The organism is Mucilaginibacter jinjuensis (genome assembly GCF_028596025.1).
GTDB lineage: Bacteria > Bacteroidota > Bacteroidia > Sphingobacteriales > Sphingobacteriaceae > Mucilaginibacter > Mucilaginibacter jinjuensis.
In genome coordinates this window covers 3,687,464-3,745,134 of sequence record NZ_CP117167.1, presented here as the reverse complement: position 1 = coordinate 3,745,134, position 57,671 = coordinate 3,687,464, and the positions used below count along the sequence as shown (strand labels likewise).

Annotated in this window: 40 protein-coding genes (2 of these 40 running past the window's edge); 20 read left to right on the top strand and 20 right to left on the bottom strand. The window is 43.1% G+C overall.

The annotated features are described in order from the left end of the window. The 6 genes from PQO05_RS16685 to PQO05_RS16660 all read left to right on the top strand — a co-directional run. Nucleotides 1-2,471: the 3' portion of a hypothetical protein gene (locus PQO05_RS16685; RefSeq protein WP_273628553.1), read on the top strand. 1,606 nt of this gene lie to the left of the window's left edge; the window shows 2,471 of its 4,077 coding nt (coding positions 1,607-4,077); its start codon lies beyond the left edge, outside the window; the stop codon is at nucleotides 2,469-2,471. Beyond that, nucleotides 2,472-4,040 carry a contractile injection system tape measure protein gene (locus PQO05_RS16680; RefSeq protein WP_273628552.1) on the top strand — a complete coding sequence of 523 codons (1,569 nt, stop codon included), beginning with the start codon at nucleotides 2,472-2,474 and terminating at the stop codon, nucleotides 4,038-4,040. It begins immediately after the preceding gene. 17 nt (nucleotides 4,041-4,057) lie between these two features. Continuing rightward, a complete protein-coding gene (locus PQO05_RS16675; protein ID WP_273628551.1) occupies nucleotides 4,058-9,667 on the top strand; it encodes an eCIS core domain-containing protein in 5,610 nt (1,869 codons plus the stop codon). A 16-nt stretch (nucleotides 9,668-9,683) separates the two neighbouring features. Then, a complete protein-coding gene (locus PQO05_RS16670; protein WP_273628550.1) occupies nucleotides 9,684-10,658 on the top strand; it encodes an eCIS core domain-containing protein in 975 nt (324 codons plus the stop codon). Between the two features lie 83 nt (nucleotides 10,659-10,741). Next, nucleotides 10,742-12,094: an ATP-binding protein gene (locus tag PQO05_RS16665; RefSeq protein WP_273628549.1), complete on the top strand. Its 1,353-nt coding sequence runs from the start codon at nucleotides 10,742-10,744 to the stop codon at nucleotides 12,092-12,094. 42 nt (nucleotides 12,095-12,136) lie between these two features. Further along, nucleotides 12,137-13,828 (top strand): sodium:solute symporter family transporter, encoded by a 1,692-nt coding sequence (locus PQO05_RS16660; RefSeq protein WP_273628548.1) that lies wholly within the window; start codon nucleotides 12,137-12,139, stop codon nucleotides 13,826-13,828. Nucleotides 13,829-13,836: 8 nt separating this feature from the next. Here the strand turns inward: PQO05_RS16660 and PQO05_RS16655 are convergent, their stop codons facing one another. The 13 genes from PQO05_RS16655 to PQO05_RS16595 all read right to left on the bottom strand — a co-directional run bounded on the left by PQO05_RS16655 (nucleotide 13,837) and on the right by PQO05_RS16595 (nucleotide 28,424). Then, nucleotides 13,837-14,604 carry a (Fe-S)-binding protein gene (locus tag PQO05_RS16655; protein WP_273633534.1) on the bottom strand — a complete coding sequence of 256 codons (768 nt, stop codon included), beginning with the start codon at nucleotides 14,602-14,604 and terminating at the stop codon, nucleotides 13,837-13,839. A 247-nt stretch (nucleotides 14,605-14,851) separates the two neighbouring features. After that, entirely contained in the window at nucleotides 14,852-16,153 is a 1,302-nt protein-coding gene (locus PQO05_RS16650; protein WP_273628546.1) for a 4Fe-4S dicluster domain-containing protein, read from the bottom strand. A 31-nt stretch (nucleotides 16,154-16,184) separates the two neighbouring features. Next, on the bottom strand, nucleotides 16,185-17,096 hold the full coding sequence (locus PQO05_RS16645) for an SDR family oxidoreductase (protein WP_273628545.1): 912 nt from the start codon (nucleotides 17,094-17,096) through the stop codon (nucleotides 16,185-16,187). Between the two features lie 3 nt (nucleotides 17,097-17,099). Then, on the bottom strand, nucleotides 17,100-17,870 hold the full coding sequence (locus tag PQO05_RS16640; RefSeq protein ID WP_273628543.1) for an enoyl-CoA hydratase/isomerase family protein: 771 nt from the start codon (nucleotides 17,868-17,870) through the stop codon (nucleotides 17,100-17,102). Between the two features lie 23 nt (nucleotides 17,871-17,893). Further along, nucleotides 17,894-19,708, bottom strand: coding sequence for an AMP-dependent synthetase/ligase (locus tag PQO05_RS16635; RefSeq protein WP_273628541.1), 1,815 nt, complete (start codon nucleotides 19,706-19,708; stop codon nucleotides 17,894-17,896). Between the two features lie 37 nt (nucleotides 19,709-19,745). Next, entirely contained in the window at nucleotides 19,746-21,539 is a 1,794-nt protein-coding gene (locus PQO05_RS16630; protein ID WP_273628539.1) for an acyl-CoA dehydrogenase family protein, read from the bottom strand. 27 nt (nucleotides 21,540-21,566) lie between these two features. Continuing rightward, the gene (locus PQO05_RS16625; RefSeq protein ID WP_273628537.1) at nucleotides 21,567-22,745 is read right to left on the bottom strand and encodes an acetyl-CoA C-acyltransferase; all 1,179 of its coding nucleotides are present in this window, start codon (nucleotides 22,743-22,745) and stop codon (nucleotides 21,567-21,569) included. A gap of 17 nt (nucleotides 22,746-22,762) precedes the next feature. Further along, a complete protein-coding gene (locus PQO05_RS16620; protein ID WP_273628535.1) occupies nucleotides 22,763-25,135 on the bottom strand; it encodes a 3-hydroxyacyl-CoA dehydrogenase/enoyl-CoA hydratase family protein in 2,373 nt (790 codons plus the stop codon). A gap of 27 nt (nucleotides 25,136-25,162) precedes the next feature. Next, on the bottom strand, nucleotides 25,163-25,624 hold the full coding sequence (locus PQO05_RS16615; protein ID WP_273628532.1) for a DUF2147 domain-containing protein: 462 nt from the start codon (nucleotides 25,622-25,624) through the stop codon (nucleotides 25,163-25,165). A gap of 254 nt (nucleotides 25,625-25,878) precedes the next feature. After that, nucleotides 25,879-26,142 (bottom strand): acyl-CoA-binding protein, encoded by a 264-nt coding sequence (locus PQO05_RS16610; RefSeq protein WP_273628530.1) that lies wholly within the window; start codon nucleotides 26,140-26,142, stop codon nucleotides 25,879-25,881. Between the two features lie 82 nt (nucleotides 26,143-26,224). Beyond that, entirely contained in the window at nucleotides 26,225-26,674 is a 450-nt protein-coding gene (locus PQO05_RS16605) for an acyl-CoA thioesterase (protein ID WP_273628528.1), read from the bottom strand. A gap of 6 nt (nucleotides 26,675-26,680) precedes the next feature. Continuing rightward, nucleotides 26,681-27,658 carry an electron transfer flavoprotein subunit alpha/FixB family protein gene (locus PQO05_RS16600; RefSeq protein WP_273628526.1) on the bottom strand — a complete coding sequence of 326 codons (978 nt, stop codon included), beginning with the start codon at nucleotides 27,656-27,658 and terminating at the stop codon, nucleotides 26,681-26,683. A 22-nt stretch (nucleotides 27,659-27,680) separates the two neighbouring features. Continuing rightward, nucleotides 27,681-28,424: an electron transfer flavoprotein subunit beta/FixA family protein gene (locus PQO05_RS16595; RefSeq protein WP_273628524.1), complete on the bottom strand. Its 744-nt coding sequence runs from the start codon at nucleotides 28,422-28,424 to the stop codon at nucleotides 27,681-27,683. Nucleotides 28,425-28,645: 221 nt separating this feature from the next. Here PQO05_RS16595 and PQO05_RS16590 point away from each other — a divergent pair, with 221 nt between their 5' ends. Then, nucleotides 28,646-29,224, top strand: coding sequence for a hypothetical protein (locus PQO05_RS16590; protein ID WP_273628518.1), 579 nt, complete (start codon nucleotides 28,646-28,648; stop codon nucleotides 29,222-29,224). Nucleotides 29,225-29,261: 37 nt separating this feature from the next. Here the strand turns inward: PQO05_RS16590 and PQO05_RS16585 are convergent, their stop codons facing one another. Beyond that, nucleotides 29,262-30,149 carry a helix-turn-helix domain-containing protein gene (locus tag PQO05_RS16585; protein WP_273628517.1) on the bottom strand — a complete coding sequence of 296 codons (888 nt, stop codon included), beginning with the start codon at nucleotides 30,147-30,149 and terminating at the stop codon, nucleotides 29,262-29,264. Nucleotides 30,150-30,457: 308 nt separating this feature from the next. Between PQO05_RS16585 and PQO05_RS16580 the strand changes: the two genes are divergently transcribed. After that, nucleotides 30,458-31,681 carry an OmpP1/FadL family transporter gene (locus tag PQO05_RS16580; RefSeq protein WP_273628516.1) on the top strand — a complete coding sequence of 408 codons (1,224 nt, stop codon included), beginning with the start codon at nucleotides 30,458-30,460 and terminating at the stop codon, nucleotides 31,679-31,681. A 19-nt stretch (nucleotides 31,682-31,700) separates the two neighbouring features. Beyond that, nucleotides 31,701-33,038: an SGNH/GDSL hydrolase family protein gene (locus tag PQO05_RS16575; protein ID WP_273628515.1), complete on the top strand. Its 1,338-nt coding sequence runs from the start codon at nucleotides 31,701-31,703 to the stop codon at nucleotides 33,036-33,038. A gap of 139 nt (nucleotides 33,039-33,177) precedes the next feature. Here PQO05_RS16575 and PQO05_RS16570 read toward each other — a convergent pair whose 3' ends face one another. Beyond that, nucleotides 33,178-33,954: an HAD-IIA family hydrolase gene (locus PQO05_RS16570; protein ID WP_273628514.1), complete on the bottom strand. Its 777-nt coding sequence runs from the start codon at nucleotides 33,952-33,954 to the stop codon at nucleotides 33,178-33,180. 276 nt (nucleotides 33,955-34,230) lie between these two features. On the opposite strand from PQO05_RS16570, the gene PQO05_RS16565 reads away from it, so the two are divergent. The 3 genes from PQO05_RS16565 (at nucleotide 34,231) to PQO05_RS16555 (ending at nucleotide 39,721) form a co-directional block, all read left to right on the top strand. Continuing rightward, nucleotides 34,231-35,949, top strand: coding sequence for an alpha-keto acid decarboxylase family protein (locus PQO05_RS16565; RefSeq protein ID WP_273628512.1), 1,719 nt, complete (start codon nucleotides 34,231-34,233; stop codon nucleotides 35,947-35,949). Nucleotides 35,950-36,003: 54 nt separating this feature from the next. Next, nucleotides 36,004-37,980 (top strand): flavin monoamine oxidase family protein, encoded by a 1,977-nt coding sequence (locus tag PQO05_RS16560; RefSeq protein ID WP_273628510.1) that lies wholly within the window; start codon nucleotides 36,004-36,006, stop codon nucleotides 37,978-37,980. A 79-nt stretch (nucleotides 37,981-38,059) separates the two neighbouring features. Further along, the gene (locus tag PQO05_RS16555; RefSeq protein ID WP_273628507.1) at nucleotides 38,060-39,721 is read left to right on the top strand and encodes an aspartyl/asparaginyl beta-hydroxylase domain-containing protein; all 1,662 of its coding nucleotides are present in this window, start codon (nucleotides 38,060-38,062) and stop codon (nucleotides 39,719-39,721) included. A 214-nt stretch (nucleotides 39,722-39,935) separates the two neighbouring features. Here the strand turns inward: PQO05_RS16555 and PQO05_RS16550 are convergent, their stop codons facing one another. Together PQO05_RS16550 and PQO05_RS16545 are read right to left on the bottom strand one after the other, a co-directional pair. After that, nucleotides 39,936-40,529, bottom strand: a complete 594-nt coding sequence (locus PQO05_RS16550; RefSeq protein WP_273628505.1) for a dihydrofolate reductase family protein — start codon at nucleotides 40,527-40,529, stop codon at nucleotides 39,936-39,938. A 161-nt stretch (nucleotides 40,530-40,690) separates the two neighbouring features. After that, complete coding sequence (locus tag PQO05_RS16545) at nucleotides 40,691-41,281, bottom strand: HD domain-containing protein (protein WP_273628502.1); 591 nt, start codon at nucleotides 41,279-41,281, stop codon at nucleotides 40,691-40,693. A 250-nt stretch (nucleotides 41,282-41,531) separates the two neighbouring features. Here PQO05_RS16545 and PQO05_RS16540 point away from each other — a divergent pair, with 250 nt between their 5' ends. From PQO05_RS16540 to PQO05_RS16525, 4 genes are all read left to right on the top strand, one after another. Beyond that, a complete protein-coding gene (locus PQO05_RS16540) occupies nucleotides 41,532-42,743 on the top strand; it encodes a metallophosphoesterase family protein (RefSeq protein ID WP_273628500.1) in 1,212 nt (403 codons plus the stop codon). 271 nt (nucleotides 42,744-43,014) lie between these two features. Then, nucleotides 43,015-45,912: a TonB-dependent receptor gene (locus tag PQO05_RS16535; RefSeq protein ID WP_273628498.1), complete on the top strand. Its 2,898-nt coding sequence runs from the start codon at nucleotides 43,015-43,017 to the stop codon at nucleotides 45,910-45,912. A gap of 40 nt (nucleotides 45,913-45,952) precedes the next feature. After that, nucleotides 45,953-47,404, top strand: coding sequence for a hypothetical protein (locus PQO05_RS16530; protein WP_273628496.1), 1,452 nt, complete (start codon nucleotides 45,953-45,955; stop codon nucleotides 47,402-47,404). Nucleotides 47,405-47,506: 102 nt separating this feature from the next. Further along, a complete protein-coding gene (locus PQO05_RS16525) occupies nucleotides 47,507-48,460 on the top strand; it encodes a hypothetical protein (protein WP_273628494.1) in 954 nt (317 codons plus the stop codon). 19 nt (nucleotides 48,461-48,479) lie between these two features. Here PQO05_RS16525 and PQO05_RS16520 read toward each other — a convergent pair whose 3' ends face one another. Both PQO05_RS16520 and PQO05_RS16515 read right to left on the bottom strand, forming a co-directional pair. After that, complete coding sequence (locus tag PQO05_RS16520) at nucleotides 48,480-49,739, bottom strand: sensor histidine kinase (protein WP_273628492.1); 1,260 nt, start codon at nucleotides 49,737-49,739, stop codon at nucleotides 48,480-48,482. Continuing rightward, nucleotides 49,736-50,431 (bottom strand): response regulator transcription factor, encoded by a 696-nt coding sequence (locus tag PQO05_RS16515; RefSeq protein WP_273628487.1) that lies wholly within the window; start codon nucleotides 50,429-50,431, stop codon nucleotides 49,736-49,738. Before PQO05_RS16515 ends, PQO05_RS16520 begins: the two co-directional genes overlap by 4 nt. A gap of 599 nt (nucleotides 50,432-51,030) precedes the next feature. Between PQO05_RS16515 and PQO05_RS16510 the strand changes: the two genes are divergently transcribed. The 4 genes from PQO05_RS16510 to PQO05_RS16495 all read left to right on the top strand — a co-directional run bounded on the left by PQO05_RS16510 (nucleotide 51,031) and on the right by PQO05_RS16495 (nucleotide 57,266). After that, complete coding sequence (locus PQO05_RS16510; RefSeq protein ID WP_273628485.1) at nucleotides 51,031-53,280, top strand: tetratricopeptide repeat-containing sensor histidine kinase; 2,250 nt, start codon at nucleotides 51,031-51,033, stop codon at nucleotides 53,278-53,280. A 6-nt stretch (nucleotides 53,281-53,286) separates the two neighbouring features. Continuing rightward, nucleotides 53,287-55,236: a sigma 54-interacting response regulator gene (locus PQO05_RS16505; protein WP_273628483.1), complete on the top strand. Its 1,950-nt coding sequence runs from the start codon at nucleotides 53,287-53,289 to the stop codon at nucleotides 55,234-55,236. Between the two features lie 218 nt (nucleotides 55,237-55,454). After that, on the top strand, nucleotides 55,455-56,237 hold the full coding sequence (locus tag PQO05_RS16500) for an alpha/beta hydrolase (protein WP_273628482.1): 783 nt from the start codon (nucleotides 55,455-55,457) through the stop codon (nucleotides 56,235-56,237). Between the two features lie 99 nt (nucleotides 56,238-56,336). Then, nucleotides 56,337-57,266, top strand: a complete 930-nt coding sequence (locus PQO05_RS16495) for an alpha/beta fold hydrolase (RefSeq protein WP_273628481.1) — start codon at nucleotides 56,337-56,339, stop codon at nucleotides 57,264-57,266. 265 nt (nucleotides 57,267-57,531) lie between these two features. On the opposite strand, the gene PQO05_RS16490 is transcribed toward PQO05_RS16495, so the two are convergent. Further along, on the bottom strand, nucleotides 57,532-57,671 hold the final stretch of the coding sequence (locus PQO05_RS16490; RefSeq protein WP_273628480.1) for a SusD/RagB family nutrient-binding outer membrane lipoprotein. The gene runs 1,306 nt beyond the window's last position; 140 of the gene's 1,446 nt are visible here — the last part of the coding sequence; its start codon lies beyond the right edge, outside the window — the gene reads right to left on this strand; its stop codon occupies nucleotides 57,532-57,534.

Here is a 57,671-nt window from a genome sequence, read left to right as displayed (position 1 = left end):
CAAATTCGGCCGCTGGCTTGGCTGATAGTTTAAATATTGATCCTGACGATGTAACCTGCCAGTTTCAGGATATGGAGGCATTGTACGATGCCCTATCTGCCGAGTTGATTACCAAGCTTTGTATGGAAATGGAATATCTCTATAACCAGGATGGTAATTCTAAGCTTCCTGCACCGGCATCTACCGTACCGCAGGTGCCTTTACTTAAAGATAATGATGCGGCATTTCGTTTCGTGCCTGACTCATTCGGGCATTTGTTCGAGAATTATTATGCAACGATTAAGAACCAGGCCTACATCAGCGCCGACGTTTTCTTAGGGACCTTTAACTATTTCAACATAGCCGATATAGGAGATCAAAGGTTTGTACGCGCCCCGCAGAATAACAATACCACAGGTTTTGCCCTGCTATATCACATGGAGAAACTATATGAAGCACTGACGCCAGATTTAACCGACTTCGATATCAATGTTTTCGATACCCGCTATGATGATTTTATGAAAGTGGCCAACGAGGTGAAAAGTATTGTACAGGGCGATCTGGACAATACCATGGCTTCGACTACTAATGCAGCCGGGGTTGTTACGCCCGGCGCAGCCGATGCGGATACCATGCAACAGGAAGATCTGGTGGATCATATTGACGATTTGACGTACATGTGCAAAAAACCGCAGTTTGATGCCTTGTATAAAGATTATATATCCCGCTGGTTGAATGTGCTGATGCTGCAACGCTTCGGTTATTTTATAACCAAGCATCCCGGTATATCGCACAAAGCAGGGGTAACTGTGGGTGGTACTTTTATTATTGTTTACCACGAGCAGACTACTGCTGATACTACAGCGACTAACCCTACAACAGGTGCAACCTTAACAACAGGCTTTTCACTAAGCGATATAGATAAGCTAACACAAACTGGCAGGGTAGGCAGCGGTATTGTTGCCGGATTAAAAGACAAGGGTGGTATTGTGATGACTGATACCAACCTCAACCTGGGTGCGATTGCCACTAAGAAAGGTGCTGTGACAGCCAAAGAAGAAACACCAGCACCCAAGTTGACACCAAAAATGAAAATGCGTGCAGCAGATACTACTTCGGATATTGAAGGCACAGTGGAGGCCAGTGCGCCTGTAGCCACAGACCCTGCAAAATTGGGTATCCAGGAGGCTACAATAAATCTGCAACGCACTGGTTTAAGCAGCATTTTTACCGGCACATTTAAAAATACCATCGAAGGCCTGTTAACGCCAATTGTTTTACCTCCGATTGCTACCCAAAACCTCGATGATATAATTACCGATATTGCCGATGGTACCGTTATAGCCGATTTTTATTTGCCGTATCTCTGTTATTCAGATTGTCCACCTGTAAACTTTATTATCAATACGCCAGCGCCGCCACCGGTTGTGGTACCAGATCCAACTATTACCATCGAGCCTGTTGCTTACTGTATTAACGATACCACAGGCTACAAATTTACAGTTACACCAACAGGGGGGCAGGTTACAGGCGAGGGGGTAACCAATAATTTATTCATACCGTCAGCGGTGAAAATTGACGATGGGGCAGCTAAAAAAGATATCACTATCACTTACACTGCCAATAATAAAACAGCCACAACCGTGGTAACTATTTATGCTATGCCGATAGCATCTTTCACATTTACGCCTAACCCGTCAACTCCGCTGGTTATCCAGTTTAATAATACTTCGGCCTTTAGCGATGGCTTTAGCTGGAATATTAATGGAACAGCGTATCCGGATGAAAACCCTTCTGTCACCTTTAGCGGTGATGGTAATTATACAGCAACCCTTACGGTTACTAATGGGCCTTGTACATCGGCCCCGGTCAGCCAATCGGTAGTTATACAAACTACGCCACCGGTTGATCCAACAAAGATCAAATGTCTGTCCCTGGCAGACCTGGTTAAGACTTACCAAACCTTTGATGCCGATGAAAGAACCATACCGCTGAAGAACGCGAAAACTTATCCGTCTTATGCAGGCATCAGTGACCTTTTCGCGCAGATAGATAAGAATCAAATTGCGGGTAAATCGGCAAGCGTGCAGCAGAAATTTTTTACCGGTTTTACATTTAATAATCTGGGTTTGGCTGATCTGCTGCCCCAATGGATAAGGGCACTTGACGGATTGATACAGAGCAGCAATATAAGCGTGCAGGCTATCACATTATTTCGCTATCTAACAGATATTACACTGTATATAAGCTGCATACAGCCAGAAGATTTGGGCAAGGAAAAAATAGACATGCAGGCCGCGCTCGATACTATCGGCAGGCAGTTGTCCGCTTATGTGAAGATGTATGGAGGAAGTGATGACGACGATCATGCCAACGTGCTGAACAACGTGCAGGTTGATTTAAAGCAGGAGGTAGAAAGGATAAGTCAACCGGATACCCCTGTCTATTTTAACGCAATTAATAATCTGCTTGGCAGTTGGGGAGGAAAGTAATTGGCAATACAGGGTTCACATATCATCCAAAAACAAACGCTTGAATTAACTGTAAATGGGCAGGTTGATGGCCTTAATTTACAGCGCCAAACGGATGATTTGGTGAACAAACAGTTGATGCCCCAACTGGAGCAATTGATGGATAGATATGGCCTATATGAATGGATAAAAATTGATAAGCTGGAGGTTGAGATAGATAACCTGCAATGGGATGATTTCGACAGCAATTTCTCGGCAAGTATTCTCGCCCAGATTGAAAAAGAACTCAGTCGCATTGTATCGGCCAAACCTATCGCCCCTCCAGTTATCGATGATATTCGCGGGGATGGAACGGTAGAAAATCAAGAGCGTTTTATCGGTTTGTTCATGTTTGTATTACAGAATGGTTACTTGCCTTGGTGGAGCACTATAAAAACGGAAGCTGAATGGAAGGAGACCTTTCAGCAAAATCTCGATTCGGGATTGGTTTTAAGTCAGAATCAGACCAAATTACTTAAATCTATATTAAAGCAACAGTTTATTTTATATAGATTAAATAATTATATATCAGTTAATAATAAAATATATTGGCAACTTATCCAACTGATTACTAAAGACGATCCTTCGCTCATTGCTGATCTTCAATACTTTTTTGAAATTGCCGGTAAAGTATATCAACCGGGCATCATTACACCGGTGTTGAAACGTGTTTTGATGCAATCAATAGTAGCATTTGATAATTTATCAGATGCAATTAAATCGTTTTCGGCTTATCTAATCAGCGCAAAACACCTTTTCATTCCGGCTTTAATAGAAAGTAGGAGGTCTGTAGATGACATTAAAGCACCTGAGCACAAAAGCCTGCAAATTGCCTGGAAAGCGATTAGGGATTTATCGTTGCCTGATAATAAAAGGAAAGCCGTATCAGACAAGAAGCAGGTGCGTGTAGATCAACATAAAAAAGGCTATTTATCAGATCAAAATGTAATTCAAAACACAGATAATGAAGATATTTTATCTGAAATAATGGCTAAACTAAAGTTTAGTATTAAAAATGAAAATATTGATATTCAAAATAATATAGAGTTTGTCTCAGAAAATCATTTAATATACATCAACAATGCCGGCCTTGTTATACTCGCGCCATTCTTAAATACGTTTTTTAAGAAATTGGAACTGGTTGAGGAGGGAAAAATCACCAATCCGGCCAAAGCAATTACCCTTCTAAACTACCTCTCAACTGGAAGTTTAGCATTTGATGAATTTGATATTGTGTTGAACAAGGTGCTATGCGGCGAAGCTTTAGAAACCTTTTTTGAACCCGTAAAAATTACCGGTAAAGAAAAGCAGGAAGCTGACGATTTACTTGCTGCTGTGATAGAACATTGGTCGGTATTAAAGAATACTTCACCAGACGGTTTGCGTGGAAATTTCTTACAGCGCGAAGGCCGGTTGATGTTCGAAGATGATAAGTGGAACCTGAAGGTACAGGAGCAATCTTTCGATATGTTGCTGGCTCATTTGCCATGGGGAATTAGCGTGGTTAAGCTGCCCTGTATGCCACATATTTTACATGTAGAATGGATTTAGATTAAGCTAAACAAACGATGCATTCAACTGCCGAAAAAACGGTTAAGCCTACCCATGTTGCCCGCAAGCAAGATGGCCCGGGTACGTTTTTTCGTAAGGCTGGTGAGGATAGTTTTTTCGGTAATAGTAAAGAGCAGAAGCCATCCTTTTTCTCTCCATCTGTACAGGCTAAGTTAACGGTTAGTCAACCCGATGACCCGTATGAGAAAGAAGCCGACCATGTGGCCGAATCTGTAATGAGTATGCCCGAGCCGGTAGCTGCATCCACCCCAAAAGATGAGCCAGAGAAAGTTCAACTAAAAGAAGAAGAACAGCAGGAAGAGGTTGTGCAGCCTAAACTACAATCACCTCAAATTACAGCATTGCAGCGTAAAAAAGATGACGCTACAGTTCAACCCAAGCTATCAGCTATTATTCAGCGAAGCGAAGACTCAAATTACGAAACAGTAAGTGCAGGTGCCGGTTGCGATTCAACAGTGCAATGCAGAGCCAACAATATTAATATCCAGCGCAGCGGCCGCGCACCCCCGCAAAGCACCGGCAATTTCGAGAGTAGTTTAAGTAATTCCAATGGAAGTGGCAGCGCTTTGCCCGATTCGACCCGCTCGTTTATGGAAGGCCGCTTTAATGCCAACTTCGGCGATGTGCGTATCCACACCGGCAGCACAGCTGAGACGCTGAGCAGGGATATTAATGCCCAGGCTTTTACGCATGGCAACAACATTTATTTCAACAGCGGCAAGTATTCGCCGCATACCGTATCGGGCGGCCAATTACTGGCGCACGAGCTTACGCATACCATACAACAAGGTGCCGTTAAAACTAACAGCAACAGTACCATTGCGCGTAAACCCATGATCCAGCGTGCTGCCGATGGTGCAGCATCTATTCCACAACTTAACAACGCCATCGCTAAAGCCAAGGCCGAAGAAGGCAAGGTAAACGCCAACAAAGATGGCGACGATGGTTTCCGTGTGGGCTGGCAGCGCCTGCTCGAATTCTTTAAAACCACATTTGGCGCAGAACGGATTGTACTTGCCGGAGGTGCGGCCGCACCAGGTACCGTACCCGAAGAAAATATTAAAAAGCGCAACAAGGCAATGGGTATGAAACCCAACCAGGACAGGCCAAGTGCAGCCAATACCGAAATGCGCGATGCCATGCCGAGCTGGTGCGGCATCTTTGTTTTCTGGGCCCTGAATAAGGGCGGCGTACCGATGCCTAAGTGGCAACTGGGTGGCCAGAACATTAAACTGGACAGCGCCCGTCCGCCGGGCTCTGCACCGCAACCGGGTGATATTGCCTATCGCAATGCTTTCTCACATTTTGCATTGGTTGAAAAAGTTAGTGGCGGTACCGTTACCACAGTAAATGGCAATACATCGGGCGAAGATAACCTCGGGGCACAAATCCAAACCAAAGACCATCCGTTAAATAACTGGACGGCCTTCTTCGACCCAATTAGAAACAAAACCGGCGAATTGGGTAGCGGCGAAGCAGCAGGCGCGCCACCTCAGCCTAAAACTATGAAGGAACTGCGTAAACAACTCTTCAACGTAGACCGCAAGGCTGAATATGAAACCGAATCAGATCCAATACAGTCCGAAAATTTTGTACAAGCCAAATCAGAGCTAAGCAACTGGAGCATTGATGCATCTGCCAACCCAGTATATACACCGCCTGTGCAAACCAAAACAGGGGATGAAAAACTCCAGGCTAAAGAAGAAGAAAAGCAGGATGAAAAACATATTGGCAATACCACAGAGCATGCCTTGCAAAGAAAAGGAGGAGAGGGTTTCGAGCAAGCATCAGCGGTAAGTAATGATCCGGTTATTTTGGCAGAAAATGCGTCTTCAATAGAAAATAGCTCTGCTTTTGCGGTAGATAATACTAACCACACACCATCCATACAAAAACACGAAGAAGCTGCGGAAGATAGCCGTGGCCCGCCGGTAATACAGCAAAAGACTGAAACCAGTATACAACGCAATGTTATTGATGATGCACTGAACTTCATTGGTTCGGTTACAGATTGTATCACTATCGATCTGGATGAGGCCAAAAAATGCGCTTTGCAAAAAGCAAGGCAAGTGGCATCGCATATCCCGGGTTACCGGGCCTTAGGCGTCATCCTGGGTTCAGACCCTATCACAGGCGAACATATTGAGCAAAACGGTCGCAACTTTATCCAGGCTGCATTTGATGTAATGCCGGGGGGGGATCTACTGTATCGGAAACTGGATGAGATCCATCAACTCGATGCCGCTGCTGCCTGGATTGATACGCAGATTGCAACGGTTAGCGGTATAGTTGCCGATGTAAGCAACCAAATCGATGTGTTCTGGAACCACCTGGGTGCGTCAGATCTGTTGTCGCCATTGGATGTGCTGCGTCATGGTGCCAACATTGTGCTGGGCTTTATTGATAAGATTGTAACGTTTGCCATCAGCGCAGCTGCCGAGCTGCTCAAAATGGTGAAGGATTACCTGCTGACGAAGATCGTCGACTTCATCAAAACGCAAACCCCGGCTTACCCGCTGCTCACAGTTATCTTGGGTAAAGACCCGATTACCGAGCAAAAGGTTGAGCGTAACGGTACCAATATCCTCAACGCCTTGCTCGAGCTGGGTGGCGAAGAGGGCCGTGAACAGCGCAAGCAAATGCAGGACACCGGCTCCTTTAAAAAGGTGGCCGACTACATAGATCGCGGCATAGCCATATTTGGCGACGCTTACGACCAGATAGTACAGGGCTTCAAAAACATCTGGGATCATGTATCTATCAGCAGTCTGATGGATCCGGTTGGTACGTTCACCATGATCTACAATCAGTTTGCTGCCCCGGTAAGCAAGGTGCTGGCCTTTGTGCTGGAGGTTGGTGCAGCGATTCTGCGCTTTATTAAAGAAGTGCTGATGGTGCGGCTGGCCAACTGGGCTAAAACGGTCCGTGGCTATTCGCTGGTAACGGTAATTATCGGCAAAGATCCGTTTACCGGTCAGGATGTGCCGCGAACAACAGAGAACCTCATTAAAGGCTTTATGAGCCTGATGGATGGTGGCGAACAACAGTTTGAACAGCTGAAACAGAGTGGCGCTATTGATCGCACAGCCCAAAAGGTAACGGCTGCTGTTGCGCGGCTCAATATGACACCGCAGAGCATTATCCAGCTCTTTACCGATCTGTGGAATTCGTTCAGCCTCAATGATCTCGTGCATCCAATAGATGCCTTCCAGCGCATTCTGGCTAAGTTTGGTGAGCCGATTGGCAGGTTGATCGCCTTTGTGTTCGAGATCATCAAGATCGTGATTGAGACGATCCTGATCGTGATGAACTTTCCGTTCGATCTCATCAATAATATCATAGCCAAGGCCATGCAGGCTATTGAATTGATTAAGGCCGATCCCATAGGCTTCCTCAAAAACCTGTTACGGGCTATTAAGGAAGGCTTTATGCAGTTCTTTAATAACATCCTCACGCATTTGTGGAATGGCTTGAAAACGTGGTTCTTATCCGAAGTTGAGGCGGCGGGTATCCCGATACCTACGGATTTCTCCCTCATGGGCATTATCAAGTGGCTGTTAGTGGTGCTCGACATCACCATGGAGAAAATTTGGAAGAAACTGGAAGACCGGATTGGCAAAGAAAAGGTTGACCGGATAAAAGCCATGATAGCCAGGGCCGAACAGGTGGCAAGCGCCGTGGGCGAAGCATACGAGTTTATTAAAGACGTGCAGGAGCGCGGTTTTATGGCCGTAATAGCCGATAAGATCAAAGAAAAACTGAGTAATGTTTGGGAGATGGTGCTTGATGCCGTAAAGAGTTTTGTGATGGATCAGATCATCAACAAAGTGACGGCTAAGATACTGAGCATGCTTGATCCAACGGGGATTATGGCTGTAATTAATAGTGCCATTGCCATTTATAAGGCTATCCAATCGTTCATCAGGTACCTGCGCCAAATGCTGGAGATTGTGAACTCGTTTGTAGAAGGAACACTGGAGATAGCGCAAGGCAACACCAAAAAAGCAGCCGACTTTCTGGAACGCTCGCTGGCCAGAGGTGTGCCTATCGTAATCGGGTTCCTGGCTAATCAGGTCGGTTTAAACTTGAGCGAACGGCTTAAAGATGCCCTTGAAATAGTAAGGGCTAAGGTTGATGTTGGCTTAACCTGGGTGATTGACCGGGTGGTAACCATAGTTGAGCGCTTGGTGGATATGGGACGCAATGCGGTGAACAGTGTTTTAACATGGTTAGGCATACGCAAACAATTCAGGTTGCCGAACGGTGAAGATCATACCTTAAAATTCTCTGATGAATCGGCCAATAAACAGCTCATGATCGAGTCGACACCGGTTCCGTTAGAGCATTATATAGCCAACATGAAAGCCCGTTACACAACACCGGCCGCTATTACCCAGTTTGCCATTATTGATGCAAAAATTGCAGCCATTAATACAGAAAAGGCCGAAACCATGAATGCGGAACGCGGGCGGAAGATTCAGGGATTTTTAACGGAAATATCAACTGCAATGCAAGACCCCGCATTTGGGGGCAATGAAATTGTACCGCCAACCCATGTTGATTGGGCTCCGGCCACGGTATTAGGTGGCCCTGTAGGTCATGTAATGACAGCCCAGCCATTGAGTTTTAACCCTGGTCCGTATTCTGGTAGCGAACCTTCAAGTTCGGGTGCAACCGAATTATGGGAGAAAGTGAAAGTAAGGCAAGGTTCGTATGTACAAGGCCACTTGCTAAATCACCATGTACATGGCTCGGGTGGCTTAAAAGAGAACCTGGTGCCAATTAGGGGGCCATTTAATACCCAAATGGAAACCAATGTAGAAACTGTAGTTAAAAACAGGGTTATCGGTAATAAGGAAGTGCTTTACTACCGGGTAGAGGCTGTATTCGGCGGTCAGCCTAACCGGGTAAATGTTCCGGAAGAGGGGCTATTACCGACACAGCTTTTGTTTGATGTAAAAACAATGCGTAAAAAGGCAGGTGCAACCGGCGCTACAGGAACAGACTGGGAAATTGACCCTGCCAGTGCAAACCTTGCTGCAGGCTGGGCAACCCGAGATCACGTTTTAGATCCGGATTCGCCGCCTGCCGTTGCGGCCATGTTAGATGCTGCTACTTTACTTGCAAATGCTACGACAGAGCTGGGTACTACACCAAGTTTAACTTATAGCCAGTTTAAAAACAAAACCGTTATTAACCAAAGGAGCTTGGAAGTATTAGAAACTGCGGGCACTGCCGGGGCAATAACCACATTGTTTGCAACGCATCATCGCGAAGCGGATAAAAATGTCGAACTGGCTTTGGTTACCGCGTTACCAGCTGACCAGGTAACAACATGGACAGGCTTTAAGGCAAACAGGGTATTTTATGACATAGCAGACACGGCAAACACGGAGGTGCAAACTGCCTTTAACAACAAACAGAACACCAACAAAACCAATATTTTCAACAACGCCCAGGCCGCAATTACATCAGCACCTAAAACAATGCTTTGGAGAGATTTTAAAAGAGACCATAACATGAATTTTAATATGGAAGCAGCAAGCCCCGAACAGGCAAGGCTAACAGCTATACAGGATGCATTTGAAACACATATTAATAGTTAATTAAACACAGAAAAATATGAGAGCTTCACCAACCCGGATAATCCGTCGCCGCAAAAGCACAGCACGCGATGGTAGTTTTTTTAAGAAGGAGAATAATGCAGAGCAAACCTTCTTTGCAGATCATACACAAAATGCAAGCTTCTTTCAGCCATCGGCAACGATAAACCGTAAATGCGATGCTTGTGAGGAAGAGCATAATGAAGTACATCGCGCTACTGATAAGAAAGAGGACGAGAAGAAAATTCACAAGGCGGCCGATAAAAAGGAAGAGGAAAAGAAAATCCACAAAGCCGCTGATAAAAAAGATGAGGAGAAAAAAATCCATAAGATGGGTGACAAGAAAGATGATGAAAAAAAAGTTCACCGGTCAACTGCTAAGGAGGACGAGAACAAATACATGCATACCCAGGCCGAGCGCATTGCCGATGAAAAGAAACGGCATGCACACGAGGAAAAAAAGAAAAAACATGAGATAGAAAAAAATAATAAGGAAGAAGAGAAAAAGCTGCATCGTGCTACTGACAAAAAAGAAGACGACAAAAAAATAAAGCGTGCTATCGAGATTGAGGAAAACGAAGAAGAGCACAACCGAAATTTGCCGGTTAAACATGGCGAAGAAGATAGCGAGTTGCGCCTATCAGAAGCAGGTGGGACAGCCACAGGTACTTTAACTACATCAGCATATATCGGTACACTAAACTCGGGCGGCAACAAATTACCTGTAGAAACTACACAGTTTTTTTATGACCGAATGGGTTACAATTTCGATAGCGTAAACATCCATACCGGGGTCGATGCAGCCGAATCTACTAAAGAAGTTAATGCCAAAGCTTACGCGATAGATAACCATATTGTGTTTAATGAGGGCCAATATAATCCCGATAGCCTCGAAGGTAAAAAGCTGTTAGCGCATGAGCTTACGCACGTGGTACAGAATGGTGACAGCACAGAATTGCAGAAATCGCCGGATAATGAAAAGAAGAAAAAATAGTTAAAGATTAGCTTTTTGATTTGATAGTAAATGTGCTATTAATCAATAGGTTTTACTAAATTTATAAAAATCAACTATAAGTTGTGATCCGCTCAATTAAACAACATACCAGTTTAGCATTTCCCATGCAAGCCGCGCTTGATGGCCTGCGTTCGCTTGTTATTGCACGAATAGAAAGCCAGGGCAACGGCACTGCTTTTGATGTGAACGACTGGATTAAGGACGAGAATAACCGGCAGTTATTCGATTACAAAACGAAGCAAAACGTAATCGGACTAAGTGACGAAGACTGGCTGGTGGTATTGCTAACCATTGTGCCGCATCTGCAACCCAACTTCTTTGAATCTATTATCTACGAACACTTCCCCAACGGAGGGGAGCTGCCCGAGTTTGGCGGCACAAAAGGCACCAACCATCGCGGCATGCTGCCAACCGGCGAAACTATCCAGTTTATACTGGCGGGTAATGATCTGGAGAAGCGCTTGCATATCCAGGAGTTATTTTTGGAAGCGCATGTATTTTTTAAACAAGGTATCCTTTGGCTGGAACCAGTCAGAGAAGGAGAGCCACTGATGAGCGGACGGATTATCTTGTCGCAGGAATGGGTAGAGAAGCTGTTGTTCAACAAAGAATGGGTGCCGCGTTTTGGTTTGGATTTTCCGGCCAAAAATATTACCACGCACATGCTTTGGGACGATGTGGTATTGCACCCGCAAACCTTGCAGCAGGTAAATGATATTAGCAGCTGGCTTACACATCATGATAAATTAAATGAGGACGAAAACTTTAAACGCAAGATAAAACCGGGTTACCGGGTGCTGTTCTACGGCCCGTCAGGCACAGGTAAAACGCTTACGGCCGCTTTATTGGGCAGACAGTTTAATAAAGAGGTGTACCGGATTGACCTCTCACAAATTGTAAGCAAATTCATCGGCGAAACAGAAAAGAATCTCGAAAACGTTTTCAAGAAAGCCGAAACCAAAGACTGGATCTTGTTTTTTGATGAAGCGGATGCGCTTTTCGGTAAACGTACTAACGTACAAAGCGCGCACGATAAATATGCCAATCAGGAGGTAAGCTACTTATTACAAAGAGTTGAGGATTATAAGGGATTGCTCATTTTGGCTTCCAACTTTAAAAACAATTTGGATGATGCCTTTATCCGGCGTTTCCATGCGGTAATTCACTTCCCAATGCCTAATCAGAAGGAGCGTTATACGCTTTGGCAAAAATCGATGCCTAAGAGTTTGAAGGTAGACAGTTCTGTAAATCTCAATGAACTATCGGCAAAGTATGAGCTCTCTGGTGCTTCTATACTTAATGCGGTTTATTTTTCTGCCCTGCAGTGCTATTCCCGTAATTCGGACACATTAACTCAAACCGATCTCATTAACGGTATCCGCAAAGAGTTTTTGAAAGAAGAGAAATCGGTATAGCATGCAATTTATTTCTTACGTTTGAGAAAATAAACCCTGCGCATGCTGAATCACATCTCTACAGCGGATATTTTCGTTTTCTTTGGTTATTTTATCATAGTTTCTATATATGGCTACTTCATTTACAACCGTAAAAAGAAAGAAACCAATTCCAGTTCGCAAAGCTTCTTTTTGGCCGAAGGTTCGTTAACCTGGTGGGCTATTGGTGCATCAATCATTGCATCCAACATTTCGGCCGAGCAATTTATCGGTATGAGCGGCGACGGCTTTTTTGCCGGGATAGCAGTAGCCGTGTACGAATGGGTAGGGGCAGCCGCATTGATCATTGTGGCTGTGTTTTTTATGCCGGTGTATATCAAAAACAAGATTTTCACTATGCCGCAGTTTTTGCAGAACCGCTACAACGGTGGCGTGGCGCTGGTGATGTCCATATTCTGGCTGTTTCTTTACGTATTTATCAACCTTACGGCTATTTTATATCTCGGCGCACTGGCTATCAATGGCTTGCTGGGTGGCGGTTACTTTCACGAAGTTATGATAGCCCTGGCCATCTTCGGGGTAATTATAGCGTTGGGTGGCATGCAGGTTGTGGGTTATACCGATGTAATTCAGGTGGGCGTGTTGATTATCGGTGGATTGGCTATTACCTATCTTTCTTTAACCATTGTAAGCGACAAATTCGGTTTCGGGCAGAATGCTTTAACAGGATTTAAACTGCTGATGCAAGATTCGCCAGACCATTTTCATTTAATCTTCAAGAAGCCCGTATCAGGAGCTTCGGCTGCAACCATCAGCAAATATCTGATATTACCTGGCTTTGCTATGTATGTATCGGGCCAGTGGATTAGCAATCTAAATTATTGGGGCTGTAATCAATACATTACCCAGCGCGCTTTAGGTGCTAATATCAAAACAGCCCGTACAGGTATTTTATTCGCGAGTCTGTTAAAGATATTGATGCCCGTAATTGTAATGTTGCCAGGTATTGTTGCTTATGTTTTGTACAAGCATGGCAATTTGCCACAGTTAAGCGGCGGGAGTAAAGATGGTGCTTATTCGGCCATTTTATCGTTTTTGCCTTCGGGCTTAAAGGGTTTATCCTTAGCTGTTTTAACTGCTGCGATTGTAGCATCAGTTGCAGGTAAGGTTAATAGCATTGCTACCATATTTACGCTGGATGTCTACAAGAAATACCTGAAAACATCGGCCACAGAACGCCGCATGGTGTGGACTGGCCGCCTTACCATTATAGCCAGTTTGGTAATTGCTGTTGCCTTTACCTGGAACGATGTTTTAGGCATCGGTGGGGCAGGCGGGTATACATTTGTACAGAAATATTCGAGCTTTGTTAGTCCGGGCGTGATAGCTACATTTTTGCTGGGAATGTTCTGGAAACGTACCACTGCCGAAGCTGCTATAGTTGGTATACTAACCGGCTTTGCGGTATCGGTATTCTTTAATCAGTTTGCGGTGAGTGTGTTTGGTGCTAATACCTGGTTATATTCTGCATTTCCGAATGCTTCGGGTCAGTATGAAATACCTTTCTTTATCTCGCTGAGCTGGTCGTTCCTGATCACGTTTTTGGTGATGATCGGCATCAGTTTATTCGGACCGGAGATTAATGCGAAAGCCATCAGCATCAACAAATCGATGTTTAAGTTAAACACGTCATCTATTGTAATGATCGCAGTAATCTTGTTGATGCTCTCTGTTATTTATGTAAGATATTGGTAGGCGAATGGTTATAAACCATTCGCTCTAACGGTGATCTCGGCAATGTCGAGCACCTGAATATCATCTTCTTTTTCGTGATGTTTAACGCCATCTCGCAGCATCGTCATACAGAAAGGGCAGGCCGAAGCCACGATATTGGCTTGGATAGCAATCGCGTCATCAATCCGTTCATCGCTGATCTCCCTTTTACCTTTTTCGGGCTCTTTAAACATTTGCGCACCGCCAGCACCGCAGCACAAGCCGTTGCTTCTGCAGCGTTTCATTTCTACCAGTTCGGCATCTAAAACCTCCAGTGCAGCACGCGGAGCTTCATAAACGTTATTACCACGACCCAGATAGCAGGCATCGTGATAAGTAATCTTTTTACCCTTGAAACTTTCGCCATCCTGTGTTTTAAGCTTGCCCTCGTCGATTAATTGCTGAATGAGTTGTGTATGGTGGATCACATCATAATTGCCGCCCAACTGCGGATATTCGTTTTTAAGCGTATTAAAACAATGCGGGCAACCTGTTACAATTTTCTTTATTTCATAACCGTTCAACACATCGATGTTAACCATCGCCTGCATCTGGAACAGAAACTCATTTCCTGCGCGTTTGGCGGGGTCGCCAGTACAACTTTCTTCAGTACCTAAAACGGCATAGCTCATGCCTACGTGTTGTAATATCTTACAAATGCTGCGGGTTATTTTTTGTGCCCGCTCATCAAAACTTCCGGCGCAGCCAACCCAAAACAAAATCTCAGGTGTTTTGCCCTCGGCAGCCATCTGCGCCATAGTAGGAACAGTGAGGGTTTCGGATTTTTCAGTTTGTGTTTTTTCTTCAAGGCCTTCAATAGGGCTTTGCCGTTTCGGATGTTCGATTTCGGATTTAGTAGTTTCGGTAACGGGTATATCTTGGTTTAGTTCTTCCATGTTATTCTTCCTTTTTTGTCTTGAATCAGAATTTTAAGAATTCAAGAATTATTAGAATTTATTCGTGTTCGAAGTCATTGCCGAATCGACAAATTGTCTCATTAACAAATTACTCGTGATCTGCCCAATTAAATCGGTCTGCACTCGAGTATTTCCAGGGTGCGCCGTTGTTCTCAACGTTGCCGAACATATTGTTTAGGCTGGCCGGGGCTTGCGATTCTTCCATCACAATATAGCGGCGCATCTCCAGGATAATATTCAGCGGGTCGATGTTTACCGGGCAGGCATCTGTACAGGCATTACATGTAGTGCATGCCCAAAGTTCTTCACGGCTAATATAATTATCTAATAAAGTTTTATCGTCAGTGTAATCTTTGCCATGTTTATCGATGTTGTTGCCCACTTCGGTAATCCGGTCGCGGGTATCCATCATAATTTTGCGGGGCGATAGCAGTTTGCCAGTAATATTAGCCGGACAAACGCTGGTACATCTGCCGCATTCGGTGCAGGTGTACGAGTCCATCAGGTTTTTCCAGGTTAGGTCGGTTACATCTTTCGCGCCAAACCTTCCGGGTTCTGTAGCTTCCGGTGGTGTAAATGACGGATCGAGCATGGCCTTCACCTCATTAGTAACCGAAGGCATATTGGTAAACTGACCTTTAGGAGTCAACTTAGAATAATACACATTTGGGAACGCCATAATAATATGGAAATGCTTGGAGTAGGGCAGGTAGTTTAAGAAAGCCAGTATCCCCACAATGTGGAACCACCAGCAACTGCGCTCAATCATTTCCAGCGATTCGCCTGATGACGGGAGGATAGGTGCAATCAACGAACTTACCGGGAAACTGCCTGCTTTAATGTAGTGGCCGAAATGCATGGCTTGCAATTTAAAATCGCAGGCATTCATGGTTAAGAAGGCGGTCATTAAAAGGATCTCGATGCACAGAATATAGTTAGCGTCCGATTTGGGCCAGCTTTTCATTTCCACACCACTGAAGCGTTTCAGTTTGAGGATATTTCTACGGGCTAAAAACGTAATACAAGATACCAAAACCAGTAAAGCCAATACCTCGAAGCTGCCAATCAGCAAGCCATATAAACTGCCCAGAGGTTTAGAGAAGATACGATGCGAACCAAACAGGCCGTCGATCATAATTTCTAATACCTCGAGGTTGATAATCACAAAGCTCACGTAAATAAAAATGTGCATTATGGCAGCAACCGGGCGTTTTACCATTTTACTTTGACCGAGGGCAACTTTGGTCATTATCTTCCAGCGCTCAGCCGGGTTATCGCTGCGGTCGAGATCTTTACCCAGTAAAATATTACGACGAATTTTACCTGCATTTTTGCTGAACAAAAACACGGCAGCTGCCAGTATCAGGAGGAATATAATTTGTGCAATCATAGGTTTATTATATTATTCAAATTGCGGTTTATCAACTGCCTTTGGCCGATCTGGTCATTTGCTCAATGCCGTCCCACATTTCATCCGTCACCATTTCGAGGCCGTTAAACTGGCCTGCGCCTTGCAGCCACTCGCCGCCGTCAATAGTTATTACGTCGCCGTTAATATAGCCCGAATAATCGGAAATCAGGTAAGCAGCAAGGTTTGCAATTTCCTGGTGTTTGCCCACCCGTTTAAGCGGCACGCGATTTTTAAAATCGAACTTAGCGGCCATTTCTCCCGGTAATAAACGTTCCCAGGCACCTTTTGTTGGGAATGGACCGGGGGCTATAGCGTTGGTACGGATCTGATGCCGTCCCCATTCCGCAGCCAATGAACGCGTCATTGCCAATACACCACCCTTAGCGCACGCCGATGGCACTACATAACCAGAGCCTGTTGAGGCATACGTGGTAATGATATTGAGGATGTTACCTGGTGTTTTTTCTTTAATCCAGTGTTTACCCAGCGCGAGTGAACAGTTAACTGAGCCTTTCAGCACAATATCTATAATGGTAGAAAATGCGTTAGCAGATAAACGCTCTGTAGGCGAAATAAAGTTACCCGCAGCGTTGTTAACCAGAGCGTGTACCGGGCCGAAGGTGTCAAGTGCTTGCTGCAATACGTTTTCGACCTCGTTATAATTACGAACATCGCAGGCTACGGCCAGCACTTTACCGCCGGTTTCGGCTTCCATTTCGGATGCCGTTTTTTGCAGTACATCCAGTTTACGACTGGTGATAACCAAATTAGCACCAAGCTTTAGAAAGTAAGTGCCCATTGCTTTACCCAAACCTGTACCGCCACCGGTTACAATAATGGTTTTGCCTTTAAAAGCATTATCACGCAACATACCGTTATCGCCGCTATCCGGGCTTAAATCATTGATATTAGTTTGTTGCATGATTTAATTTTTAACCGGGTTAGTCAATTTGTCAATTACTTTTTGAAGAATAAACCGCGTCTCTTTCGACCACCATTGTTGCAGCATTTTGTCTAATAACGCGCTGATATCAGCCTGTACATGGCCTAGTAATTCTTTGCGAAGTTGTAATTTGCTCTGGCTCCAGGTGGCAGCGTTCATTTTCATATAAGCGCGAACTTTTTGCTCGGCAAGGGTTAGTACTTCGCTGGCATCTGCAACAACATCAACCAAACCATCAGTATGGGCTTCATTAACATTCAGTAATTTGCCTTCGAGTAAATATTGGTAAGCCTTGCGTTTACCTATCCAAAAAGAGTAGAGCTGGAACACAGAGTCGGGTACGATAATGCCAACCGGGATTTCATTTAAGCCGATGATAAACGGGCCATCTGCCATAATCCTATAATCAGCACCCATAGCAATAATACAACCACCGGCTGGGCTGTGGCCTGTAATGGCAGCAACATAAGGTTTTTTAAAGGCCACTAAGGTTGCCTGCATGAGCAGAAAATTAGTCCAGAAATCTTTGATTTGCTGTTCATCGTAATTGTAAACTTCCATCAGGTCGATACCTGCGGAGAAGAAGCCTTCCTTGCCGGTGATGATTAGTCCGCCAACTTCGTTATTGGCTTCGATATCTTTTACAGCGGCAATCAGCTCAACGAGCATCTCTAAATTAACCGGATTTGCCCGGCCGCGATCTAAAGTGATCACAGCCAGTTTATCCTGTATATTGATTTGAATTGTTTTCATGAAAAGTGGATATGAGGAAATGTTTAATGCGCCAGTGTTGTATTGACAACATCTGTATACATCTGCTCGATTTCGTTTTTGTACTTCTCTAAAATAATGCGGCGTTTCATTTTGCCGGTAGGGGTAAGTTCGCCACCATCTATGGTCCATTCCTCGGGCAATAACGTGAATTTCTTTACCTGCTCAACGTGGTTAAATTCTACATTAAAGGCATCAATAACCGCCTGAAACTGGGCAATAACTACCGGTTGCCTTACCACATCTTGGTGAGATATGAAATTGATCTTATTCTGCTCGCACCATAATTTAAGGTTAGGATAGGATGGAATAATCAGGGCAGATGTAAACTTGCGTTCGGCACCAATCACCATCATCTGCTCAATCAGCGGGCTTTCTTTCATGCGGTTCTCAATAGGCACTGGTGCTACGTATTTACCGCCTGATGTTTTGAAGATCTCTTTCTTACGATCGGTGATCCGCAGAAAACCTTCGTTATCAATCATGCCGATATCGCCTGTAGAAAACCAGCCGTCGTGCAATACTTCGGCAGTAAGTTCCGGGTTTTTGTAATAGCCGACCATGATGTTTGGGCCTTTGGTGAGGATCTCGCCATCTTCGGCAATTTTAACTTGTACATCAGCCAGTAAAGGACCAACTGAACCAAATTTGCGTTTGGTAGGCTCGTATTGGTTAACCGAAATAACAGGTGAAGTTTCGGTTAATCCATAACCTTCCAGAACCACCATTTTAGCGGCTGTAAAGATTCTTTCCAACCTAACCGGGCAGGCCGAACTACCTACTACAATCGCTTTTACATTGCCGCCAATAGCAGCGCGCCATTTGCTGTAAACCAGTTTATCGGCTATGGCCAGTTTTGCATTATACCAGGCACTGGTACCGGTATGTTCAAACTGTTCGGCAATTTTGATAGACCAGAGGAAGATGTTCTTTTTGATGCCGGTAAGCTTATTACCCTCAATCATAATCTTCTCAAACACTTTCTCCAATAAGCGCGGTACCGCGGTAAATATGTAAGGTTTAACCTCTTTCATATTCACGCCAATGGTATCCATGCTTTCGGCGTAATAGATCGAAAAGCCATTAAAGAGATAGATGTAAGTACACATCTTCTCGAAAATGTGGTTCAGCGGTAAAAAGCTCAAAGCCAGTTTTTTCTCAATAGGGATTTGGTTTAGTACCAGGCTCGAACTGTACACATTACTTACAATATTTTTATGCGTTAACATTACACCCTTAGGCCGGCCTGTCGTGCCGGAGGTAAAGATGATTGTAGTTACATCATCTTCCTTAATCTGGTCGCTGATTGATTTGATATTGGCTTTTTCGACTTCAGTTATAGGCTGAAGCAAGGTTTTCCATGAGGTGCAGCTATCCAATTGATCGAAGGAAAAAATGGACTGCAACGTAGGTACATGATCGCGCACGGCATTAATTTTACCGCACAAATCAGCATCACTAACAAACATGCACTTCACGTCTGCTTCTATCAGGATCTGTTCAATCTCTTTTAGGCTGGTGTTAGGGTAGAGGGGCACCAAAATTGCACCGGTTAACTGAACGGCAAGATCGACAATCATCCACTCGGGCCGACCATTGCTAATCAGTCCTACTTTATCGCGGCCTTCGGTTGTGCCGTCGCCGGCAGAGATACCCATAGCCAAAAGAGCAGCGGCCAACTGGTACACTTTCTCGTGCACTTCGGTGGTACTGTATAGTTTCCATTCGCCGTTCACTTTGCCGCTCAGCAAATCTGCCTGCGGGTTTTGGGCCTGGATGTCGATACAATCAAATAATCTGGCTGCGCTCTTCATCATCATAATTGGTTTATAAAAGGTTGGTAGAAGAATTGGTTGTTTAGAAGCAGTATTTATTTTGCTCTATCAGCCTGGCTGCAACTCTTCTCCTGGCCGCTGTGGTATTAATATCTTCTGTTTTTGTAAAGCGTTTAAGGCCAACCATAATCATCCTGCGCTCATCCCCATCAGAGAACGCATTCAGGGCTTCCTTACCTGCTTTAAAAATCTTATCACCAGCATCGCGAATATATACCTGCATCATGTCGATCTGATCCTGTACAGCGGCTTCTCCACGCTGACCGGCCAGTTTTTCGACACGTAACTGCAGTGATTCGCTTACATAAGTTTCAATCACCATATCGGCCAGGTACATTAATACTTCCTGTTCTTTGCCCAGGTTCATCATTAATTTTTGTACAGCTGCACCCGCTACTAAAAGAACTGCTTTCTTAAAGTTAGCAACATATTTCTTCTCTTTGGTGAAAAGATCTTCTTCCTCGGTATTAAAATCTGGAATAGCCATTAATTCTTTGGCAACTGCTTCGGCAGGGCCCATTAAATCCAGCTCGCCTTTCATGGCACGTTTCAGGATCATATCTACCGTCAGCATCCGGTTGATCTCGTTGGTGCCCTCGAAAATACGGTTGATACGGCTGTCGCGATACGCGCGGTCCATTGGTGCCTCGGCGCTGTAGCCCATACCACCGTAAATTTGCACACCTTCATCAACCACATAATCCAACGCTTCTGATGCGTGTACTTTAATGATGGCAGCTTCGATAGCAAATAACTCTGTACCTTTCAGTTTAGCTTTTGATGCTTCCATGCCATTTTCGATCATGTTATGGGTAGCATCTTCAATATTCTGGCTGGCGCGATACATGGCTGCCTCGGTAGCGTAGGTACGGATCACCTGCTCGCCCAGTTTATAACGGATAGCACCATATTTAGAGATAGGGCGACCGAATTGCTCGCGCTCATTAGCATAACGAACTGAGTTAGTAATTACCGATTTAGATGCACCCAAAGCAGCGCCACCCAGTTTAATACGGCCAAGGTTCAGAATGTTTACAGCGATTTTGAAACCGTTGCCTCTTTCTGATAGCAGGTTCTCTACCGGAACTTTACAATCGTTAAAGAACACCTGGCGGGTTGAGCTACCTTTGATGCCCATTTTATGTTCTTCGGGGTTTAATGATAAACCTTCGAAACCGCGTTCAACAATAAATGCGCTCAGGTTTTCGTCATTATCTATCTTGGCAAAGACGGTGTATACATCTGCAAAACCAGCATTAGTGATCCACATTTTTTGTCCGTTGATGATGTAGTGTTTACCATCAGCAGACAGCGTTGCACGGGTTTTGCCAGAGTTGGCATCAGAACCGGCTCCCGGCTCGGTTAAGCAATAAGCGCCTTTCCATTCACCGCTACCCAATTTTGGGATATATTTATTTTTTTGTTCTTCGTTACCGTAATATAAAATTGGAAGGGTACCAATACCGGTATGCGCCATTACCGCCACAGAGAACGATGCACCCGGACCGGTTTTCTCGCTAATCAACATCGCAGTAGGGAAGTCCTTACCGAAACCGCCATATTCTTCAGGTAATGAAACGCTCAAGATACCCAGTTCGCCGGCTTGCTCAACCAGGCTCACCATCAGGCCTTCTTCCTGGTCGTCTATGCGGGCAATGTTGGGTACAACTTTCTGCTCCACAAAATCCTGACAGGTTTGGGCGATCATCAGTTGTTCTTCGTCCCAGTTTTCGGGAATAAACACATCTTCAGCATTTGTTTCCTTAATCAAAAACTCGCCGCCCTTTAAATGCTTGTTTTCTGTTGCTGTGCTCATAATGGTATGTCTTTAATATTTTGATGTTTAATTTAATAGTTCAAAAATCCCTGCGGCACCCTGGCCGGTACCTACGCACATGGTAACCATGCCGTATTTTTTATCACGTTGTTTAAGTTCATCGAATAGTTGAACCGATAGTTTAGCACCGCTGCAACCCAGCGGGTGGCCTAATGCAATAGCTCCGCCGTTCACATTCACAATGTCCTGGTTTAAGTTTAAGCCTTTAATTACAGCCAGTGATTGCGATGCGAAAGCTTCATTTAGTTCGAAAAGATCAATGTCATCCTGTTTCAAACCAGACTTTTTCAACACTTCCGGTATCGCATACAGCGGACCAATACCCATAATCCTCGGCGGAACACCTACTACCGAATAGTTAACCAGTCGGGCAATAGGGGTGAGGTTGTTCTGTTTCATAAAACTTTCGCTAACCACCATTACAAATGCAGCACCATCGCTGGTTTGCGATGAATTGCCTGCGGTAACCATACCTTTAGCATCGAAAACAGGCTTCAGTTTGGCCAATGCTTCGATCGAAGTATCTGCGCGTGGGCCTTCATCTGTATCAATGGTGAAATCTCTTGTTTTACGTTTGCCTTTCTCGTCAACATAAGTTTCTGATACGGTTACGGGAACGATTTGATTTTTAAATCTACCGCCCGAAATTGCACTGATAGCTCTTTGGTGCGAGTTATAAGCAAACTCATCCTGTTCTTCGCGGCCAATGTTGTATTCTTTGGCAACAGCTTCGGCAGTTAAACCCATGCCCCAGTAGTAATCGGGGTGTGCAATGGCTACATCGGCATTAGGTACAATGCGCCAGCCGCCCATTGGCAAAAGGCTCATGCTTTCTACACCACCGGCGATAATACAATCTGAGATTCCTGCGTGTATTTTGGCCGATGCAATGGCGATAGTCTCAAGGCCTGATGCGCAATAACGGTTCACGGTCATGCCGGGTACTTTATCGGTATCTAAAGCCATTAGGGAGATTAAACGGGCTACATTTAAGCCTTGTTCAGCTTCCGGTGTGGCATTGCCAACTATTACGTCTTCAATCTGCTCTTTATCTACATTGGGTACACTTGCCACCAGGTGTTTAATTACATCTGCAGCCAGTGTATCCGGGCGGGTAAAACGGAAGCCACCGCGGGTTGCCTTGCCTACTGCGCTGCGGCTTGCTGCTACTATATATGCGTTCATTTTGTTGTTCTCGTTAACTAGTTTCTTAATACTTTACCGCCTGTGAGGATAGACTGGATGCGCTCCAGCGTTTTGCGCTCGGTACAGAGTTGTACAAAGGCTTCGCGTTCCAGGTTCAGCAGGTAGTCTTCGCTTACCAAAGTTGGTTGCGACAGATCGGCCCCGGCCATTACATAAGCCAGTTTTTGGGAAATTTTTACATCGTGCTCACTTATGTAATTACCGCTAAACATGCTGTTAGCACCTACATAACCAAGCCCTAATGCTGATTTACCCAACACCCTGATATCTTTACGCGGAACCGGTTGAGTATAACCTTCCTCTGCCATGGTTAAGCATTGCTTTTTAGCCTCGGCCAGTACGCGGTTGCGGGATACCACAACCATATCGCGGCCTTTTTTAAGGTAACCCAGTTCAAAGGCTTCGGCAGCAGAGGTTGATACTTTGGCCTGACCGATGGTCAAGAAGCGGTCGCGGAAATTGTTCATCTCAATATCGCCTTCCTGTAACTCATCACTCAAACGTAAAGCAAACTCTTTAGTGCCGCCACCGCCGGGGATTAGTCCGACACCGAATTCAACCAAACCCATGTAGAGCTCGGCATGTGCTACTACTTTATCAGCATGTAAACATAGTTCACACCCACCGCCTAATGCCATTTGATGAGGTGCAGCTACAACCGGGATAGATGAGTAACGGATGCGCATCATGGTATTCTGGAAGGCTTTGATTACCATATTCAATTCGTCGAACTCTTGTTCGACCGCCATCATGAAGATCATACCCACGTTAGCACCTGCGCTAAAATTGGCTCCTTCGTTAGAGATCACCAAACCTTTATAGTTTTGTTCGGCAAGGGTAATGGCTTTGTTGATACCCTCAATTACCTCACCTCCAATGGTGTTCATTTTGGTGTGGAACTCGAGGTTGATAATGCCATCGCCCAGATCGGTAATGGTTGTGCCGCTGTTTTTCCAGATGGTATTGGTGGCACGGATATTATCCAGCAGGATAAATTCTTCGGTACCCGGAATGATCTTGTAAGTTTTAGATGGTATATCGTAGTACAACTTTTTACCATCTTCAATTTTGTAAAAGCTTGTAGCACCGCTGGCCAACATATCGTAAACCCATTGCGCAGGTTTCAAATTATCTGCCTCCATTGCTTTTAGCGTAGCCTCAACGCCTAATGCATCCCATTTCTCGAACGGACCGGTTTCCCAGCCGAAGCCAGCGTTCATGGCTGCATCTATCTTGTAAAGATCGTCGGTAATTTCGGGGATGCGGTTACTTGCATAGGCAAACAACTGGTAGAAGATCGCGCGGTAAAATTCACCGGCTTTATCTTTAGCTGCAAACAGCACTTTCATGCGGTCGCTTAGCTTATCGATGGTTTTAGTGGTTTCGAGCGATGGGAACTTTACCTTTTTAGAAGGTTGATATTCCAAAGTTTTCAGATCCAATGTGCTGAAAACGTTGGCGCCATTCACTTTATCTTTTTTGTAGAAGCCCTGACCGCTTTTGCTACCCAGCCAGTTGTTGGCTACCATTTTGGTCACAAACTCGGGGATTTGGAAAAGTTCTTTGGCTTCATCATCAGGCACGCCCTGGCTTAACCCGTTGGCTACGTGAACCATCGTATCCAAACCAACCACATCGCTGGTGCGGAAGGTAGCCGATTTAGGGTGACCGATTACCGGACCAGTCAGTTTATCAACTTCCTCGATACTGATACCGGTTTTCTCTGCATAATGCAAAATGCTCATGATACTGAACACGCCAATACGGTTACCTATAAAGGCAGGTGTATCCTTAGCCAGTACAGTTGTTTTACCCAAATACTTTTCGCCAAAGTGTAAAAGGAAATCTATTACTTCCTGCGAAGTCTCCTTAGTAGGAATAACCTCCAGTAATTTTAAATAGCGTGGCGGATTAAAGAAGTGGCTTCCGCAGAAATGTTTCCTGAAATCTTCGCTGCGCCCCTCGGCCATTAAATGGATCGGGATGCCTGATGTGTTAGTGGTAATCAAGGTTCCCGCTTTGCGGAATTGCTCTACCTGTTCAAATACCTTTTGTTTAATATCTAAACGTTCAACCACAACCTCTATCACCCAATCGCAATGAGCAATTTTGGGCATATCATCTTCGAAGTTCCCGGTTGATATATTTTTAGCCAGCGTTTTAGAATAGATAGGAGAAGGGTTTGATTTTAATGCAGCAGTAAGCGCATCGTTAACCAGCTTGTTTCTCGATTTGGCATCGGCATCTTTGGGTACAATATCAAGCAACAATACCTGCATGCCTATATTGGCAAAGTGGCAGGCTATGCGGCTGCCCATTACACCAGAGCCAAGTACAGCTACTTTCTTTATAATTCGTTTAGAACTCATGTTAATTCTTAGATTAATTGTATTGGTTTAATTAGCTCTATCCCAATGTGTTGTTCGCCCAAATAGCGGGATCATTACGTAGCCCCTGATGTGGAGCGTATTACCCTCATATTTAATTTTGCACATGTATACCTTGCCGTTCAGCGGGTCGTAAATGGTACCGTTGATGTACTGGTTATCGTCGTCGGGGTTTTTCTCGAAGTTGGCCAACAAATGCAAACCCATAAGCGGTCTTGCTCTTAGTTTGGTATCCGGGTTTTTAATGTCGGTCCGCGGCTTTCCTGCTTCGTCGTTAGTTACTTTTAGCCAAATTATCTTGCCGTTAAACTTTCCGTTGTTGCCCTTTGAGATCTGAATTTTGGCCGTTTTGATATCGTTATACCAAACTCCTTCAAGCTTATCTGCCTGGGCATGTGCCGCATTATTAGCCAGCACAAGAGCGAGCACCATTAACGAACAGTACACCGAAAACTTTTTTAAAATGCGCATATAAATATTAGGTTAAGTGCAAATACTAAAGCTTTTTTCTAAAAACAAGGCCACGGTAAACGCGTCCGGGTACCGGGTGGATGATCTTAGAATCAGCATCAATTTTCCCGTTGCGGGAAAAAATCAGGAATACTGTAAATGGACTTATTAATTGGTTTATCTATTAACAAATATCCTGATTGCGAACAATTAAAAAAGGTCTATACATCGGAATCATTTGTCAAAAGTTCGGTTATTTATATGCAGAAACCGGTTTATGCGCCCTTCAATTGGTTAAAAAGGGCGATATACTGTTCCATTGCCGACTCAGATGATGTTCCGCTTAGTTTTTTCCAGGCGTCGTGCTTGGCTTTATTTACAAAATCAAACATACCGGGGGCAGGTGTATTAGGGTCCATATCGCCTTCGGTTGCCTGTTTGTATAAACTGTACAGTTTTAATAAAGTTTCATTGTCCGGACGCTTGGTTAATTCCTTACTTTCTTTAACGGCAATTTCGAAATTTTCTTTTAAATCCATTGGTTATTAATTTATTTATGGTCAGTTAGTTAGTCTTAGTTGTGAATAGTGATTTGGTGAGTTGTGAGTAGTTGTAAATCCGCTATTCTTTGGGTTTGGGAATATCTTCCACATAATCATCACTTTTGGGTGATGCTGCGAAGAGATCACCCAGTTCAGCAGGTAACAAAGTTAGCTTGCGTTTGTCCATGTCTATCCAGGCACCGGCCACGTTGATGATGGCGGCTTTTACACCATCACCACGATAAATCTCATGCCTGATACCCCAGCGCGAGCCATCAGCCCTTGAGCTGAAAACCTCGCCGCTTACCTTGATCTGGTCGCCGAGGGCGATTTCGCGCAGGTAAAAGAGCTCTTCTTTAAACAGCACCGGACCAATTTTATAGCCAAGCAATGTAACGGGATTTAAGCCCACATCGCCCAGCATGTTTAGCCTGGCCTGTGCAGCAACATCGGCATAAGCCGAGTGCCGCATGTGCTGATTGGCATCTATCTGCGACCATAATACCTGGCCTTCATAAAATACGCGCATAATCTGTTAATGATGTTCTGCTTTAAACTTTTTAACGGCCTCGGTAAGGCGTGGCAATACTTCCATTACATCGCCTACAATGCCATAATTCGCTGCTTTAAAGAATGGCGCTTCGGGGTCTTTATTAATCACCACGATAGTCTTAGACCCGCTTACACCAGCCAGATGCTGAATAGCACCTGAGATACCTGCGGCGATATATAAATTTGGACGAATAGTACCACCTGTTTGCCCAACATGCTCATGATGTGGCCTCCAGCCAGAATCGGCTACCGGGCGAGAGCAGGCAGTTGCTGCGCCTAATGCGTGGGCAAGATCTTCAATCAATCCCCAGTTTTCAGGGCCTTTCATACCACGACCGCCAGACACAACCAGTTCGGCATCAGACAGCGGAACTTCGCCCACCACCTTATCTACTGATTTTACTTTTACGCCGAAATCTTTATCCTCAAAAGCAACGCTAAAGTTCTCTACCGTAGCACTTCCATCTGCCTTAACTAAAGGAAAGGTATTGGGCGCAAGCATCACCACTTTAACATCACTTGTAGCATTAACATAAGCGAAAGCTTTGCCCGAGAATGCTGATTTCTTAACCTCGAAACCATTCCCGGTTTCTGGATAAGACAACGCACCACTGATTAAGCCTGCTTTCAATTGGATGGCCACACGTGGTGCAATAGCGCGACCGTTAACATCGTGCAGGGTTACCACCACCGGGCTGTTCTCCTGTTTGGCAGCGGCCACTAAAATGCGGGTAAAGGCACGGGCATGCAGTTCGTTTAAACGATCATCGGCTACGTACAAAACTTTTTGTGCACCGTAGCTGCCCAGGTTTTTAAGTTCAGTTTCTTCAACTTTACCGGCAATAACTGCTGTGGCAGTAGTACCCAATTTTTTTGCTATTTCTGATGCGTATTGCACCGCTTCGAGGCTCTTCTTTTTGATCGAGCTTTCTGTATGTTCTACTAATACGATTACTGACATTTTCTTAAATTTTTAGTACACCTTAAATAACCTTAGCTTCTGTATGCAAGAGGTTTACCAACTCATCCATCTGATCTGCTGCGATCAGTTTTACACCAGCCTTAGCTGGTGGCAACTCGTAATGGGTAACACTGGTTAATGCTTCAACGGCAGCGGGTGTAACGGTTTTTAATGGTTTGGTACGGGCCGTCATAATACCGCGCATGTTAGGGATGCGGGCTTCGGCCACACCTTTCTGGCAGGAGATTACTACAGGCAGGTTAACCTCGTCTGTTTCTTCACCGCCGTCAATTTCGCGTTTTACGGTCGCTGTGTTTCCGGCAACTGCGATGTTTGTCGCGAAGCCAATGAAATCAGTATCTAGTAATTCGGCCAACATTGGTCCAACGGCACCATTTGCATAATCGATTGATTCTTTACCGCAAAGGATGAGGTCGTACTTTTCGCTTTTGGCATATTCGGCAATGTAATTGGCAATGGCATAAGAGTCGGTACTATCAGCATCAATGCGGATCGCTTCATCACCACCAACAGCCAGTGCTTTACGGATGATAGGTTCGGTAGCAGCGCGGCCAACCATTACTACGTGTACGGCTTCGGCAGTACCAGCCTCTTTTAGTTCGAGGGCACGCACCAGGGCATACCACTCATCGTAAGGGTTGAGGATAAAGGTGATTCCACTTTCATCAACAACCGTGTTATTATCTTTTAATACAATTTTGGCAACCGTATCAGGCACCTGACTGATACAAACTAATACTTTCATTCTAATTGGGTTTAATTGGCAGATTGTCCGGCTCTCAGATCGCCGGAACAACTATATAATTACAATTTCAAAAGTAAGTTTGCCCATCGCGTAAAAAAGGGCAGGAGTGCGGAGATTTTGGTCAAAAAATCGGTTGTCTGTTTTCGGTTGTCAGGGGGGACGTTATTTTCAAATAATGGGCCTCTAACTTTATAAATGTATATTGCTGGATAAATCAACAGATGAAAAAAAGCTTATCTGAAAAAAAACAATTCATATTTTTCGAAAGAATTAAAAGAATTCTCGAAATATATACTTTCTCTAAAGAGTGTTTTGTAATTACTTCTTATTTTCAAACATCCACTCTGTCAAAAGATTATGAACTTCTATCAAGATATAATTCACTTTATACTATTAAATATGCAACTATGCATGTTTCAATAATAGAATTATTAAAGCTTTACGATCCAAAAGGTGAACAATCAATTATTAGATTCATTAAGAGATGTGTTATAGGTGATTTTTATTTAGACTTAAAGAAAAATGATTGGCTAATAACATGTTTATATAGAATCGAAAACGAAATTGATTTAACAGATTTGATAAATAGACTAAAAGATTTTAGAGATAAAAAATTAGCTCATACTGATACTTATCAAAAAATTACGTCTGTTAAGGCGATCACGTATGAAGAATTAAAGCAAATGTTAAATCTGACATTTGAGATATTAACATTTTTTAAGCCTTATTGTATTCTCATTACTGAATATATAGATTACCCTGATAGTTCTTTCCAGGAACTTATGAAAAACTTAAACTAAAATTGAGCTGACCGACAACTGATAACCGACAACCAAATCAACTCGAAGCCTTAACCCTATACTCCGATGGCGAAAACCCTGTCTGTTTTTTAAAATACTTGCCGAAGGATGATTGGTCGGGGAAATGGATCTCATCGGCAACCTGGGCAATGCTTACTTCGTGGTTGCGGAGCAGTACTTTGGCTTCAAGGACCACGGCATCATCAATCCATTCACCTGCTGTTTTGCCGGTTGCTTCTTTAATGGTTTCGGTGAGGTGTTTGGGCGATACGCAAAGTTCATCGGCATAATACTGTACGTTACGGTGCTCTTTATACTGGCGAAAAACCAGGTTCTGGAACAGCATATTGAGTTCCTGTTTGCGGGTTTGCTTGTTTTTAATGATCACGCGTTCGTGCTCATAAACAGCAGCTACTTCGTATAAAAGTGTGCTTAAAAGGCTTCGGCATATTTCGGTACGGTAGGGGTGTTCTTCACGCTGAAGTTTTTGTTTAATGAGTTCGAAAACCTCGCGCATTACTATGCCGCTATCCGGTTCGGTATAAATTACCGGGGTTGAGGCGGTTTTAAAGAAACTGAAAGATTCGAGGAAATGGCTGTTAATGTTATTCTCGGCCAAAAACGATTTGGAGAATACCACAAAACGGCATAGAAAATCGGGGCTGCTATCGTAGATCCTTAAAATATGGAAAGGGGTAGCCAAAAGCATGGCATCCGGCCGGGCATCATAAACCTGCAGGTTCACTTCAACCTTGGCTGTACCGCGTGTGCAGATCCCTGTAATATAACCTTCGGAACGGTAAGGGTATTCGCTGAGGGCGAGGAGGTGTTTTTCTTCGGTGATAAAAAAATCGGTGCCTATAGACTTGTCTGCATATAAATCAACAAACTTTGAAAAATTTAACTGGGCGATTTTTTTACTCATATATAAGGTAGCTGGCTTAAGATAGCCAAACATATTTAATTCTGCCGAAATAATGGGAATGGAATTTCTTTTTTGCAGTTTGAGAGTGGTTATACGTTGGACGTTTTACGTTATACGTACTTGGATGGGATTTAAACGCGGACAAAACGTACAACGTCTAACGTCCAACGTTCTCCCAATTTCCGACTTTTTGACTAATATCTCCGCAATACGACCCTTTTTTTCAACTTTATTGAACCTAATTTTATCTAAAGCGTTGTTAGCTCTGAAAACCAATTATAAGCAACAAGCCTAACCAAATTATTATTATGAGAAAACTATTACTATTGCTGCTGGCATGCCTGCCCGTTATGGCATTTGCACAGGGTTTCCAGGTCAATTTAGAGGGCCAAAAACAGATTGGCATGGGGCACACCGGTACCGGCCTTTTACAAGATGGTGCGTCTGTATTCTTTAACCCCGGGGCTATGGCCATGCTTCCCCAAAACTACATTCAGGGTGGGATAAGCCCATTGATCTTTAAGTCAGATTTTAATCCTTCTGGTACTAACGATCAGTTTTACACCAAAAACAAAATTGCTACTCCTTTCTCGGGCTATGCCGTTTGGGGGCCTAAAAATGCACCCTGGAAATTTGGTGTTGGTATTTATACACCTTTCGGCGGTTTAACCGACTGGGGTAACCAATGGCAGGGCAAATATGTGTTGGAGAGCCTCAATCTGAAGGCCATTTATATCCAACCAACCTTAAGTATCCGCCTGGCCGACTTTGTAAGTATTGGCGGTGGTTTTGTGTATAATATAGGCAGTGTTGACCTGACCAGAGCTATCCCGGTTGCCAATGTTAACGGTAACGACGGACAAGCCCGCTTAAAAGGTACAGGCCATGGCTACGGGTGGAACGCCGGTATCTTCTTCAAAACAGAATCGAGCATTACGGTTGGTATCGATTACCGTTCAAAAGTTAATACAACCATTAATAACGGAGATGCGATGTTCAGCGTAGCGCCTTCGCTGGCTGCCAATTTCCCACAGCCTAATACGTTTACTGCAAGTATCCCGCTGCCATCAACCACTACTTTGGGTTTAGGTTTTTACCCGTCGAAAAGATGGGTACTTGCTGCCGATGTAAACTACGTGCACTGGAGCGTATATAAAGTATTAGAATTTGATTACGCACAAAACACGCCTACCTTACAGGATACCCGCTCGCCAAGAGATTATAAGGATGCGGTTACTTTACGTGGTGGTGCCCAGTACGCTGCTTCTGATAACTTGTTTTTACGTGCAGGCGGCGGTTATGCCACTACTGCTGTTTTAGACGGCTATGTAACACCCGAAGCGCCTGATGCTAATCGCTATTATTTCACAGCTGGTTTAGGCTATAAACTGGCCCATCATTTGGATCTGGACTTTTCTTTCGAGTACGAAAAGTTACTGGCACGTACCCAAACCAACTACGAATCGCAACTGTCGGGTACGTTTAAAACACATGTTTATATCCCAGGCATCGGACTTGCTTATCATTGGTAAACCTTTATTATTTAATTAGATGAAAAATTTAAAACCATACTTATATATATTACTGGTTACCGGTCTATCTGCCTGTAAACCCAGCGTACAAACGCCAACCCCGACCCACGGTTCGGCCGATTTCTCTAAATACATTGCCGTAGGTAACTCTTTAACTGCCGGTTATGCCGATGGGGGATTATACCTCGAAGGTCAGCAAAACTCTTACCCATCTATCATTGCCAAGCAAATGGCATCAGTAGGTGGTGGGAACTTTGCTCAACCTTTGTTTTCAACAGATCAGGCTAATGGCTCAGGTTATTTAACACTGACTGGTTTTGATAAAACTACTGGCGCACCAATTACCGCACCGGTAACTACTAATTTAGCTGTAACAGGTCAGCCTGTTATCCCAGGCTTTGGCCCTGTAACTACTTACACCAAATACACAGGCACAGACCTGAATAACTACGGTGTACCCGGTATAAAATTATTGCACATTACCTTAGCCAGCTATGGTAACCTCAATGGTTTTTACGAAAGATTATTACCGGGAGCAGAAGGTACACACAATACAGCCTACATTGATTTTATTACGGCTAAACCATTTACCTTCTTTTCAAACTGGTTAGGTAATAATGATGCTTTAGGCTATGCCACATCAGGTGGTGCAGGTGATGTGCTGACGGATAAATCAACCTTTGCAGCCCTATACAGTGCGGTAATGACTAAGTTAACAGCAGGCGGCGCCAAAGGCGTGGTAGCTACTATCCCTGATGTAACCGCCATTCCATACTTCAGCACAGTAACGGTTGGCGCAATTCTGGCCAGCGTGCAAAAAGCTAACCCTGCGGTACAGGCTTTATTCATCAATGCTAAAACAGATGCCACAGCAACCGGCACTGCTTATGCAGCCAGGCCAGCCACCGCAAAAGATTTAATTGTATTGACTTTCCCAACTTCAAAAATAGGTACCCTGGTATCAACCCCGGCAGGTATGCTGCCTTATGGTTTAACCCCATACAGCCCTATAGAGAACCAATATGTATTAGATGCTAATGAAGTGGCCTTAACCAAAGATTATGTAACCTCATACAACAACACCATTACCTCAATAGCAGCATCAAAAGGTATTGCGGTAAATGATATGTACACCTTCCTGAATAACGTTAAAGCAAATGGTTTGGTGGTAGATGGCGTAAGTTTAAGCTCAGCCTATATCAGCGGTGGTTTATTCTCACTGGATGGTGTTCACTTAACCCCAAGAGGTTATGCGATAGTAGCTAACGAATACATCAAAGCCATCAATAAACAATATGGCTCAAACATCCCGTTGGCCAATGTGGCTGCTTACAGGGGAGTGAAGTTCCCTAATTAAGTTCATTGGTTCACTTGTTCATCAGTTCATTGGTGAATGATGCAGACTAAGCAAAACACAAACAACAAAGGCTACCATTTTGGTGGCCTTTGTTGTTTTAGCTAAGCCCAATGAACCAGTGAGCTAATGAACCAATGAACTAACTCCACCACTTCAGCGGAAAAGTGATCTTATCTACCGAACCAGCTACCATATCGGGTTTAAAGGCGTAGTGGCTTAGTTGATTTTGGTCAGCTATGCCGGATAATACCAGGATGGTTTTATAGCCCATTTGCACACCGCCTTGTATATCGGTTTCCATGGTATCTCCAACAACGGTTGTTTCAGCAGTTTCTAATCCTAAAAATTTACGTGCAGACCGCATCATTACCGGGCTGGGTTTGCCGGTTACAAAGGCTTTTCGGCCGGTGGCTTCTTCAATCATAGCCGTGGTGGCTGCGATGCCCAGGTTATTCCATCCCGGTTTTTTTGGTGATGGATCGCGGTTAGTGGTGATAAATTTGGCCCCGGCCAGTATCATATCAACGGCGCGTTGTACCATTTCTAAGGTGAAATTTCTGCCTTCGCCTAAAACCACAAATTCGGGGTCGCTGTCAACCAAAGTTATGCCGTTTTCGTGCAAACTGGTTAACAGGCCACCTTCGCCCAGAACGTAAGCTGTTCCGTTAGGGCTTTGGTCGCCCAGAAACTTGCCGGTTGCCATGGCGCTGGTATAAACATGCTTGGTTTCAACAGTAATCCCTAAACGCTTTAATTTCCGCACAACCTCCAGGCTGGTGCGCTGGCTGTTATTGGTCATAAAAGTGAAGGGGATATCATTATCGAGCAGGTGTTTGATGAACTTATCGGCACCGAAAATCATTTCTTCGCCGCTGTAAATCACACCGTCCATATCAATTAAAAGTCCTTGTTTCATAGGTAGTATTATTAATTATTTAAGGTGATGGCAAAGTATTAATTACTTATAAAACTCACAACTATCTACCGGTAGAATATGGTATCAAATAAGTAAATGATATTTATTAAAAAGCAAATTAATGTCTTAATTATCAGTGTATAATCTTTGTATGAAGGGTTGTTTATCTACACAAAATCTATTTGAAAAAATGTATTTAATCAGATAAATATTAATTAGATTTGGTTAAACAAACCAATTGGTATCACCTAAAGTACCAAACCTTTTATTACAATTATGGCTACAGAATCAACCTTTACCGTGGCAGATTATCTGCTTACCCGTCTCAGGCAACTTAACGTTACCGAAGTTTTTCAGATCCCCGGCGATTACGTTAAACATTTTACCCAGGCACTCGAACATTTTGAAGGCGTAAATGCCATTGGTGCCATCAACGAGCTCGATGCCGGTTACGCTGCCGATGCTTATGCCCGTACGCGTGGGCTAGGCGCAGTTTCCTTACAATATGGCGTAAGTACATATAGCGCCCTTAATGCCATTGCAGGGGCTTATGTAGAAATGAGCCCGGTGGTGGTAATCAGCGCAGCACCGGGATCAGATTGCAGGCGCATGACGCAGATGTACGACGTGCTTTTTCACCATTCTACAGGCAACTTTGCCGCCGATCAGGAGATCTATGAACATGTTACCGTTGCCGCCGAAACACTGAGCACATCGGCAGGTGCGGCAGAGAAGATAGATAACTTGTTGATAGCAGCACTCACCCACAAAAAACCGGTTTACATAGCCTGCTACAAAGAAGTTTGGGGCGAACCATGCCCGCGGCCATCTAAAACACCACTACAGGCACAGGTTATTAAAAGTAATATACTTGCCCTGCAAAATGCTGTAACACAGGCATGGTCGCAAATTACGGCGGCTAAAAACCCATTAATATTTGCCGGGGTTGAGATTTTACGACATGGATTATCAGATCTGTTGCAGGAAATTATTGATGCCAGCGGATTTTTGTATACTACAACTACACTAGGCAAAACAGTGTTGGATGAGGGTGGGGATCAATTTATCGGTACGTATGCCGATGCAGCCTCAATCAGCAGTGTAATAGATGTAGTGCAGCAATCAGACTGTATACTCACACTCGGTACCATCTTAACTGATGATTATATGTGGTTTGTAGAAAATAAATATGCCGATATGGTAATAGCAACTACCACGCAGGTACGGTCGGTTTACTATACTTATGAAGGTGTAACCATGCGTGATTTTATGGAAGCGCTGTTACGCTTGTTTAAATCCACCAAAGGTTATCCGCTTAAAACACCGGCACCATTACAGCCTGCATATCCTGAGCCATGGCAATCCAACTCTGACCCGCAATGGAATGATAAGCCCGATGTGCTCACGTTTAACCGTTTCTTCCAGCACTCGATGAAGTTTTTAACTGATCATAATATGCTCAAAGATATTGTGATGACGCTGGGTGTAAGTTCATCCCTTTATGTGGCTACTAATGCCTATGGCATGTATCAGAACAGCTTTATATCGTCAGCAGCATGGCAGTGTATCGGGTTTGAAACGGGAACGGCATCCGGTGCACAATTGGGCAGCGGTAAACGTGCCTGGACGGTAGCCGGTGATGGCGGCTTTATGATGGTTTGCCAGTCGCTCTCTACACTGGCCCGCAATAAGCTTAATGCCGTGATATTTGTGATGAGCAATGGCGTATATGCCATAGAGCAGGTTTATGTAGATATGACCGCTTTTGAGCCCGGCCCAACCCACGTTTTTGATGCGTTTGACATCCTGCCTAAATGGGACTACATGGCACTGGCTAAAGCCTATGGAGCCGAAGGTCACCGCGTAAAAACTGTAAAAGAATTGGAAGCCGTTTTGCACATTGTAAAAAACACCACAGGTAAACCTACACTGGTAGAAGTAGTGATTCCGGAGAAAGATTTACCCGGCCAAATGCAACGATTAGGGGCAGAATAGTATTACTTATTTAAGGAATAAAAATTATCACATAAATACACAAAACCTAACTTCATGAATAACAAAACCTATTCTATTTTCGGTGCCGGCGCTGCCGGTTTATACACCGCCTGGCGCTTACTGAACGGCACAACCAAAGGCGACAGAAAACACAAACAACTAACTACAGGTGATACGCTCGAACTGTACGATTGGGGTCAGTACGACTTCAACAAAGAGAACACCGGCACCCGTGCGGCAGGTGCGCGCATCTGCACCTGGCATTATAAAAACGATCAGTCAAAATCGTACCTCGAGCTGGGTGGCATGCGCTACTCCGACTGGGATGGTACACCCAATGGCGGTGGCCACCGTGTGGTTACTACGGTGATTAAGGAATTGGGTCTCGATAAGTATTCAGTACCCTTCAACGAGTCGACCAACCCGCTTTATTATTTGCGGACTAAGAACATGTACCTCAACCAAATCACATCGGCCAACCCGGCACCATATTTTGCCGAGCATTTTGGTGAGACAGATTCACCGGATAATGGCTTTAATCTGGTGGAGAAACTGGCTGTAACCGCCACAACAGGTCCACAAACACGGGCGCAATGGTGCGATTTTTATCAAAATGGGAAGATCACTGCTGATATGCCCGATTCGTCAGTTTACAAAAAAGGCGACCTATTGAAAAATATCGGTTACTGGAATTTAATGTTCGATCAGCTAGGGCCTGATGGTTACAATTATACCTCAGATGGCAATGGCTACACCTCAAACGTAATTAACTGGAATGCCGCAGTGGCCTTTCAGGCTAATAATGAGTTTACACCGGGTACCGAGTACAAAACTTTAACCAAAGGGTATTCATACATGTTTAATGCGCTGTTTGATGAGATCGTTAAATTGTGCAAACACAAAGGGATCGATTTTCAATACTATCCTAATACCCGCTTGCATTCTATACTGAAAATTGAGAGTAAGGTGCATTATACCATCGCTACGCGCGAAAAACCAAATAAAAAAGCAGCCTCAAAGGTTACCGATGCTGCCTGGCTGGCTATGCCGCGTGCCGCTATCGACTTGGTAGCACAGGCAACACGCTATACCGAGCATGAGGGATTGGATGTTTTAAACCATCATAAAGTACAGTTGTATCTCGAGTCAGCAGTGCTGCAGCCATCGTATAAGGTGGGTATGTTTTTCACTTCGCCATGGTGGGCCGATGCGGTTAATACACCTTACCCGGCGCAGATTACCAGTTATGAGTTAACGCAGGATGTTGTTACAGAATTAGGTAAAGAAGGGTTCCCCGAAAAATATCTGCATACTTTAAGCCCGATCATAGAAACGCCTTATGCATCAGCCTCCGACTTTATTAAAGCTATAGAACAACAAACCCAGGAAAGGCTGACCATTAAGCAGGAGGAGCAAATATTAACAGCTTCGCTGCGTAACACCATCGGGCCAAGTGTGACTGATATGCCGGTACGCCAGGTGGTTTACTTCGGCAATAATGCACTCGATAAAACCAGCGAACCGGTTTATGGCCTGCTGGCAAGTTATGACGACGAGCAGTTCACCAGTTTCTGGGAGGAGTTAGAGTACAGCACCGATTCGGTAGAGAAAACGCCATTCTCTGAGAACTATCAACCTTTACATGGGCCTAAAAAAGCGCCGGAGGTGATGATCAAAATGTTGCGCAAACAACTGGCTGCTATTCACTTCGGTCCCAATTCTGATTATAGTATGGTGCCAGAGCCATTAGAAACCCGGTACATGGATTGGTCGCTACCGCCGTTTAACGCGGGTTACCATGCTTATGCGGCACACTATAATATTTGTGATGTACAGCAGAAGATCCGGAAACCATCGCAGCTGATTGAAGGCGCAGATGCTGATATTTTTATCGTGGGCGAAGCTTACTCTAACGATCAGGCCTGGGTAGAGGGAGCTTATTGCACGGCAGAATCAGTGTTGAATGATTTCTTTGGCATCGAACCTATTATTGATAATGCCGACTATCCGTTTATTTGTCCGCAGTGCTAAAAATAAAATCGATCGACGGGAAAGAGTTTGTAATTTAAGGCTCTTTTCCTGTCGATTAAATAAATCTAATATCTAACAAATGGAGGTAATTGCCTTTGCAAAATTAAATATAGAAGTCCCAAAGCTAAACGCTGTAGAAACGCTTGAAAGCAATAGCTGGTTACCACATTTTAATACCAATGATTATGAGGGTGATTGGGAAGTGCTTCCCTTAAGATCGCCGGGTGGACGTACGGATACAGGCGTGCCTGACTTAATGGGGGATAGTGGATATATTGATACAGTTTATATGCAAAACTATCCGGGGGTAAAACAGCTTCTCGATTCTATCAAGTGCCCGATCCTGTCTGTCCGCTTTCTTAATCTCAAACCCGGCTCTGTAATAAAAGAACACCGCGATGCAGGGCTCGCTTTTGAAATGGGCGAAGCACGCTTGCATTTTCCGGTTTTAACCAATAATGAGGTTGAGTTTTTTTCGAATAATGTACGGCTCAATATGTTGCCCGGCGATTGCTGGTACATCAATGCTAATTTACCGCATAGAGTTGCTAATTATGGTAATACAGACCGCATTCACTTAGTAGTTGATTGCCAGGTTAATGACTGGCTTAAACTTGTTTTTGAAAAGGGGGAAAAAGAATTTTTTACCGATGATAAAGTGCCGGTAGATAATTCATTAGCAATGATAGAAGCGCTGCGATTAATGAATACTGAAACCAGTTTAAGAATAGCAGATGAACTTGAGCTAAAATTGAAAGAAAAATCAATAGCTAATAATTTAAACACATTATACAGTTATTTACCTTATAAACTAAAACTTGAAGATGGGGAAATGCTTTGCCATTGGTTAAATGCCAAAGACCATACGTTTACCGAACCTTTTTTTCATGAAACTATAAGTAAAATAAAAGGCTCTTCAAGAGGGCAGATGTTAAACAGCGTGAGTGATTTAGAGATGCTGAAAGCTTGGGAGAAAGACACGGATGCCATTGCCCCAACTGCTTTTATATTTCATGTATCGCGCTGTGGGTCTACTTTATTAACTCAATTACTGAGTACAGACGAGCAAAATATTGTTTTATCTGAAGTGCCTTTTTTTGATGAGGTGTTAAGGGCGCCGTACCAACCGACCGGGATTTCAAAGCAGGAAGCCGGGGTATTATTAAAAGCAGCGCTTAAGTTTTATGGCCAGAAACGAACAGGAAATGAAAAGCAGTTATACATTAAATTAGATAGCTGGCATATCAACTTTTATCAGGAGCTGAGGGTGCTTTTTCCGGATGTGCCGTTTATTATGCTTTACCGTAAGCCTAATGAGGTATTAGATTCGCACCGTAAATTAAGAGGTATGCAGGCAGTGCCCACAGTTATTGAACCCGAAATTTTTGGATTTACGGAAGAGGATTGGACTACAAATAACTTTGACGTTTATCTGGCCAAAGTATTAGAACGTTATTTTGACAAGTTTCTTGAAGCTGCGGCACATGACCCATTAAGCATGTTGCTTAATTACAACGAGGGCAGTATGCCTATGGTAGAAAGGATAGCCGCCTTTACAGGAATTGGCTTTAATGACCGGCAATTAGCAGATATGCAGGAGCGCTCGAAATTTCACTCTAAATTTCCGGGCCAGGTTTTTAATGAGGAAAGAGGGCAGGAGATACCACCATATCTGACAAAAGTAATGAACCTTTACGAGAGGGTTGAGGAGAAGAGGTTGGTTGTGAGAGTGGATGATTAGTTAGTTTAGACCAAGGGGAAAGAACGTTCTACTTAGAGACTAGTGCAGAATATATTCTTTTAATGAAAATTTTGTCATTTCGAAGGAGATACGACTGAGAAATCTTCTGCTATTTATCTTTATAGAATGACTTTTAGCTGGCTAATATGATGCAGAAGATTTCTCCTATCGTCGAAATGACAATTTTTTATAATCAAAAAATTGAGGCTCGTGACTAAGCGCCAACTTCACCAGTTTTAACTTCTCCGGCTCGCTTGTAATTGGTCATGATAACACCGGTAGAAGTAACCGTGCTTTCTACCAATGTAAAAGCTGCAGGTAATGCATTATCTTCAAACAGTTTTTTTCCTTTACCCAAAAGTATAGGGTAGATATTGAGCCAGAATTCATCCACTAAATTATGCTTCAATAATAGCTGTACAAGTTTGCTGCTGCCCCAGATTTTAAGGTCTGGTCCATCAGAGGCTTTAAGCTTTTCGATGTCCTCCACACAGGTGAGAAATACCGTGTTTTGCCAATCCGACTTCTCACGGGTATTGGATAGTACATATTTGGTAACTTCATTAACGCCAGGCCAGTGTGCTGCATGTTTTGGCCAGTAAGGCTCCCAAATATCAAATGTTTTTCTCCCTAAAAGCAGATCGGCAGGTTCCATTTGTTTCTGCATTACTTTACCAGAAACTTCATCACCATAAGGTGCAATCCAGCCGCCATATTTAAAATCGCCTGATGGATCTTCCTCCGGTCCGCCGGGTGCCTGCATTACGCCATCTAATGTAATGAACGACATGACAATGATTTTTCTCATACCATTGAGTTTTAGTAGTGATCAAGTAATTACGTCAGATAAATCTCGGAAATAATATGATAATAGCGGCGGTATGTATGCGGCAAATGAAAGGGGTAAATACGACAGGCTTTGTTTTTGCAGTGTATTAGAGATTTATATGGCGATAGAGACGTATACTACTAATAAGCATTACGCATTAAGTCAATATTTTGCTGTTTAATAGCTTGCATAAGCGTTTTGCCATATTCTGTAAAATAATGATGATTGGTTAGCACAGCTATATTTAGCTGCGACCATTCTTCATCCGTATATTTCCTTTTCAGATGCACTTCCCATTCCTTTCTCAGGCGTTCGGCATATTCGATATAATTGGGTTTAGCAAAATGATGGAAGTCGGCATCGCATAATACTTCCTGTATTAAGTTTTTGGGCGACTGCGGTATTTTAGTCGCCTCAATGCATTCTAATACAGGGGTATACATGCCTTTATGATAGCCTTGCTGCATTAAATAAGTACCGGCTATAGCAATGCTGTTGTCTTCGTGCCCAATGTATTGAAAAACGTAACCGGTATCATGAAAAAGGGCGGCCAGTTGCACAATTGTTTTTTCGTCGTCATTAAGGCCCGCATGCTTGCTTATTTCAATTGCTGCCTCAAATACATCTAAAGTGTGCTGTAAGTTATGGAACTGCATCGTGTGGTCAATACGCTCTACAATTAAATCGGTTACGTATACAAATGCTTTTTCAACAATTGGTGCTATAGACATACTTACCTTATCAAATAACCCAATAGTAAAATAAGATTCTGTAATAATTTGGGAATTTTATGTCTGTGCTAAAATTCAGTTTTTAATAGTTTTCATACGGGTTAGCCAATAAGATATTCTGTACTAACTAATACCATTGAAACCTGCTCAATGTTAAGATCATTTAATCATGATGTGATCAAATTGTTACCCATGCGAATATTCAGTTTGTTTACAGATTTGACGGCGTTCATTGGCCAAAAATCAATAAATGAAACTCTACTATTCTGTTAAATTGCCACGCAGTACTACTTCGGGCAAAAATTTAGCAAGCTGGTTAATTCTGCTGACCAGCTTTTGTTTTATGGTGCCCCAGGCTTTTGCTATACATAGCGGCTCGCCCCAGCCCATCAATATCCTGTTTACTTCAGATGCCCATTACGGTATTTTCAGAAAGTCTTTCAGAGGAGATACCAATGTGGCCGGCCATATAGTTAATGCGGCGATGATAGGGGAGATGAATACCATGCCCAAATTGATGTTCCCGGCAGATGGCGGTGTTGGTGCAGGTACGCAGATACAAGCGATCGACTACCTGATCCAAACCGGCGACATCGCCAATCGGATGGAAATCCCATATCAAAGCGCTGCTGCGTCTTGGGCACAGTTCCGTACAGATTACTTTAATAACGTTAAACTCAAAGGCCATAATGGAAAGCCGACCCAGGTGCTGCTGATTCCGGGTAACCATGACATCTCAAACGCTGTTGGCTACTATAAGCCGATGAAACCATTGACCGACCCAAGTACCATGGTTGGCATTTATAATTTAATGTTGAAGCCTGCCGTGCCCCTCATTAATGAAACGTACGATTATAACACCGAAAAAATAAATTACTCCAGAAATATAGGTGGCGTGCACTTTATGTTTATTACGTTATGGCCAGATTCGGCAGAACGAATCTGGATGAAGAAAGATCTTGACACCGTACCGCAAAAAACACCGGTGATTTTATTTACACATGATCAGCCTACCTGCGAGTCTGTACATTTTACAAATCCTGTAGCGCCGTATCAAATTGTACCGGGCAAACAATTCGAAAACCTGGTGGCCGAACATTATAAAGAAGGTAACACGCCTTACAAAACGCCAACATCTACGGATATTGAGCAGCGCGGGTGGGTAGCCTTTTTAAAACAGCACCCAAACATTAAAGCCTACTTTCATGGCAACAGTAATTTCAATGAATATTACACTTACGATGGCCCCGATCACGATGTTGCACTAAAAGTGTTCCGGGTTGACTCGCCCATGAAAGGTAAGTTTTCGGCTAAAGATGAAACACTGCTCTCATACCAACTTATTTCCCTCGATCCGGCAACCAAAGTGCTAACGGTAAGAGAGTGTTTATGGGATACTAAGCCACAAGATCCCTCAGCCAAAGTCATTTTCGGAAAAACAGCGACGGTGAATCTCAGGTAAGATCCTGCCGTCATAATCTACCAAAATCCGGTCAATATGTGCTTATTTCATAGTGCTGCCAAGTATGCAGAATTGCTTTTTAAAATTAAGAAGCGAGTACCCGTTTTTGCCGCTTTTTCTGCCAATTCTGTAGACATTTTGGAGGCATTTTGGAGATTCTAAAGCAAATCTGTAGCCAATATTAAAAAGAAGATACGAAACGCTTATCAAATTAATTCACTGATAATCAATTGCTATTTATTGATAGCATTGCAAAAAATTACAACGAGCTATGTCGCCAACCCCTACAAAAAGACTATTATTATTTTGCTTAACCATTGTTCTTGTTTTAACAATTTCTAACGCTTTTTCACAATCTGTTAAAGGTAAAGTAACCGATGCTAAAACCGGCGAAACTTTAATAGGTGCAACCATCATCATTGATAACGCCAATACTAAACTAAGTACTGTAGTTAAGTTAGATGGTGCTTATTTATTTAAAAATGTTCCGTTAGGCACTTATCGTTTGCGTGTTGAATTTGTAGGTTATAAAACCACTAAAGAATACCAGGTAGAGGTAAAAGATGCCAATGCAGTTGTACTTAATATAGCCATGGCCGATAACGCTACGGCGCTTAACGAGGTGGCAATTACAGAACACGCCAGCAGGGAAAGTGACCACGCATCCAGAAACGATGAGAAACGGGCTACTAATACCATGAACGTGGTTTCGGCCAATACCATTGCGGTATCGCCTGATGTGCTGGTTTCTAATGTGCTAAGCAGGGTTTCTGGCATAACTATCGACAGGAGCAATACCGGCGATGCCCAGCACGTGATTATCCGCGGGATGGACAAACAATACAATACCACGCTGATAAACGGTGTTAAAATACCAAGCCCTGATGATAAAAACCGTTATATACCATTAGATATTATCCCGGCTGATCTGGTTGAAAGGATCGAGGTATCTAAAACGCTTACTCCCGATATGGAGGGTGATGCTTCGGGCGGTGTGGTTAACCTGGTTATGAAATCGGCGCCGGATCATTTACGTGTAGAAGGTAACGTAGGGACAGGCTACAGCCAGATATTTTTTAACCGCAGCTATGCCAGCTTTAATGGTAGCACTGTAAACAGCAAAGCGCCTGGCGAAATTAATCCGGGTGCTCCGGCTTCTATCGGTCAATTCCCATACCAAAACCTGCTTACTAAAACCGGCAACGCGCCACCAAATGCCAATGTTAGCTTAACCGTGGGCGATCGCTTTTTACATAATAAACTGGGCGTTATTTTCTCTGGTACCTACCAAAACTCTTACCAGGGTGATAACAGTTTTACCGTGGTCCAGGAAAACACCGTAGGCCCATCTCCAAATATCAATACACCAAACTCGGAGACTGCTTTTCAAAGTTCATACAACCGTCAATATTCATCGCAATTGAGCAGGCTGGGTACTATCGCCTCTGTTGATTATAAATTTAATGATAAAAACAGCATCACCTTATTTGGTACTTATTTGCAGCTGAATGAATACCGGGTACGCCAAACGCAAACGTCTACTTACAGCGGGTATTCATACCAGGGGTTTATCGCAACAAATTCAATGGATAATTTAACCGAGACCCGCACAGATCTGCAAAGCATTTACAATGTTACCCTTAAAGGCAAACACAAAATAACCAAAGGCTTTTCGTTAGACTGGATCCTGGCAAACTCAGAAGCCAGCCACAAACAACCAGATATAGCGCAATTTAAAACTACCTACCAAACAAGCCCGGATCTGGCAAACGGCAAAAACCAGCCCGACCCGAATAACCCCAATAATTCGGTATTTGTTACGCCAGATGTAATAAACGGCCCGGTAACTGTGGGTAATGAATCGCGTATATGGACGCATAATACAGATAAAGACGTATCTGGTTATTTAAACCTGCATTACGATACCAAAATTTTCGGTCGCAGAGCTTTATTCTCTGCGGGTGGCATGTTCAGGCATAAAACACGTGATAACTTTGTAGATAGTTATAGCCTGCCAAATACCTTTATTCCGGGTACAAACAATGCCGAAGTTTATACCAGCATCCCGGATGCTACCTTCTCGTTCAGCCAAAACCCAGCTAATGCGCTGGGCTCATCAGCCAGCGACCCGGGCGTGTATACGTTTACCGAAAATGTTCAGGGTTATTATGGCATGCTGCAATATTTTATCAGTGACCGCTTAGATGTTCTCTTTGGTTTACGCGGCGAAAATACCAGCCAGGCTTATTACTCTAATTTGCCGGTAAACCTGCCAGGTAAAAGTGCAACAATTAACTATGTTGATCACCTACCGAGCATTAACGCCAAATACGCATTAACAGACAATCAGGCTATCAGGGCGTCTTATTTTATGTCGATACTGAGACCTGCTTTTGCAGATTTCATCCCGTATCCACAGGTATCGCCTGATGACCCGAACCCAAGCCAGGGAAACCCTTACCTGCAGCATACGGTAATTGATAACTACGATTTGCGTTATGAGTTTTTCCCGGGTGTGTTTGATGAGTTTATGGCCGGTGGTTTTTATAAGCACCTTACCAACCCAATTGAGCGTATGCTGGTGGCAGGCCAAAGCGGGGCTACCTTATTTAATACGCCTGTAAACCTGGGTAATGCACAAAATTATGGTTTTGAGTTTGTAGCTAAAAAGTTCTTCGGTAACGTTGGTGTATCTGCTAACTACACTTATACCAAATCGCAGATCACAACACCTAAAAGTATCGATGTGGTTAACGTAGGTGTAACCACCCGCGATCAAACCCGCCCACTGCAAGGCCAGGCAGCCAATATCGGTAACGTATCCTTATTATACAAAGATCAGAAACATGGTATCGATGCCCAGTTAGCGGTGTCGTACACCGGCGAACGTATTGCGTTGGTATCTAAATACTATGGCCTTGATACCTGGGAAAAACCAGAAACCTTCCTCGATTTTTCTGCACAAAAGCAAATAGGCAAACACTTCATCGTATTTGCAAAAGCCAATAACATTTTAAATACCCCTTACCAGTTATTTATTAAACAAGATAATCACAACGATTATTCGGGCTTGCTTAAATACGCACACCAGGAAAGCCCTAACTATACCACCGTACAGTACGACGAGTATTATGCCCGCTATAACCTGGGTATGAGGTTTAAATTTTAATCAAATCAATAAGAATTAAATAAACAACAATTAGTCCATCATGAAAAAGTTAAAAGTTATTTCGTTTTGTTTGTCACTTTTTGCACTGGCTTCGTGCAGTAAAAAAGGTGCAGATAATGCCGTAGTATCAGTGCCTTTGGTACAGATCGGCAAGCCAATCAGCAATTCAGGCCCACTGGCTGCAGGTACTTATAAAGGTACTATGCTTGCAAATCAAACTTACACTGTTACAGGCGATATTACCATTAACGCAGGTGATACGCTTTTAATTCAAAAAGGTGTAACCATTAACATGACCAATGGCGCCAACTTTATTGTAAATGGCGATTTGATTAGCCTGGGTACAAAAGATGCGCCTATTACCATCACAGATCCAAGCAAAACTAAACAAGTAGGCCCATCAACCGTTGCCGGCGACCCTGCTTATGTTGGCGGTTGGGGCGGTATTTACTGCAGCAACACAGCTAACCTGGTTGTAATAAAATATACCCACCTCGATTTTGGTGGTGCGGCTTTAAAAGCATTGCCTTTCCCTGCAAGCGCAGGTTTAGCGGCTGGTAACCAATATATCCTGTATTTCGAGAACCCAAAAGGCGTTTTCATTATGGAAGATTCGTGGATGTATGGTTCGCCTGATGATGCTACACGTTTTTACGGTGGTTACTACAATATTATGCGTAACACCATGGAAAAATGCGGTAGCGTAGGTGGTGATGGCTTTAACGCTAAAGGTAGTTCAGTAGGTAACATGGCTTACAACCTGATTATAGGTGGCGCAACCAATGGTACAAAAACTGCAAGTGATGGTACAACAGCAGGCGAGTGCCAGTTTACCATGTACAACAACACTTATGTAAACGATGGCTACAGAAATACAGGTGTTTATGGTGCCCGCAGCGGTTCTGTTGAAATTGAAAACAACTCAAGAGCATTGGTTTATAACAACCTGATTGTTGATTGCGATTTTGGTGTACGTATTGCCGGTGGCCCTGCCGGTGCAAAAGTTTACCTGGCTGATACTACTTCAAGCAGCACTGCCTTAATCCCGAAAACAGCTTATGGCTATAACTACTATTATGTTGACAATGCAGCTATGGCCGGACAAATTGTGCCAACCAGCGTTGCACAAGCTGTAGTTACACACCCACAAGCTACTGATATCCCTAACATGGCAGCTTTATTAGGCCCTAACTATACTTTTGGTTTAGTGTATGATGGCAGCTCGCTGGTAGGTAAAAACAACCCGATGTTTGTAAACTATCCATTGCCTGCAGCTAATAACTTCTGGGTTACACAAGCTTCTGTAGATAGCTATAACTTCCACTTGCAACAAGGTTCACCTGCGGCAGGTAAAGGAACTACTAATGCAGCGTTAATTAAACCAATCACTACCGGTATCCCGGTTGACCCAACTTTTGGTTCAAGCGAAATTACTATGCCAGGTGCTGATATGGGTTGCTACCAATTAAACGGTACAGGTAACCACCACTAAGAATTAATTTAAAATAACACAATGTTTTTAAGCATAACACCACGCTTTAAAAGTCATTGGCAAATACAGCCCGCTATTAGTAGCGGGCTGTTATGCTTAATAATGGCTTCATTTTTCTCTTGCAAAAAATCGGGTCAGTCAGATACGCCGGCAAAAGATACCATAGCAACCACTGTGCCGCCGGTAACGGTAAACTTTGCTACACCAACTTATGATCCATCGGCTTTAGATACTACTAAGCTGTTTGCCACAGTTCCTGTGGTGCATAACCTGGCCCGGACAGATCTGCTCGAAATATCGGGTGTGGCTGCAAGCAGGGTTAATGCGGGGATACTTTACATCCATAACGATAGCGACAACGCTGCCCAGGTTTATTTGACTGATGCTAACGGAGCCGATAGGGGTACATTAAGCTTGTCATCAGTAGGGAATAGGGACTGGGAAGATATTGCCGTTGGACCGGGTCCCGATGCTACCAAAAACTATATTTACGTAGGCGATATTGGTGATAATGATGCCAAATACAGTTCGGTTTTTGTTTACCGTTTTCCGGAGCCCAATTTAACAGGCGCAGCTTCGCCCTATGTGGCAACTATCCCAACAGTAGATGCAATCCAACTTAAATATCCCGATGGCCCGCGTAATGCCGAAACCTTAATGGTTGACCCACTTACCAAAGACATTTATATTGTGAGCAAAGAGAGCAATGTTGCCAAAGTATATGTTGCCCGGTACCCGCAAAGTACAACATCGGTTACTACGCTAAGCCCGGTTGCGAAATTGTTTTTTAACAAGGCTACAGGTGGAGATATTTCGCCGGATGGTACCGAGATGTTATTGAGAAGTAATGATTTGATCTGGTATTGGAAACTTGCTGCCGGTACTACTATCTCTGCCGGGTTTTTAAACAAGCCCCAACACGCGCCTTATGCCAATAACGAACCACAGGGCGAGGGGGTAGGGTTTGCAGCTGATGGTTCAGGCTATTTTACAGATACCGAGATTAAAGGCTACACGGGTAAGCTGGCTACGATGTCTTTTTATAAAAGAAATTAATAGAATTACTACGCTGGTTTTACCAAACCAGCGTAAATACATGTTCGCCACTGTCGCCGTTAAAGCCGTAGTTTGGCGAAATGCCCGATTGTTCGCACACTTTTTTAATGATTGATAATCCCAAACCATTATTGCCGGGATCATTCTCTTCTTTGTAAAACCGATGGAAAATTTTACTGGTATCTAACGGGCCATATTTACCGGTATTCATTACCGTTAAATGGCCTGTTTTAAGTTCTATGTTTGCGGTACCATCAATCAGGTTATGTTTGCAGGCGTTGCTGAAGAGGTTGTTCAGCATAATGTCGATAAGCTCGGGGCTGGCATCAATGTAGGCATCGCTTAAATTGGCCCGAATTGCAATGTTTTTGCTTAGCCACAATTCGTTGAACTCTTTGATCTTATCCTCTACCTTGTCCCTTAAATCAATGTGCGAGGTTTTTTGAAATTGTTGATTATCAATTTTGGCGATCAACAGCAGGGATTGGTTTAGTTTCGAAAGGCGCTTTAATGCCTGGTAAGCAATAATTAAATGTTCGCTTTGCTCATAGTTAAGCCCTTCGTCCTGCACTAAAAGGTCAAGTTGTGAACCAATTATGGCTAAAGGGGTTTGTATTTCGTGCGATGCGTTTTCGGTAAATTCCTTTAAAATCCGGTATCCTTCTGTAGCTTTTTTGGTAGTTGACCTTATATTTTCAATTAAAAAGTTAAACTCAATAGTATCGGTTGTTGGGAAATGAAGTGTATTGCTTTCGCTGATACTGAACTGTTTTAATTGATTGACAGATTGATAAAATGGCGCCCATAAATTCTCCATCAGGCGCCGGTTAATGGTCAGTACAAAGAGTATCAGGAGTAAAATTGTAACAATCGTAATCTGGAACATAGCTGTAATCATGTGTTTAGTCCCTTCGAGCGGATTGGTAATGGTTACAATATAATTTTTACCGTTAACAGGTAGTCCATAAGTTAATCTTCTGGAGATATGCATTTTATGCTGTTCTTTAATGAACTGCTCAATTGTAACAAAGCTTTGCGAACTGTAGGCCTGATCTGCTACCTTAAATTCTATTTTTTCATCATCTAAAGAATTGATGACCGGGATTTCGTGGTGCTCATTTACATAGGTTTGTACGCGTTGTTTAACCCTCAGCAAACTCACATCAAGTTCGTTGGCCAGTGCTTTCTTAATCAGGAAAAAGGAAACCACACTTGATAAAATAAACAAAGCGATCATAACCGATATGGTGTACCAGTTATACTTTACAATCAGTCTCATATCTTTTGATAACTTTTGTCGATAGAAAAGCGATACCCAACGCCGTAAACACCCGAAATATAATCGGGACAACCTTTTTCAACCAGTTTTTTCCTTAAGTTTTTAATGTGCACATAAATAAGGTCGTGGTTATCGGTCATCGATGCATGCTCGCCCCACAAGTGGTCAACAATTGATTGCTTGGTAACAACCTTTTCCTTGTTACTTATAAAATACATTAACAGGTCAAATTCCTTGCGGGTTAGGTCTATTACGCCGTTTTGGGTTTTGGCGTATTTATCCCTGATATTCACCATCAGCTCACCGAGTTTCAAAATGTCGTTTCCGCCAAAAAAACGTCTCCGTTGTATGGCGTATAATCGTGCAGCTAATTCGGGTAAGTGAAAAGGCTTGGTCAGGTAATCATCTGCGCCTAATTCGAGGCCGTATAATTTGTCTTCGAGTGAGTCTTTTGCCGAGATGATAAGAATACCGCAATGTCGGCCTATACTATCAAAACTCTTTAAAACATCAAAGCCTGACCCAAGGGGGAAGGTAATATCCAACACAATGCAATCGTAATCATTTATCTCGAGATACGCTTGAGCCAACCTGATATTATCTGCCTGGTCGCACCGGAAGTTATTTTGTGAAAGATAGTGACCGATACTTTTTAACAACTCCGGTTCATCTTCAATTAAAAGAATCTTCATTTAAGGGGTATTTGTTGAAGTTGTTGGTCATGAAATTGCTAAATGAAGCTGTGTAAAGATGACATCATCTTAATAGCAGTTACCTTATAAATTCTATGTCAACGACTCATAAAATTGACAGGCAAATCTGTAGAAATATGGTATTTTTATTGATGGTGAAATTATATAACATTAACTTAATGGGATGTTAACTTAAACGCGATAAAAATCGAATAAAGGTGCTTGAACTTAATGCAATAAGATTAAAAAGCCTTCGCTAAGCGAGCGTAAATACAATGAATTTTACGGGCGGGATACCTGGCGAAGACAGACTTGACTATGCCAATTCTCACTTTGTGACATTTACAACAACTATATAAAGTAGTAAAACAACGGTATATCGTTGTTGATTGTGGGTGATTGAAATTCTGCTATCTTTAATAAATATATATTATAAACTGTGCCAATAGTTTTGTGGCTTGTGTAACCCAAAACATGTACTTATGCGCTTTGTGGCAGGATTTGTGAATAAACTATAATATATAGCTTTGCGATTTTTAAGAAATACCTGACTTTATATAAACACCATATTTACGATCGCCGATCACAATTTACCGCCAATGATTACGAGAAAACTGATTGTCATTTTTATTTTAATTATTTCAGCCGGTAGGTTAATGGGGCAGCCAGCTGTTCCAAAAGATATAGGCGCGCTACGCCTAAAGTTGAGCAAAAGCGGTGCAGATACCTCGCGGGTAAAATTACTGATTGGTTTAAGCAGATATTACAATGCAAGCACCACCAAAAGCCCCATGCTTAATGACAGTGCTATATTCATAGCGCTGCAAGCCCAAAAACTAAGCAGCACTTTATCTTATCCAGAAGGTACAGGTTTAAGTTACCAGGTTATGGCTATGAGCTGGAGTAACAAAAAGGACTTTAAAAAAAGCGATGAGCTGATTAAAAAAGCCATCCAAATTTTTTTAAGCCACAACCTTTACATTGATGCAGCCGAGGCTTACTTAAATATGGAGGAGTTTTACCTGGCTGCTGGTGGCACAGATTATAATGTAATGATTGGCTATTATGAGCAGGCAAAGCCATTATTTATAAAAGGAGGTGCTAAAATGCGGGCTGGAGCCACGCTGAATGTGCTTGGCGATTTTTACTTGCAGATTGGTAAAAACGACGAGGCTATTGCAGCACTGCAATCTGCTTTAAGTTTATATAAATCGACTGGTAAAAAAGATCTACAGTCGACCTATGACCTGCTCGGGTACAACTATCTTCAGATCACCAGTTTTAATGAAGCCTTAAAATACGCGCTATTGGCTGTAAAAACGGCAGAAGAGGTGCAAGATACGAGTATGTTGTTATGCACTATTTACAATCGTACAGGGATGGTTTATTATGCATTATCCCAGTTTTCGCAGTCAACTGCTTATTATAAAAAATCAATCGCGGTTGCGAGAAAATATAATGACAGGTCTGAGATATTTCTGGCGGGCAACCTGGCAAACAATTTATTGCACGAAAATAAGTCGGCAGAAGCAATTGAGCTATTGAAACAAACGGAGCTCCGTTTTCCTGATATAGGCGATGAGTATCTTAGTCGCTATAATTCTTCTATACTACAAGCTTATCTCAATTTAAAAAAATATGACGAGGCTAAATATTATAGTACCTGGCTTTTAAAGGCATATAGTAAAAATAAATATCCGCCTATTTCACAGGCTAATATGCTGGGTCCTGTAATACAGTATTTTATTGAAACAAAACAGTATGGGCAGGCTGCAAATTATTTCCCCGAATTTATGAACACAGCAAAACAATTGAGGGGAAAGCCAAGATTTATTCAAAAAGGATATTTATTTGCCTATCAAATAGATTCTGCGAATAATAACCCTGTTTCTGCGCTCCGCAACTACACTAAATACGCATCTCTAAAAGATTCGATATCCGAAGCAACAAAAAACAAACAGATGCAGGAGCTGCAGATTCAATACGAAACAGAAAAGAAAGAAAAGGAAAATTTAGTTTTGAGGAAAGAAAGCCTGCTACAAGCCAATAAAGCAAAACAGGCAGGCCATATCCGCGACCTTACGCTTATCGGTACCTGTTTTCTCCTGGTATTTATTGTATTGCTTTATTACAGCTACCGGGTAAATCAAAAAAACAGTAAGGCCATAAGTGAAAAAAATGATTCATTACGGCAATTGGTTACAGAAAAAGAATGGCTGCTTAAAGAAATCCATCACCGGGTAAAAAATAACCTGCAGATAGTAATGGGCTTGCTACAGCAACAATCGGCCTATATTAATAACGATGACGCACTTGCTGCTATTCAAAACAGTGAGAACCGCATGCGCTCTATAGCGCTGATCCATCAAAAGTTATATCAGTCAGATAATCTCGACCTGATCTCTATGCCAGAGTATACTAATGAAATGATTACTAATTTAAAAGACAGTTGCGGCCTGGACAACCGTATTTTCTTTGAAAAACAAGTAGATAATATTTACCTGGATGTAGCACAGGCTGTACCCCTGGGCCTGATTATGAATGAGGCCATAACTAACGCCATTAAATATGCTTACAAGGCCGATATGCAGGGTGTTATTTATATTTCATTGATTAAAGCCCCCAACCAATACATTGAACTAACTATTGCAGATAATGGGCCGGGTTTGCCCGAAACGTTTGATATTAAGAAGGTTGAATCGCTGGGTATTAACTTAATGCGGGGGCTTAGTAAGCAGTTGGGGGGGAGTTTCGATATCACCAGCGAACAAGGGTGTATGATCAGTATTAGCTTCCAAACCGAAATATTTAACCGGGGCATAACCGAAGCAGAAGTAATATTAACTTAAGAAGCCATGAGCAAAAAAAAGATCCTTATAGTTGAAGACGAGTTTATTATTGCAGACGTATTGAGCAATATACTAAAAAATGCAGGTTATGAGGTTTGCGGCATTGCCGACAATGTGGACGAAGCGTTGGAAATGACAGCTGAATTTGCCCCCGAATTTGTATTACTGGATATTTATTTAAAAGGGAAGCTCACAGGGATAGATTTGGCCCACCGTTTAACAGAAAAAAATATCCCGTTCATTTATATCTCTGCCAATTCAAATCAAAAGGTGCTGGAGGCTGCAAAGGTGACCAATCCTTATGGTTTTGTAATTAAACCGTTTCGCGAAAAGGATGTGTTGATTGCCTTGGATATTGCGATGTATCGCCACGAAAACGAACGGGAAAAGGGTTTGCGCCAAAATGCAGTATTACAAAAAAAGACTGCCGAAATATTGGCGGCTAACATGAGCTGGGAACATAAAATACTACAGATGGGCAAAACCCTCCAGCCGGATATACCTTTTGAGTTTTTATCTGTTGGCATGAAACAGGATGAAGGCGATGACTTTTATGAGATCGGTTTTTCGAGGATAGGTTTTGATGAATACCAATTAATAGGTTGCCCGGAGTTAATGACTGTTACCAACTGTAAGCAGCATGAACTGGCCAAGCTAAAGTTAAATGATATTATAAACCCGATGGCCACCTGGTATGATGAAAATGAGTTAGATGTATTGCTGAGAAAGCCATCATTAAAAAAAATGATTGTTGATACCTATGGCTTAAAGTCGCACCTGTCATTCCCCGTTGCATTAAGTCAGGGCAAATTATGGTATTTCAATTTTTACAGCCGCCGGTCTGATGCTTACCAGGCCGATCATTTGGTATTATGTAACCGTTTGCAGCAATTATTAGCCAGTTTTATAGAAAGTATGCTGCAGGCTAGCAATAGCCCATTGGCTAACAAGCTGAGTGATTTTAGTGTAAAACACCAGGTTTCGGCAGCAGAGAAAGCCAATCCTTTTAATGGCATAATTGGTAGCAGCCATTTGCTGTTAACTGTGTTTGATCATGTGGTGCAGGTATCTAAGTCAGATTCGTCGGTGCTTATTTTGGGCGAAAGCGGTACGGGCAAAGAAAAAATTGCAGAACGTATCCACTCGTTGTCCTTACGGAAAGATAAGCCTTTTATCAGGATCAATTGTGCGGCACTACCAACCTCATTAATAGATTCTGAATTATTTGGCCACGAAAAAGGTGCATTTACCGGCGCCCATGAAAGAAAGATAGGGCGGTTTGAGCAAGCACATTCGGGCACCATATTTTTGGATGAGATAGGCGAACTACCGCTCGAATCACAATCAAAACTGCTGCGGGTATTACAAGAGAAAGAGATAGAACGAATTGGTGGCCGGGTAACTATTAAAACCGACGTTCGTATTATTGCTGCCACTAACAGAAACCTGGATAAGGAGGTTGCAGAGGGACGTTTCAGGCTGGATCTTTTTTACCGTATTAACGTGTTCCCTATATTAATGCCCCCGCTTCGCGAACGCAAAGAAGATATTGCCGATCTGGCTGCCCATTTTTTAAATATCTATGCCCGCAAAACGGGCAAAACTGTGCGGGGTATTTCGTCCCAGGTATTAGAGAATATGAAGCACTACCACTGGCCGGGGAATATCCGCGAACTCGAGAATTTGATAGAGCGTAATGTATTGCTTACCCGTGATGATATGATCAACAGCATGGTATTGCCTACACAATTAGAGCACCTCACAGACCATGTGCCAATTGCCACAAATGTTACTACCATGAGCGAAGGTGAGCGTGCCCACATCCTGGCCGCGCTGAAAAAATGCAACGGCAAAATATGGGGAGAAGGAGGGGCCGCCAGTTTATTAAACCTGCCGCCTACAACGCTTAATTCTAAAATGAAAAAATTAGGTATCCGTAAAGATTTCAGCATATAGCTATTCAGAAACAGCAGACTGTGCTTGCCCCTGATAAGTCTTCGTCCCATAAAACAATATTCAAAACGTTGTAGCCTAACTACCTTATGTCGTTGTCCGTAATTTTAGATAACGACATATAGTAATTAGAAATAATCTTTTAAAATTAACTATTTGATTTGTAGTTAGTTAATTTAATGGCTTACGCCTTGTAAGTGGTTTCATATTAACAGACTAATATGAAAACTACGAAACCTAAAACCATTGTCTTTATTACCGGTGCGTTTGTAAGCAGCGATTGCTGGAACGAGTGGAAATTATATTTTGAACAACAGGGTTACCATATATTAGTACCAGCCTGGCCTTATAAGGATGCGCCAGCCTGCACATTGCGGCAACGGCACCCGGATGCCGACGTGGCCGGCCAACGTTTAACTAACCTAACGGCGTATTTTGCTGCCATTGTAGAGAAGCTTCCCGAGGCCCCGGTATTAATAGGCCATTCTATGGGCGGGTTAATAGTACAGTTACTAATTCAGAAAGGATTGGCAGCAGCTGGTATTGCTATTCATTCATTACAACCTAAGGGTATTTTTACTTTCAAGTTATCCTTTTACAAAGCAGGCTGGGCGGCCCTTGGTTTTTTTACTGATACCCGAAAATCCTACCTCATGTCGTTTACACAATGGCAATATGCTTTTACCAACGGCATGTCGTTCGAGGTGCAAAAAGAGGCCTACTATAATCTGTTAGTACCCGAATCCAAATTATTGGTAAGAGATGCCACCACCGATGCGGCTAAAGTAGATTTCGATCGCCCGCACGCCCCCTTATTGTTTTTATCAGGCAGTGCCGACCATTTTATACCAGCATCACTAAACTACGCTAATTACAAAAAATATACACACCAGCAATCGGTAACTGAATATAAGGAGTTTGCAGGGCGAAACCATTTTGTACTTGGCCAACCCGGCTGGCAAGAGCATGCCGAGTACATTTTAAACTGGCTATCAAAAATTTAATACGTACAAATATTATTCGCGAAAACCTGCCCAATGCCTGTACGGGTATTGGCAATGACAAGAAAAAATAATCACAATAAACATTAAAAAATAGAAAACATGAAACTAATAACAACAATTAAGCACATGGTGCTGGTTTTATTATTAACCGCTTTTGTAGGCAGGGCATCCGCAGCTGTAGCACCTGCTAATCCACCTGCTAACTTTAAACACCAGTATGCTACTGTTAATGGTGTTAAAATTCACTACGTTATTGGCGGTAAAGGCGAACCTTTACTATTGGTGCATGGCTTTGGCCAAAATTGGTATATGTGGAACAGGCTGCTGCCAGAACTATCTAAACATTTTACAGTGATAGCACCCGATATGCGCGGTGTAGGCGAATCGGGTAAAACAACCGGTGGTTACGATAAAAAAAATATGGCTGTTGACATGCACGAGTTAATGAAAAAATTGGGCTATAGCCATGTTAACCTGGCTGGCCACGATATTGGCCTAATGGTGGCTTATGCTTATGCAGCTCAATTCCCCGGCGACGTGAAAAAATTAGCTTTAATGGATGCATTATTACCCGGCATAGAACCGGTATGGAGCCAGGTAAAGGCACAGGCCTGGTGGTTCGGTTTTTTTGCACAACCACATGCCGGCGAACTGGTTTCGGGTAAGGTTGGGTTATTTTTTACCGATTTTTGGCCGGTTGTTGGTTTTCAAAAAAATGCGTTTAATGCAGCAGAACGGGCAGAGTTTATTCGCGCTTACTCAGTACCGGGAGCAACAACAGGTGCATTTCATTGGTTTGGCTATTTTAACCGGGATGCCAAAGACAATGTGGAATTTGCCAAGACAAAACTAACAATCCCGGTACTGGCCATGGGGTCTGATCATTTTGCGGGTGCATTTTTAGCTGCACACACCAGGCTGGTTGCTACTGATGTACAGGAATCAATTATTAAAGACTCAGGCCATTGGGTGGTACAGGAGCAAACTGCACAAGTACAAAAGGCTTTGCTTGATTTCTTTTTGAAATAAGCCATTGACAGATTTTAATAGAATTGGTGCTAATAAAAAAGCCTCTTAATCAAAATGATTAAGAGGCTTTTTTATTTGATAACTATATTTCAAGTATAGTTGCTTCTGGCCAGTCAAGAATCTGTTTAAAGATTTATAAGATTACCCGGAGAATGGTAAACAATAAAGCTCCGGTAATTCGGAGCTTTATTGTTTAAATCAGGAATCTAAAATAATCTTTAAACGTGTTATATATTAATTGTCAGATTATATTTATGATACATAATTAATTCACATCAAACCAAAGCTTTGTAGTCAAAACGTCCGGGCCTTGATTGGCTACCGCAGCGGTATAACTTGTTCCGTTAAGTGTTTGCTCCGTTCCGGGATATATAAACCGTACAGGTATTTTACCGTTAAGCGTAC

Excerpts from the sequence above, each read along its gene's own strand:
- PQO05_RS16675 (WP_273628551.1), top strand. The coding sequence starts at position 4,058 with ATGCATTCAACTGCCGAAAAAACGGTTAAGCCTACCCATGTTGCCCGC.
- PQO05_RS16670 (WP_273628550.1), top strand. The coding sequence starts at position 9,684 with ATGAGAGCTTCACCAACCCGGATAATCCGTCGCCGCAAAAGCACAGCA.
- PQO05_RS16660 (WP_273628548.1), top strand. The coding sequence starts at position 12,137 with ATGCTGAATCACATCTCTACAGCGGATATTTTCGTTTTCTTTGGTTAT.
- PQO05_RS16655 (WP_273633534.1), bottom strand. The coding sequence starts at position 14,604 with ATGGCGCAGATGGCTGCCGAGGGCAAAACACCTGAGATTTTGTTTTGG.
- PQO05_RS16650 (WP_273628546.1), bottom strand. The coding sequence starts at position 16,153 with ATGATTGCACAAATTATATTCCTCCTGATACTGGCAGCTGCCGTGTTT.
- PQO05_RS16645 (WP_273628545.1), bottom strand. The coding sequence starts at position 17,096 with ATGCAACAAACTAATATCAATGATTTAAGCCCGGATAGCGGCGATAAC.
- PQO05_RS16640 (WP_273628543.1), bottom strand. The coding sequence starts at position 17,870 with ATGAAAACAATTCAAATCAATATACAGGATAAACTGGCTGTGATCACT.
- PQO05_RS16635 (WP_273628541.1), bottom strand. The coding sequence starts at position 19,708 with ATGATGATGAAGAGCGCAGCCAGATTATTTGATTGTATCGACATCCAG.
- PQO05_RS16630 (WP_273628539.1), bottom strand. The coding sequence starts at position 21,539 with ATGAGCACAGCAACAGAAAACAAGCATTTAAAGGGCGGCGAGTTTTTG.
- PQO05_RS16625 (WP_273628537.1), bottom strand. The coding sequence starts at position 22,745 with ATGAACGCATATATAGTAGCAGCAAGCCGCAGCGCAGTAGGCAAGGCA.
- PQO05_RS16620 (WP_273628535.1), bottom strand. The coding sequence starts at position 25,135 with ATGAGTTCTAAACGAATTATAAAGAAAGTAGCTGTACTTGGCTCTGGT.
- PQO05_RS16615 (WP_273628532.1), bottom strand. The coding sequence starts at position 25,624 with ATGCGCATTTTAAAAAAGTTTTCGGTGTACTGTTCGTTAATGGTGCTC.
- PQO05_RS16610 (WP_273628530.1), bottom strand. The coding sequence starts at position 26,142 with ATGGATTTAAAAGAAAATTTCGAAATTGCCGTTAAAGAAAGTAAGGAA.
- PQO05_RS16605 (WP_273628528.1), bottom strand. The coding sequence starts at position 26,674 with ATGCGCGTATTTTATGAAGGCCAGGTATTATGGTCGCAGATAGATGCC.
- PQO05_RS16600 (WP_273628526.1), bottom strand. The coding sequence starts at position 27,658 with ATGTCAGTAATCGTATTAGTAGAACATACAGAAAGCTCGATCAAAAAG.
- PQO05_RS16595 (WP_273628524.1), bottom strand. The coding sequence starts at position 28,424 with ATGAAAGTATTAGTTTGTATCAGTCAGGTGCCTGATACGGTTGCCAAA.
- PQO05_RS16590 (WP_273628518.1), top strand. The coding sequence starts at position 28,646 with ATGAAAAAAAGCTTATCTGAAAAAAAACAATTCATATTTTTCGAAAGA.
- PQO05_RS16585 (WP_273628517.1), bottom strand. The coding sequence starts at position 30,149 with ATGAGTAAAAAAATCGCCCAGTTAAATTTTTCAAAGTTTGTTGATTTA.
- PQO05_RS16580 (WP_273628516.1), top strand. The coding sequence starts at position 30,458 with ATGAGAAAACTATTACTATTGCTGCTGGCATGCCTGCCCGTTATGGCA.
- PQO05_RS16575 (WP_273628515.1), top strand. The coding sequence starts at position 31,701 with ATGAAAAATTTAAAACCATACTTATATATATTACTGGTTACCGGTCTA.
- PQO05_RS16570 (WP_273628514.1), bottom strand. The coding sequence starts at position 33,954 with ATGAAACAAGGACTTTTAATTGATATGGACGGTGTGATTTACAGCGGC.
- PQO05_RS16565 (WP_273628512.1), top strand. The coding sequence starts at position 34,231 with ATGGCTACAGAATCAACCTTTACCGTGGCAGATTATCTGCTTACCCGT.
- PQO05_RS16560 (WP_273628510.1), top strand. The coding sequence starts at position 36,004 with ATGAATAACAAAACCTATTCTATTTTCGGTGCCGGCGCTGCCGGTTTA.
- PQO05_RS16555 (WP_273628507.1), top strand. The coding sequence starts at position 38,060 with ATGGAGGTAATTGCCTTTGCAAAATTAAATATAGAAGTCCCAAAGCTA.
- PQO05_RS16550 (WP_273628505.1), bottom strand. The coding sequence starts at position 40,529 with ATGAGAAAAATCATTGTCATGTCGTTCATTACATTAGATGGCGTAATG.
- PQO05_RS16545 (WP_273628502.1), bottom strand. The coding sequence starts at position 41,281 with ATGTCTATAGCACCAATTGTTGAAAAAGCATTTGTATACGTAACCGAT.
- PQO05_RS16540 (WP_273628500.1), top strand. The coding sequence starts at position 41,532 with ATGAAACTCTACTATTCTGTTAAATTGCCACGCAGTACTACTTCGGGC.
- PQO05_RS16535 (WP_273628498.1), top strand. The coding sequence starts at position 43,015 with ATGTCGCCAACCCCTACAAAAAGACTATTATTATTTTGCTTAACCATT.
- PQO05_RS16530 (WP_273628496.1), top strand. The coding sequence starts at position 45,953 with ATGAAAAAGTTAAAAGTTATTTCGTTTTGTTTGTCACTTTTTGCACTG.
- PQO05_RS16525 (WP_273628494.1), top strand. The coding sequence starts at position 47,507 with ATGGCTTCATTTTTCTCTTGCAAAAAATCGGGTCAGTCAGATACGCCG.
- PQO05_RS16520 (WP_273628492.1), bottom strand. The coding sequence starts at position 49,739 with ATGAGACTGATTGTAAAGTATAACTGGTACACCATATCGGTTATGATC.
- PQO05_RS16515 (WP_273628487.1), bottom strand. The coding sequence starts at position 50,431 with ATGAAGATTCTTTTAATTGAAGATGAACCGGAGTTGTTAAAAAGTATC.
- PQO05_RS16510 (WP_273628485.1), top strand. The coding sequence starts at position 51,031 with ATGATTACGAGAAAACTGATTGTCATTTTTATTTTAATTATTTCAGCC.
- PQO05_RS16505 (WP_273628483.1), top strand. The coding sequence starts at position 53,287 with ATGAGCAAAAAAAAGATCCTTATAGTTGAAGACGAGTTTATTATTGCA.
- PQO05_RS16500 (WP_273628482.1), top strand. The coding sequence starts at position 55,455 with ATGAAAACTACGAAACCTAAAACCATTGTCTTTATTACCGGTGCGTTT.
- PQO05_RS16495 (WP_273628481.1), top strand. The coding sequence starts at position 56,337 with ATGAAACTAATAACAACAATTAAGCACATGGTGCTGGTTTTATTATTA.